Annotated in this window: 57 protein-coding genes and 1 tRNA gene (1 of these 58 running past the window's edge); 41 read left to right on the top strand and 17 right to left on the bottom strand. The window is 48.3% G+C overall.

Translation table 11 applies throughout. The features are described from left to right. A protein-coding gene (locus IJ369_RS05750) for an MFS transporter (protein ID WP_290717112.1) crosses the window boundary here: on the bottom strand, positions 1–404 show its 5' portion. It extends 754 nt beyond the left edge of the window; 404 of the gene's 1158 nt are visible here — the first part of the coding sequence; it begins with the start codon at positions 402–404; its stop codon lies beyond the left edge, outside the window. A 210-nt stretch (positions 405–614) separates the two neighbouring features. Between IJ369_RS05750 and IJ369_RS05745 the strand changes: the two genes are divergently transcribed. Next, a complete protein-coding gene (locus IJ369_RS05745; protein ID WP_290717110.1) occupies positions 615–1127 on the top strand; it encodes an ECF transporter S component in 513 nt (170 codons plus the stop codon). A gap of 3 nt (positions 1128–1130) precedes the next feature. Next, positions 1131–1871 carry an amidohydrolase family protein gene (locus IJ369_RS05740; protein ID WP_290717108.1) on the top strand — a complete coding sequence of 247 codons (741 nt, stop codon included), beginning with the start codon at positions 1131–1133 and terminating at the stop codon, positions 1869–1871. A gap of 36 nt (positions 1872–1907) precedes the next feature. Here IJ369_RS05740 and IJ369_RS05735 read toward each other — a convergent pair whose 3' ends face one another. Then, positions 1908–2087, bottom strand: a complete 180-nt coding sequence (locus IJ369_RS05735; protein ID WP_290717106.1) for a hypothetical protein — start codon at positions 2085–2087, stop codon at positions 1908–1910. 1 nt (position 2088) lies between these two features. Next, on the bottom strand, positions 2089–2262 hold the full coding sequence (locus IJ369_RS05730; protein ID WP_290717104.1) for a hypothetical protein: 174 nt from the start codon (positions 2260–2262) through the stop codon (positions 2089–2091). A 98-nt stretch (positions 2263–2360) separates the two neighbouring features. Between IJ369_RS05730 and IJ369_RS05725 the strand changes: the two genes are divergently transcribed. Beyond that, positions 2361–3026: a YigZ family protein gene (locus IJ369_RS05725; RefSeq protein WP_330612949.1), complete on the top strand. Its 666-nt coding sequence runs from the start codon at positions 2361–2363 to the stop codon at positions 3024–3026. Positions 3027–3081: 55 nt separating this feature from the next. Here the strand turns inward: IJ369_RS05725 and IJ369_RS05720 are convergent, their stop codons facing one another. The 3 genes from IJ369_RS05720 to IJ369_RS05710 form a co-directional block, all read right to left on the bottom strand. Further along, complete coding sequence (locus tag IJ369_RS05720; protein ID WP_290717102.1) at positions 3082–3810, bottom strand: YebC/PmpR family DNA-binding transcriptional regulator; 729 nt, start codon at positions 3808–3810, stop codon at positions 3082–3084. Between the two features lie 283 nt (positions 3811–4093). After that, the gene (locus tag IJ369_RS05715; RefSeq protein WP_290717100.1) at positions 4094–4624 is read right to left on the bottom strand and encodes a transcription repressor NadR; all 531 of its coding nucleotides are present in this window, start codon (positions 4622–4624) and stop codon (positions 4094–4096) included. 143 nt (positions 4625–4767) lie between these two features. Continuing rightward, positions 4768–6189 (bottom strand): alanine/glycine:cation symporter family protein, encoded by a 1422-nt coding sequence (locus IJ369_RS05710; protein WP_290717097.1) that lies wholly within the window; start codon positions 6187–6189, stop codon positions 4768–4770. Between the two features lie 335 nt (positions 6190–6524). Between IJ369_RS05710 and IJ369_RS05705 the strand changes: the two genes are divergently transcribed. Both IJ369_RS05705 and IJ369_RS05700 read left to right on the top strand, forming a co-directional pair. Next, the gene (locus tag IJ369_RS05705; RefSeq protein ID WP_290717094.1) at positions 6525–7823 is read left to right on the top strand and encodes a homoserine dehydrogenase; all 1299 of its coding nucleotides are present in this window, start codon (positions 6525–6527) and stop codon (positions 7821–7823) included. A gap of 133 nt (positions 7824–7956) precedes the next feature. Beyond that, a complete protein-coding gene (locus IJ369_RS05700) occupies positions 7957–8676 on the top strand; it encodes a DUF4085 family protein (protein WP_290717091.1) in 720 nt (239 codons plus the stop codon). A 44-nt stretch (positions 8677–8720) separates the two neighbouring features. Here the strand turns inward: IJ369_RS05700 and IJ369_RS05695 are convergent, their stop codons facing one another. Then, positions 8721–9071, bottom strand: coding sequence for a cupin domain-containing protein (locus IJ369_RS05695; protein WP_290717089.1), 351 nt, complete (start codon positions 9069–9071; stop codon positions 8721–8723). Then, the gene (locus IJ369_RS05690) at positions 9068–10018 is read right to left on the bottom strand and encodes a radical SAM protein (protein WP_290717086.1); all 951 of its coding nucleotides are present in this window, start codon (positions 10016–10018) and stop codon (positions 9068–9070) included. Before IJ369_RS05690 ends, IJ369_RS05695 begins: the two co-directional genes overlap by 4 nt. 164 nt (positions 10019–10182) lie before the next feature. On the opposite strand from IJ369_RS05690, the gene IJ369_RS05685 reads away from it, so the two are divergent. Next, a complete protein-coding gene (locus tag IJ369_RS05685) occupies positions 10183–10401 on the top strand; it encodes a hypothetical protein (protein WP_290717083.1) in 219 nt (72 codons plus the stop codon). A 109-nt stretch (positions 10402–10510) separates the two neighbouring features. Here the strand turns inward: IJ369_RS05685 and IJ369_RS05680 are convergent, their stop codons facing one another. Beyond that, a complete protein-coding gene (locus IJ369_RS05680) occupies positions 10511–11509 on the bottom strand; it encodes a hypothetical protein (RefSeq protein ID WP_290717080.1) in 999 nt (332 codons plus the stop codon). Between the two features lie 158 nt (positions 11510–11667). Between IJ369_RS05680 and IJ369_RS05675 the strand changes: the two genes are divergently transcribed. The 8 genes from IJ369_RS05675 to IJ369_RS05640 all read left to right on the top strand — a co-directional run bounded on the left by IJ369_RS05675 (position 11668) and on the right by IJ369_RS05640 (position 23384). Further along, on the top strand, positions 11668–12387 hold the full coding sequence (locus IJ369_RS05675; RefSeq protein ID WP_330612942.1) for a phosphatase: 720 nt from the start codon (positions 11668–11670) through the stop codon (positions 12385–12387). Between the two features lie 114 nt (positions 12388–12501). After that, positions 12502–12813 (top strand): YerC/YecD family TrpR-related protein, encoded by a 312-nt coding sequence (locus IJ369_RS05670; protein WP_290717076.1) that lies wholly within the window; start codon positions 12502–12504, stop codon positions 12811–12813. Positions 12814–12911: 98 nt separating this feature from the next. Further along, positions 12912–15155, top strand: coding sequence for a DNA helicase PcrA (pcrA, locus tag IJ369_RS05665; RefSeq protein ID WP_290717074.1), 2244 nt, complete (start codon positions 12912–12914; stop codon positions 15153–15155). A gap of 1 nt (position 15156) precedes the next feature. Beyond that, entirely contained in the window at positions 15157–17109 is a 1953-nt protein-coding gene (gene ligA / locus IJ369_RS05660) for an NAD-dependent DNA ligase LigA (RefSeq protein WP_290717071.1), read from the top strand. 201 nt (positions 17110–17310) lie between these two features. After that, the gene (locus IJ369_RS05655) at positions 17311–18201 is read left to right on the top strand and encodes a LysR family transcriptional regulator (RefSeq protein ID WP_290717068.1); all 891 of its coding nucleotides are present in this window, start codon (positions 17311–17313) and stop codon (positions 18199–18201) included. A gap of 16 nt (positions 18202–18217) precedes the next feature. Then, a complete protein-coding gene (nudC, locus tag IJ369_RS05650) occupies positions 18218–19084 on the top strand; it encodes an NAD(+) diphosphatase (RefSeq protein WP_290717065.1) in 867 nt (288 codons plus the stop codon). 21 nt (positions 19085–19105) lie between these two features. Beyond that, positions 19106–20632, top strand: a complete 1527-nt coding sequence (locus IJ369_RS05645; protein WP_290717062.1) for an LTA synthase family protein — start codon at positions 19106–19108, stop codon at positions 20630–20632. Between the two features lie 376 nt (positions 20633–21008). After that, positions 21009–23384, top strand: a complete 2376-nt coding sequence (locus IJ369_RS05640; protein WP_290717060.1) for a copper amine oxidase N-terminal domain-containing protein — start codon at positions 21009–21011, stop codon at positions 23382–23384. Positions 23385–23528: 144 nt separating this feature from the next. Here IJ369_RS05640 and guaA read toward each other — a convergent pair whose 3' ends face one another. Beyond that, a complete protein-coding gene (gene guaA / locus IJ369_RS05635; protein WP_290717058.1) occupies positions 23529–24818 on the bottom strand; it encodes a glutamine-hydrolyzing GMP synthase in 1290 nt (429 codons plus the stop codon). A 228-nt stretch (positions 24819–25046) separates the two neighbouring features. Beyond that, positions 25047–25976, bottom strand: a complete 930-nt coding sequence (locus IJ369_RS05630; protein ID WP_290717055.1) for a P1 family peptidase — start codon at positions 25974–25976, stop codon at positions 25047–25049. Positions 25977–26118: 142 nt separating this feature from the next. Here IJ369_RS05630 and murA point away from each other — a divergent pair, with 142 nt between their 5' ends. From murA to ftsZ, 5 genes are all read left to right on the top strand, one after another. After that, positions 26119–27516 (top strand): UDP-N-acetylglucosamine 1-carboxyvinyltransferase, encoded by a 1398-nt coding sequence (gene murA, locus IJ369_RS05625; RefSeq protein ID WP_290717052.1) that lies wholly within the window; start codon positions 26119–26121, stop codon positions 27514–27516. After that, entirely contained in the window at positions 27446–28225 is a 780-nt protein-coding gene (locus IJ369_RS05620) for a cell division protein FtsQ/DivIB (protein ID WP_290717050.1), read from the top strand. Before murA ends, IJ369_RS05620 begins: the two co-directional genes overlap by 71 nt. A 13-nt stretch (positions 28226–28238) precedes the next feature. Beyond that, complete coding sequence (locus tag IJ369_RS05615; RefSeq protein ID WP_290717047.1) at positions 28239–28922, top strand: DUF881 domain-containing protein; 684 nt, start codon at positions 28239–28241, stop codon at positions 28920–28922. Positions 28923–28924: 2 nt separating this feature from the next. Next, a complete protein-coding gene (locus tag IJ369_RS05610; RefSeq protein WP_290717044.1) occupies positions 28925–29284 on the top strand; it encodes a small basic family protein in 360 nt (119 codons plus the stop codon). A gap of 116 nt (positions 29285–29400) precedes the next feature. Further along, a complete protein-coding gene (gene ftsZ, locus IJ369_RS05605; protein ID WP_290717041.1) occupies positions 29401–30564 on the top strand; it encodes a cell division protein FtsZ in 1164 nt (387 codons plus the stop codon). Between the two features lie 131 nt (positions 30565–30695). Here ftsZ and IJ369_RS05600 read toward each other — a convergent pair whose 3' ends face one another. Further along, positions 30696–31622 carry a DMT family transporter gene (locus IJ369_RS05600; RefSeq protein WP_290717038.1) on the bottom strand — a complete coding sequence of 309 codons (927 nt, stop codon included), beginning with the start codon at positions 31620–31622 and terminating at the stop codon, positions 30696–30698. A 254-nt stretch (positions 31623–31876) separates the two neighbouring features. Between IJ369_RS05600 and IJ369_RS05595 the strand changes: the two genes are divergently transcribed. The 10 genes from IJ369_RS05595 (at position 31877) to IJ369_RS05550 (ending at position 42149) form a co-directional block, all read left to right on the top strand. Continuing rightward, positions 31877–32764 carry a substrate-binding domain-containing protein gene (locus tag IJ369_RS05595; RefSeq protein ID WP_442859670.1) on the top strand — a complete coding sequence of 296 codons (888 nt, stop codon included), beginning with the start codon at positions 31877–31879 and terminating at the stop codon, positions 32762–32764. Positions 32765–33015: 251 nt separating this feature from the next. Continuing rightward, entirely contained in the window at positions 33016–33867 is an 852-nt protein-coding gene (locus IJ369_RS05590; RefSeq protein WP_290717033.1) for a substrate-binding domain-containing protein, read from the top strand. A 114-nt stretch (positions 33868–33981) separates the two neighbouring features. After that, positions 33982–34824, top strand: a complete 843-nt coding sequence (pstC, locus tag IJ369_RS05585) for a phosphate ABC transporter permease subunit PstC (protein WP_290717031.1) — start codon at positions 33982–33984, stop codon at positions 34822–34824. After that, positions 34824–35702: a phosphate ABC transporter permease PstA gene (gene pstA / locus IJ369_RS05580; protein ID WP_290717028.1), complete on the top strand. Its 879-nt coding sequence runs from the start codon at positions 34824–34826 to the stop codon at positions 35700–35702. The genes pstC and pstA overlap by 1 nt, the downstream gene beginning before the upstream one ends. Continuing rightward, on the top strand, positions 35702–36457 hold the full coding sequence (gene pstB / locus IJ369_RS05575; RefSeq protein ID WP_290717026.1) for a phosphate ABC transporter ATP-binding protein PstB: 756 nt from the start codon (positions 35702–35704) through the stop codon (positions 36455–36457). The genes pstA and pstB overlap by 1 nt, the downstream gene beginning before the upstream one ends. A gap of 3 nt (positions 36458–36460) precedes the next feature. Then, the gene (gene phoU / locus IJ369_RS05570; RefSeq protein ID WP_290717024.1) at positions 36461–37123 is read left to right on the top strand and encodes a phosphate signaling complex protein PhoU; all 663 of its coding nucleotides are present in this window, start codon (positions 36461–36463) and stop codon (positions 37121–37123) included. Then, positions 37120–37779 carry an HD domain-containing protein gene (locus IJ369_RS05565; protein ID WP_290717022.1) on the top strand — a complete coding sequence of 220 codons (660 nt, stop codon included), beginning with the start codon at positions 37120–37122 and terminating at the stop codon, positions 37777–37779. Before phoU ends, IJ369_RS05565 begins: the two co-directional genes overlap by 4 nt. A 15-nt stretch (positions 37780–37794) precedes the next feature. Further along, positions 37795–38469, top strand: coding sequence for a response regulator transcription factor (locus IJ369_RS05560; protein ID WP_290717264.1), 675 nt, complete (start codon positions 37795–37797; stop codon positions 38467–38469). Continuing rightward, positions 38466–40139 carry a sensor histidine kinase gene (locus IJ369_RS05555; protein ID WP_290717019.1) on the top strand — a complete coding sequence of 558 codons (1674 nt, stop codon included), beginning with the start codon at positions 38466–38468 and terminating at the stop codon, positions 40137–40139. Before IJ369_RS05560 ends, IJ369_RS05555 begins: the two co-directional genes overlap by 4 nt. A 360-nt stretch (positions 40140–40499) precedes the next feature. After that, positions 40500–42149: a 4Fe-4S dicluster domain-containing protein gene (locus tag IJ369_RS05550; RefSeq protein WP_290717017.1), complete on the top strand. Its 1650-nt coding sequence runs from the start codon at positions 40500–40502 to the stop codon at positions 42147–42149. Between the two features lie 70 nt (positions 42150–42219). Here the strand turns inward: IJ369_RS05550 and IJ369_RS05545 are convergent, their stop codons facing one another. Next, the gene (locus IJ369_RS05545; protein WP_290716981.1) at positions 42220–43563 is read right to left on the bottom strand and encodes an MATE family efflux transporter; all 1344 of its coding nucleotides are present in this window, start codon (positions 43561–43563) and stop codon (positions 42220–42222) included. Between the two features lie 76 nt (positions 43564–43639). After that, positions 43640–43712, bottom strand: a tRNA-Lys gene (locus tag IJ369_RS05540). A 191-nt stretch (positions 43713–43903) separates the two neighbouring features. Between IJ369_RS05540 and IJ369_RS05535 the strand changes: the two genes are divergently transcribed. The 8 genes from IJ369_RS05535 to IJ369_RS05500 all read left to right on the top strand — a co-directional run bounded on the left by IJ369_RS05535 (position 43904) and on the right by IJ369_RS05500 (position 51663). Then, positions 43904–44599: a response regulator transcription factor gene (locus IJ369_RS05535; RefSeq protein ID WP_290716979.1), complete on the top strand. Its 696-nt coding sequence runs from the start codon at positions 43904–43906 to the stop codon at positions 44597–44599. Next, on the top strand, positions 44574–46808 hold the full coding sequence (locus IJ369_RS05530) for a sensor histidine kinase (protein ID WP_290716976.1): 2235 nt from the start codon (positions 44574–44576) through the stop codon (positions 46806–46808). The genes IJ369_RS05535 and IJ369_RS05530 overlap by 26 nt, the downstream gene beginning before the upstream one ends. Before the next feature lie 3 nt (positions 46809–46811). Then, positions 46812–47012, top strand: a complete 201-nt coding sequence (locus IJ369_RS05525; RefSeq protein ID WP_290716973.1) for a DUF6440 family protein — start codon at positions 46812–46814, stop codon at positions 47010–47012. A gap of 120 nt (positions 47013–47132) precedes the next feature. Then, positions 47133–48407 (top strand): chloride channel protein, encoded by a 1275-nt coding sequence (locus tag IJ369_RS05520; RefSeq protein WP_290716971.1) that lies wholly within the window; start codon positions 47133–47135, stop codon positions 48405–48407. A 312-nt stretch (positions 48408–48719) separates the two neighbouring features. Next, entirely contained in the window at positions 48720–49514 is a 795-nt protein-coding gene (locus IJ369_RS05515; RefSeq protein ID WP_290716968.1) for a transporter substrate-binding domain-containing protein, read from the top strand. A 98-nt stretch (positions 49515–49612) separates the two neighbouring features. Beyond that, complete coding sequence (locus tag IJ369_RS05510) at positions 49613–50323, top strand: amino acid ABC transporter permease (RefSeq protein WP_290716965.1); 711 nt, start codon at positions 49613–49615, stop codon at positions 50321–50323. Next, on the top strand, positions 50313–51059 hold the full coding sequence (locus IJ369_RS05505; protein WP_290716963.1) for an amino acid ABC transporter ATP-binding protein: 747 nt from the start codon (positions 50313–50315) through the stop codon (positions 51057–51059). Before IJ369_RS05510 ends, IJ369_RS05505 begins: the two co-directional genes overlap by 11 nt. A 19-nt stretch (positions 51060–51078) precedes the next feature. Continuing rightward, the gene (locus IJ369_RS05500; RefSeq protein WP_290716961.1) at positions 51079–51663 is read left to right on the top strand and encodes a hypothetical protein; all 585 of its coding nucleotides are present in this window, start codon (positions 51079–51081) and stop codon (positions 51661–51663) included. A gap of 33 nt (positions 51664–51696) precedes the next feature. Here the strand turns inward: IJ369_RS05500 and IJ369_RS05495 are convergent, their stop codons facing one another. From IJ369_RS05495 to IJ369_RS05485, 3 genes are all read right to left on the bottom strand, one after another. Next, entirely contained in the window at positions 51697–52122 is a 426-nt protein-coding gene (locus tag IJ369_RS05495; RefSeq protein WP_290716959.1) for a DUF523 domain-containing protein, read from the bottom strand. Positions 52123–52134: 12 nt separating this feature from the next. Then, a complete protein-coding gene (locus tag IJ369_RS05490) occupies positions 52135–52785 on the bottom strand; it encodes a CatA-like O-acetyltransferase (RefSeq protein WP_290716956.1) in 651 nt (216 codons plus the stop codon). Between the two features lie 74 nt (positions 52786–52859). Beyond that, on the bottom strand, positions 52860–53975 hold the full coding sequence (locus tag IJ369_RS05485) for a copper amine oxidase N-terminal domain-containing protein (protein ID WP_290716955.1): 1116 nt from the start codon (positions 53973–53975) through the stop codon (positions 52860–52862). Between the two features lie 265 nt (positions 53976–54240). Here IJ369_RS05485 and IJ369_RS05480 point away from each other — a divergent pair, with 265 nt between their 5' ends. From IJ369_RS05480 to rlmD, 4 genes are read left to right on the top strand one after another with little or no spacing between them, the layout of a single operon-like run. Then, positions 54241–55185 carry a 3'-5' exoribonuclease YhaM family protein gene (locus IJ369_RS05480; RefSeq protein WP_290716953.1) on the top strand — a complete coding sequence of 315 codons (945 nt, stop codon included), beginning with the start codon at positions 54241–54243 and terminating at the stop codon, positions 55183–55185. An 11-nt stretch (positions 55186–55196) separates the two neighbouring features. Beyond that, positions 55197–55493 carry a hypothetical protein gene (locus IJ369_RS05475; protein ID WP_290716951.1) on the top strand — a complete coding sequence of 99 codons (297 nt, stop codon included), beginning with the start codon at positions 55197–55199 and terminating at the stop codon, positions 55491–55493. A 22-nt stretch (positions 55494–55515) separates the two neighbouring features. Next, positions 55516–56100, top strand: coding sequence for a CRISPR-associated protein Cas4 (locus IJ369_RS05470; protein WP_290716947.1), 585 nt, complete (start codon positions 55516–55518; stop codon positions 56098–56100). Beyond that, a complete protein-coding gene (gene rlmD, locus IJ369_RS05465; protein WP_290716944.1) occupies positions 56097–57461 on the top strand; it encodes a 23S rRNA (uracil(1939)-C(5))-methyltransferase RlmD in 1365 nt (454 codons plus the stop codon). The genes IJ369_RS05470 and rlmD overlap by 4 nt, the downstream gene beginning before the upstream one ends. The last annotated feature ends 210 nt before the right edge of the window (positions 57462–57671 follow it).

Raw genomic sequence — 57671 nt, 5'->3', positions numbered from 1 at the left:
AGAGAGGTCATCAGACCGATTTTATTAGGGAAATATACTTTGATGATGGCAGGAGGCAGAACGTTGCCAACGGCGATGCCGACCCCGACAATGGCAGTACCGATGTACAGACAGCTGTTGCCGCCGAAATGACGAATGAGGGTACCAAGGACAAGAACAAGTAAGCTGCCTAGTAATACATACCCTGCGCCGAATTTCTTGCAGAGAGTGCCCACAAAGGGGGAAACGACCGCAAAAGCCAGCAGGGGGATGGTGGTCAGCATACCGGTGCTGCTGCTGGAAAGGCCTGTGCTTTCCTGTACGATGCTGGCCATAGAGCCTACGCTGGTGAAAGGCCCGCGCAAACAGCAGGAAAGAAGTACGATGCCGATGGCAAGCAGGGTCAGATTTCTTCGGTTTAACATTGTTTTTCCTCCATATTCAAATTTTTACATATAATCTTCTATTTTACATACTAGCAAAAAAGGTAAAGAAAATCAATTAATGAAATTGTATCGAAACAAATCTGAAATTTGAACCCATACAATCCTGATAAAACATAGTAAAAGGGTAGGAAGTTATTTTTTGCCATGGTAAAATAAAAATTGAAATTTACAAAAGAAGGTGAGATACAAATGAAAAATTCCTATTCCAACAGAGAACTGACAAAAATGGCAATGATGGCGGCGATCACATTCATCGGGGTCTATGCGGTCAAAATTCCTTCTCCCCATGGCTATTCCCATATGGGGGATTGCATGATCTTCCTGAGCGTTTTGCTTCTGGGTACAAGGAAGGGAGCCCTGGCGGGCGGCATCGGGGCGGCTTTATCCGATTTGTTGGGGGGCTATATGCAGTGGGTGTTCCCTACATTTTTTATCAAGTATATCATGGCATGCATCATGGGTCTCTTTATTGATAAGATCATGCCCAATGCGAAATGGAACTGGTTTATCGGTTCTGTAGTGGGCGGTATCGTGCAGATCTTCCTGTATACAATGGCGAAGGTCGCTTTGTTCGACTGGGCCTATGCCATCACCAGCGTGCCCGGGCTGACCTCCCAGACTATCACAGGCATTGTTTTAGGGGCAGTTCTGGTCACATTATTCAGCAAAGCAGGCGTTATGGAAAGATTGAAGGAGATGTAAAAAATGGACGTAAAGGAATTCAAAAAAATAGATGCCCATGCCCATATTGGTGAATTTGGCGGCTGGGCGAAGCTGGCCATCAATGCGGAAGAACTGATTGCCCAGATGGATGAATATAACATTGAAAAAACATTGCTCTGTTCTCAGCCGAATGAAATTTGTCTGGATGCGGTGCAAAAATATCCGGATCGTTTTGTGGGTATGGTATATCCAAATCCTCTGGATGGTCAGAAGGCTGTTGATATGATTTATGATTATGTACAGAATAAAGGCTTCAAAGGCATCAAGGCCAACCCCTTGAAGCATGCCTATGTTGCCGATGCAGAGCTGATGGATCCCATCATGGAAGCAGCGAAGGATCTGGATATCCCTGTTTTCATGCACTGCGGACATCCTCCCTATTCTCTGCCCTGGAGCATCGCTCTCCTGGCGGAAAGACACCCTGATGTAAAACTGGTGATGATCCATATGGGGCACGGACACGGGGTATACATAGATGCGTCTTTGAAAATGGCAAAGCGTTACCCCAATCTGTATCTGGAGATGAGCGGCATGCCCATGCCTTCCAAGATCAAAGAGGCTTATGAAGAAGTTGGCCCCGACCGCATCATGTTCGGCACGGATGCCCCTTATCATCCCGCGGTGGTGGAAGCCATGAAGGTGATGACCAGCGGCCTGACGGAAAAGCAGATGGAAGATGTATTCTACAATAACTGTGCAAAGCTGATGGGTTTTCAGAAATAATAAAAAGGCTATCTGATGATTCAGATAGCCTTTTCTTCAATCGTCGGTTTTTGTGGCTGTTTTTGCAAAATGGCGCAGGGCGCTCATGGTGCGGATCTCGTTGCCATTATCGGTGATGATCTGCTTTACATCCTGAGGCAGGTCTTTGTAGAAATTTTTTGCCCTTTGGTTATTCAGCAGCAGGTCTGCCAGATCCCGATATTGTCTCCCAAACATATCAATCGTCTCCTCTCAGCAGTTTTTCAGCATAGCCCCTCAGGTCTCTGTCGTAGCGGATATTGTCGCCCCGTTCCTGAATACTTTCCTGCACATAGTCGGGCAGGGTATCGAAGAAACGGCGGGCCGCAGGGTTTTGTTCCAACAGATCACAGAGGTTTTCATATTTTCTCATCAATTTTATCACCTCGCTGTTAGGATGGACGAAAAAACGGTATTCCATGCAAAAATGATTTATGATATACTGAAAAAACGGATAAAGAATTTTTGAAAATGGTGATTATGATGCTGAAAAAATATAGAACGATTTTGGAGCAGGCGGAAGCGGAGATCGTGGAAAAGAAATCCCGCTTCATCGCCACGGTGCGCCCTGTGAAAACAGAGGAAGAAGCCCGCGCTTTTATTGAAGAAATGAAAAAGAAATACTGGAATGCCACCCATAACGTATTTGCCTACCAGATCGGGGAGAGAAATGAGCTGCAGCGTTTCAGCGACGACGGCGAGCCCCAGGGTACGGCAGGCATGCCCGTTTTGAGCGTGCTAAAGGGCGAGGATGTGAAGGATACAGCCATCGTGGTGACCCGTTATTTCGGCGGCACGCTGCTGGGCACAGGCGGTCTGGTGCGGGCCTATGGCAAGTCCGCCAAGGAAGGTCTGCTGGCAGCAGGTATTGCAGAGTTGGTGCTCTATCGCAAATATTCTGTCATTGCGGATTATACGGATTCCGGTAAGGTGCAGTATGAGATTTTGCAGGATGGCCATGAACTGTTCGATACGGTTTATACCGATAAGGTGGAGTTTATTGTGCTGGTGGAAACAGATGCGGCAGAGGCTTTTGAAAAGAAAATGACGGAAATTTTCCGCGGACAGCAGCCCTTTACCATGCTGGAAGAAATTTATGGCGTGTGGCAGGATGGGGTGCTTTCCCTGCAGGAGTAAAAAATGCGAAAATAAAAAAGAGTCCGAAAGGACTCTTTTTGTTGTTTCTTTGAAGTTATTCATCCCAGTTGTGATAAGTATTCTGAACGTCGTCATCGTCATCCAGCAGATCCAGCAGCTTGTTCATCTTCTTGATATCTTCTTCAGATGTCAGTTCTGTGTATGTCTGAGGGATCATTGTTACTTCTGCACTTGCCATGGGAATGCCTGCTGCTTCCAGAGCTTCGCGCACTGCGGAGAAATCATCGGGAGCTGTTGTGATTTCATAGCTGTCTTCTTCTGCTGCGAAATCATCTGCACCAGCGTCCAGAGCAACCATCATCAGTTCTTCTTCGTCCATTTCGATTTCTTCTTTATCGATCACGATCAGGCCTTTTTCGTCGAACATGAAGGATACACAGCCGCTGTTGCCCATGTTGCCGCCGCCTTTGTTGAATGCGTTTCTTACGTTGGCTGCTGCACGGTTTCTGTTATCTGTCAGCACTTCAACGATAACAGCTACGCCGTTGGGGCCATAGCCTTCGTATGTTACCATTTCATATTCTACGCCTTCTTCATTACCAGCCGCTTTTTTGATACTTCTGTCGATGGTATCGTTGGGCATGTTGTTGGATTTACATTTTGCGATAACGTCACGCAGTTTGCCGTTTACAGCAGGATCAGGGCCGCCGGCTTTTACGGCTACCTGGATTTCTCTGCCCAGCATTGTGAAGATCTTACCCTTCTTAGCGTCGTTTTTTTCTTTTTTATGTTTGATATTTGCAAACTTAGAATGTCCTGACATTAGGAACCCTCCTCCATAAAATTTCACCAAAATATTTTATCATTATTTTGCGTCAAATTCAAGGAAAATCGCTATATTCCGGCTATTTTTCCCGAAAATCTTCCATTTTGGAGAGGATCCCTTGATAAAAGGACATGCTGCGAAATAATAAAATCAATAAAAATGTGTGTATACACGAAAATGAACCTTTATAACATTGAAAGAAATCAAAGAATACGGCTATAGTCTGGGATACAGCAAAGTGGGCATCTGCTCTGCGGAGGGCTTCCCTGATGATTATTTTTTATTCTTCTTTTTCGTAGGGGAAAACCTCCGTCAGGAAATTTTTCTGACGCAGAGCTTCTTCGATCTCATCCAGGATTTCTTCGCTTTCGGCGGAGACACGGTGGAAATGATAGCCGGAAGTCACATTCAAAAGGGGAGAGGATTTTCCGCTTTTCAGATGCTTCAGGAAGGCCTGGACATCTCTGCGATTTTTGATATTGAGGGGAGCGGACACCTTGCCGTATACTCTGTGATTCACCATGACATCCAGGATGCACCCGCCCAGATCGACGATAGTGGTCAGTTCTTCTTCCGTACGCTTTTCATCATGGCATACCTTGAAGAGACGCACGGTTTCCGTCGGTGCATCCAAAAGATAGCCCCGGGCGGTGGCCAGGATAGAATGGCCTTCCGTGCGCAGCAGGGCGATATCCTGCACGATCACCTGACGGCTGACCCCAAGGGCACTGCCCAGTGTGCCGCCGGAAAGTGGCGTGGAAGATCCTTTTATCAATGTTAAAATTTGCTTGCGTCTTTCTGCGCCGTTCATCCTGTTTTCACCTCTATCTCTGTCAAAGGCCGCGGCCTTTTTGCTTCTGGGGATATTCTTTGCTTATTTTAAACCACCTGTGATTGCTTTGTCAAACCTGAAACAAAAAAGAAACCCCAAAACTGAGGTTTCTTTTCAATATATTATTCGTTCCAGTAATCTGTGCCGCTTACGCCGATATCGGAAGCGCGGAAAACAGGGTTTTTACCCGCTTTTTTCTGGGAAATATAATCTGCCAGGGCCTTATAGGCTGTTTTGCCCAAAATCAGGCAGACAGGTACGTTGATCAGCGCCATCACGCCCATCAGAACGTCCGCCAGGTCCCATGCCAGACCTGCGCTGAACTGAGCACCGATGAAGATGATAGCTACCGCCAGGAGACGATAGAACATCATGAAGCCCTTGTTCTTTGTGGCGTTTTTATACAGATAACTGATGTTCATTTCTGCGTAGAAATAGTTGCCCACCAGTGTGGTGAAGGCAAACAGCACCAGAGCCAGCGTGATGAATACGCTGCCGGCGGGGCCGAAGTTTGCGATCAGGGAATCCTGAATATAGGCTGCGTTCATGGTGTTGCCTGCGGCATCGATGTAAGCGGAAGCGTCCAGATCGGTACACAGGATCATGAAGGCTGTTGCGGAGCAGATCAGAAGGGTATCGATGAATACGGAAAGCATCTGCACCAGTCCCTGCTTTACGGGGTGGGAAACATCAGCAGAAGCGGCTGCGTTGGGGGCAGAACCGATACCTGCTTCGTTGGAATACAGACCTCTCTTGATACCATTCATCATAGCCGCACCCAAAAGGCCACCGAAAACGGAAGTGGTGCTGAAGGCTTCGGAGAAGATGCTTGTGAATACTATGGGCAGGTTTTCGATATTCAGGATGACTACCACCAGGGCAGCCAGGATATATGTGCCTGCCATGATAGGAACCAGAACCTTTGTTACATTGGAGATACGTTTGCCGCCGCCCAGGATGACGATGCCTGCCAGAACAGCGATGGCTGCGCCGATATAAAGAGAAGCATTTTCACCGGGCACGTATACCTTTACGAAGTCTGTCATATTGAAGGATGCCAAAGCGTTGAAGCCGCCCATGTAAGTCAAAATCAGAGCGATGGCAAAGGCACCGCCCAGAGCGGGGGAGCCGATGGCCTGCTTGATGTAGTAAGCGGGGCCGCCGTAGGAGCCATTGTTGCCTTTTTTCTTATAAATCTGCGCCAGCGTGGATTCCACGAAGGCGGAAGCACTGCCGATGATGGCGATGAGCCACATCCAGAAAACGGCGCCGGGGCCGCCTGCGATGATGGCACCTGTGACACCGACCACGTTGCCTGTGCCGACACGGGAAGCTGTAGATACCATCAAAGCCTGGAAGGAGGAAATGGCTTCCTTATCCTTGCTGGGTTCTTTAATGACGCGAATGGATTCACCGAAGAGGCGGAATTGCACGAAGCCTGTCCGAACGGTGAAGTAAAGTCCTGCTGCGATCAGCAGGGCGATCAGGATATAGCTGTATAAAAAGCCGCTGATTGAGCTGACGATGCTTGCAAAAGTTTCCATGTTTTTTTCTCCTTTTTTATATTTTTTTCATATCATTTGAATGCATACCATTCAATATATTATAGGAAAGGACAGGTTTCGTCAAATGATTTTAGGAAAAATAACGAAATCTTGCCATACAAGTGAATGAGGCAGGAGGATTTCTGCATAGAGTATGGCAAAAAGAAAGCAGATTATTCCTTTGCACGCAAAATGTTTGTCTGACGCGGAAAAATGTTTTTGGAAAAAAGACAAAAACTATTGACAAGTGAAATTTTCATGATAAAATCTTAATATCACTTGTGAAAGACATTTGTGTTTATTGAAATAAAAAACAGATATATGGAGGATAAAACATGGATCAGATTGTAAGAAAAATCGCCCTGCTGGGCATGGGCACAGTTGGCGGCGGTGTATATAAAATCATTGAAAACCAGAAGGAAGAAATGCCTTTCAAGATCGGCGCTGGGCTGGAAGTGGCGAAGGTGCTGGTGCGCAATAAGGCGAAATATGCCGACGCGGTGCCTGCGGAAAAACTGACAGACCAGTGGGCAGATATCATCAATGATGACAGCATTGATATGGTGGTGGAAGTGATGGGCGGCATTGAGCCTGCCCGTACATATATCAAGGAGGCATTGCAGAAGGGCAAGCATGTGGTGACAGCCAATAAAGACCTGATGGCGATGCATGGGCATGAGCTGCTGGAAGTTGCGGGGCAGAATCATTGCGACCTGCTCTTTGAAGCGGCCGTTGCAGGCGGTATCCCCATCATCCGCCCCCTGAAACAGTGCCTGGCGGGCAACAATATCACAGAGATCATGGGCATCATCAATGGTACCACAAACTTCATCCTGACAAAAATGAAGGAAGAAGGCATGGATTTTGGTGAAGCGCTGCAGCTGGCGACAGATCTGGGCTATGCGGAGGCGGATCCTACGGCAGATATCGAAGGCTATGACGCAGGCAGAAAGCTTGCAATTATGGCTTCCATTGCCTTCCATACACCTGTTACCTTCGATGATGTTTTCACAGAAGGTATCACAAAGATCACAGCAAAGGATATGCGCTATGCCAAGGAACTGGGCTGCACCATCAAGCTGCTGGGCATCGCAAAGAATACAGAAGGCGGCATCGAAGTGAAGGTACATCCTACGCTGATCCCTGAAGATCATCCCCTGGCAACGGTAAACGATGCCTTCAATGCGGTCTTTGTTCATGGGGACGCTGTGGATGACGCTATGTTCTATGGACGAGGTGCGGGCGCCCTGCCTACCGGCAGTGCCGTTGTGGGTGACATCATGGATGTGGCCAGAAATATGCTCTTTGGTGCCAACGGGCGCATCGGCTGCAGCTGCTATAAGGATACGCCCATCAAGGATATCGGCGATACTACAAGCAGCTACTATATCCGCATGAAACTGGAGGACAGGGCTGGAACGCTTGCATCTATGGCCAGTGTGTTCGGCAGCAATAATGTAAGCATTGCCATCCTGTTGCAGAAGGCGAAGATCGGTGATGCGGCGGAAATCGTTGTGGTAACTCATGAAGTAGAGGAAAAGAGATTCCAGGATGCCATCACGGTGCTTTCTTCCATGGCGATGGTGAAAGAGATCTGCTCCATCATTCGTGTGTATGAACTGGGAAACCAGTAAAAAAAGGAAAAAGATTGGGAAAGGCGGCTAAATAAGTCGCCTTTTTTGTTTGGAATTTGTTAAGAATGGTGAATGGCATTTCTCTGACGGGGGTGGTATGATATACGATGAAGAAAAAGGGGGAAATATTGAAATGAAGTATTTTACAAAAGAATGGTATGATACATGCCAGAATTCCAGCTGGCATTTGAATATGCAGGTTTCCAAAAATGCGGAGGAATTTTCCGAAGATTATTATAAAGACCTGTATACACGCCGCCGCCGTGCCTTTGTAAAGCTGCAGAAGGAAGCAGCGGAAGCAAAAGGCGAAGCCTTTGATAAGGTGGCAGCGGAGGTATGGTTCATGCAGCTGCATGAGGATACGGTAAAGCGTATGGAAGAAAGCCTGCCCATCGAAATCAAGGCGGAAGTGGCGGATATGCGTGTGCTGGCACTGGATATCGCGACGAAGGAAGTACGCCAGCAGCTGAAAGCATGGTGCGAAGGCAATAAAAAGGAAATGGACGCTGTGCTGAAGCAGTATTATGAAGAATATTGCCCTTCCGTAAAGGATGCCGTTGGCGAGGAAATTCAGAAGGAATTTTCCTTCCACGACAGCAAGATCCTCTCCATGGAAAAGAACGACAAAACACTGGCGTTCAAGATGGATCCCTGTTTCTCCGATGTGAAAAAGGTCATCTTCAAGAATTATCAGATTCTGGAACAGGAGGGTTTCCTGCTGGGGGCAGAATGGCTGTATCAGGAAGTGCACCCTGTGGAAGGCGGCAATGAATACCACGGCCTGCTGTGGAAACAGGGCGGCAAGTTGGGCTATCTGACTGTGTTTGCGGAAGAAATTGAATTTATAAAATGATATAAAAAAGGCGGATACGTTTGTATCCGCTTTTCTTATGTAAATTATTTTGCTTCCTCGTTGATGATGATCGCGATCATTTCCATATCTTCATCAGTGTTGTTTTCCATGGAGTGCCACTGGCCAACTTCGATGGTGCAAACATCGCCGGGATATACGTCTGTTTTTGTGCCATCGTTATCCACGAATGTGCCAACGCCCTTCAGGATGTAGTAGGGTTCTGTGTTGCCCACATGCTGATGCCAGCCGATGGAGCTGTGGGGGTGTACGATGACACGGGCATACATGGTGCCGTGGCCCATCAGTTCATTTGCTTCCAGGATGTGGTGGATCTCTACGCTGCCTTTGCCGTCTCTCAGGCTTTCTACAGTAACAACTCTTTCTTTTTTAATCATGATTGATTCTCCTCTCTTTTTATAAAACTCTCTGCATCCAAAACGCCTGTCAAATCAAAAGAAGGCGTATATTCACTGGTTGCCGAGGAACGTTTCTGCATGAATCCGTTTTTCAGACCGATTTCGAAGAAATGGTCTACGACTTTATCATATTCAAAGGTGGTCAGCCTGCGGGAAAGGGTCTTTATTTCCTTTGCTTTGTGCATGGGAGTATACTGGCTCATAAGAGAAACATAAGCGTTTTCCCCCAGGTTTTCCCGTACCCAATCCAACACTTTGAAACTGTCTTTATATTGCCCGGGCAATACCAGATGGCGGAGGATGATGCCCTTTTGCAGGATACCTTCGGAATCGAAAACATCCTTCCTTGTCTGTCGGCGCATTTCTAAAATGGCTTGGGAAGCTGTTTCTCTGTAATGGGGGACTTTGGAATATTCCAAGCCCAAATCATCATTCCAGTATTTGAAATCGGGAAGATAGACATCCACCAGCCCCTCCAGCATGCGAAGTCCTTCCAAAGATTCATAGCCGTTGGAATTGTAGACCACGGGAATATGAAGGCCGTTTACCTTTGCCATTTCTAAAGCCTTTGCTGCCTGGGGGATGAACTGCGCTGCCGATACCAGATTGACATTATGGAAGCCCCGCGCCTGCTGTTCCAGAAAGATTTCCGCCAGACGTTCCACAGAAATTTCCTGCCCGAAGCCTTCCTGGCTGATATCGTGATTCTGGCAGAAGACACAACCCAGATTACAATGACTGAAAAACACCGTTCCGCTGCCCTTTGTGCCGCTGATAGGGGGTTCTTCCCAGTCGTGGCGGCTGACGAGAGCCACCTTCGGCAGATAGGGGGCACGGCACCACCCAAGCCTGCCTGCGGTGCGGTCGATGCCGCAGCTTCTGGGGCAGACCCGACACTGAGACAAGGCTGTTTTCATTTTTTCCATATTTGAAACACCTCTGTCTTTCTAAGAGGATATTACCACATTTCTCTAACAGAAGACAACCGTTTCTTCTGTTTCCAGAAGAACCATTGATTCCCCTTTGCTTTTTCGACAAAAGGATGGTATGATTCTGGCTGTAAAGAAGAGAGGAAAAAGGGGGAAGAAACATGAGAGAATACAGCGTAACCATGCAGGAAGAAAAGGTTCTGTGTAAAGTTATTTGCAACGGCTGCGGCAGGGAGATCCCCTTGGATAGTGCCGATTATTTCCATGGAGAAAAAACATGGGGGTATTTTTCCGAACAGGACGTCAGACAGGATTGCTTTGACCTTTGTGAGGACTGTTATCATAAACTGACGGAAAGTTTTGCCGTAAAACTGAAATGACGACAGAAAATATGCGCCCAACCGGGCGCTTTTCTTTATATAAAGAAAACCCCGGCAGAATGCCGGGGAAAATGACATGTCGATTTGGTCTGGGTTGGTTTGTGTTGGTTTATCTGCAATTGCAGCGGTCGTTATCTTTGTCCCGATCGCGGTCTCTGTCTCTGTCACGGTTTCTGTCTCTATCTCTATCCCGTTCTCTGCAATCACAGTCGGGGTCACCGAAAATGGGACCAAAGCCGCAGCAGGAGCGAGGTTCCGCTGTGGGGGAGAAGAGATCCATGGGGAAGCGGATATCATCAAAGCCTGCGCAGGGGTCACAGTTGGTAGCGGAAGAGGTGCAGCGTTCGGGAACGCAGCTGCCCAGAGAATTTACCACGATATTCACTGTGCGGAAGAGCTTCACGATGGTAAACAGACCGATGGTCACATTGACAGCGATGGGCGCGCCCAAAGCAGCGTCGCCATTATTTCTGACAGAATTGCAGGAATCACAGCCACAGCTGCAAGGGCTGCAGGAATTGCAGGAAGGGAAGCGCAGGTCTGCCGCCAGGGCAACAGCCTTGCCTTCTGCAATGACGAAGGGCCCGCCGCTGGAAGTGCCTTTTTCAAACTGGTCTGTCACGGTGGTCACATCGGCTTCCGTGGAGCCGAAGAGGGTCACCCGCAGGTGGTAGGTGTTGGTGGCATCAATGGTTCCAATAAAACAGCCATCGGCACGGCGGAATTCCAGAGTATATTCAAAGACATATTTCAGCTCCAGATCCCAGCAGCCTCTCTGCAGAGGATTAGGTTTTTTTCGTAAAATTTCGATGCGCTTCAGCTCCAGATCGCGGATGGTGACATCGGCGGCATTGCAGGGGGGAATGATGATATCCCCTTCGCAGAGCATGTCGTTGCAGCTGTTGCCGCTGCCCCTTGCAGCCCGTGCAGGGCCCAGGATGTCGCTGTTCAGGCATTTCTGGATGCGGCACTGATCGAAGATCTTCTGGGCGATGATGCAGGTTTCCTCCCGCTCGTTGTTGTCTTCGTTGTTTTCGTTGCTGCTGCCGCAGAAACAGCAGTTTCTTGCGCTCAGGTCGGGCTTGTGTTCAAATTCAAAAGCTCCCATAAGACAGCCTCCTTAAAAGTTTGTTTGTTCTTTCCTATACTATGGAAAGAAAGCGAAAGCGTGACCGCTTCCCATACCCTTCTGCTTGTATTTCAGCGTAAACAATGATATACTTAGATTTAGTGAATGACGTCATTTCTATCAGAAAGGAAAACATCATGATCAAAAGATTGATGGATACCCACACCCACTCTGTTGCCAGCGGACATGCTTATAGCACGGTGGATGAAAACTTAAGATGGGCGGCAGAAAAGGGGCTCCAGCTGTTGGCTTTGACCGACCATGCCCCCGCCATGAAGGATACGACCTGCCATGCCTATTTTGCCAATCTGCACGTATTGCCGAAGGAGCTTCACGGCGTGCGCCTGTTAAGGGGCATTGAACTGAATATCCTGGATTTTGATGGGAAGATCGATATGGACGAAGCTATCCTGGCCCGTCTGGATATCGCTATCGCCAGCCTGCACATGCCCTGCATCAAGCCCGGCACAAGGGCGGAAAATACCCGCGCCTTCCTGAAGGTGATGGAAAATCCTTTTGTGGATATCATCGGGCACCCTGGCGACCCCCGCTATGATGTGGATTATAAGGAGGTCTTCCGTCAGGCGAAGGAAACGGGTACGATTTTGGAGATCAACAACGCCTCCCTGATCCCCGGCGGCTTTCGGGATGGCAGCAGGGAAAATATCAAAGAATTGCTTTTGATGAGTGCAGAAGCGGGACAGTCTGTGGTGCTGGGCAGTGACGCCCATTTTTATACGGGCATCGGCGATTTTTCCTATGCGGAAAGCCTTTTGGCGGAGGTGGATTTTCCTGAAGAATTGATTTTCAACAATGACCCCGCGAAATTCCTTGGGGCCCTGAAGCACAAAAGATAAACACGGATTGTTTACAGAAAAGAACGTGAAAATACCATGAAAAATCCTTTACTTTAACACTTTAGTATGTTAATATTTAATGAGAATTTTTAAGGAGAAGGTGGCGTTCCCAATATGAATAAAAAGATCAAAACTGAATTGACCGATAAATTGTTTGAGAGCATCCTCTGCATGGAGACCATTGACGAGTGCTATCAGCTCTTTGAAGACCTTTGCACCGTGAACGAGATCCAGGCTATTGCCCAGAGAATGGAAGTGGCGGCTATGTTGGATGCAAAGAGAACATACGTGGAGATCGCGGAAAAAACAGGGGCTTCCACAGCGACCATCAGCCGTGTCAACCGTTGCCTGCATTATGGCACAGATGGCTACAAGCTGGCGATCGACCGTGTGAAAGCGAAGAGAGAAAAAGAAGAACAGGAATAATCTTTTTGACAGATTTTGGAAGAGATTATAAGGGCTGGTTTGGTGAACACCGAATCAGCCCTTCTTAGGCTATAAAGTGAAGAACAGGAGTAAAAACCATGATTGGATTTGAACAACTCAACGATATGCAGAAAAAAGCCGTTTTGCAGACGGAAGGCCCTGTGCTCATCCTGGCGGGGGCGGGCAGCGGTAAGACGGGGGCCCTGACGGTGCGCATCGCCCATCTTCTGGAAACGGGGGTGAAGCCCTGGAACATCCTTGCCATCACCTTTACCAACAAGGCGGCCAGAGAAATGCGAGAACGTGTGGAAAAGCTGGTGGGGGACGGCGCAAGGGATATGTGGATCAGCACCTTCCACTCCACCTGCGTGCGTATTTTGCGCAGAGAAATTCACCATCTGGACTATGAAAATCAGTTTTCCATCTACGACAGCGACGACCAGGAAAAAATCATGCGTGAGGCCTTCAAGCGCCTGAACATGAGCACCACCGATAAGAGCTTTTCTGTGAAGGGGGCCATGGCTATCATCAGCCATCTGAAGGAGGAAATGACCAGCTGGGAGGACTACGCAAAATCTGTGGATAAAAACGACCTGAAGGCAGTGAAAGTGGCGAAGGTCTATGAAACCTATCAGAAGATGCTGAAGGAAAACAACGCATTGGACTTCGATGATCTGATTTATAAAACTGTCCTGCTGTTCCGTCAGTTCCCTGAGGTTCTGGAAAAATATCAGGACAGATTCCGTTACATCATGGTGGACGAATATCAGGATACCAACACAAGCCAGTATGAATTGGTTGCTATGCTGGCAAATAAATATAAAAACCTCTGCGTCGTTGGCGACGATGACCAGAGCATCTATGGCTGGCGCGGGGCGAATATCCGTAATATCCTGGATTTTGAAAAGGATTTCCCTGAAACGACAGTCATCAAGCTGGAACAGAATTACCGGTCCACGAAAAAGATTCTGGAAGCGGCAAATGCTGTGATTCATCATAACCAGACCAGAAAGGACAAGACCCTCTGGACGGAAAACGACGCAGGCTCCATCCTGCATATCTATAAAGCGGACAATGAATATGATGAATGTCGTTTTGTGGCGGAAAAGATTCAGGAGTTGGAAAAGGCGGGAAAGACCAGAAATCAAATGGCTGTCCTCTACCGCACCAATGCCCAGAGCCGCGCTGTGGAAGATATGATGGTGCGCAAGGGTATCCCTTATCGCCTCTTCGGCGGCGTGCGTTTCTACGAAAGAAAGGAAATCAGAGATATCCTTTCCTATCTGAAGGTGCTGGCGAACCCTGCGGATACCATCGCTCTGCGCCGCATCATCAATGTGCCCAAAAGAGGCATCGGCGAGACCTCTCTGGATAAGCTGGCGGCTTTTGCGGAGGAACAGAATATCCCTCTGTATGCTGCGCTGAGCCGCCTGGATGAAATCACGACTTTGAAAACAAGAGTAGCAAAATTCAAGGATTTCTATGAGTTATTTAAGCATCTGAGAGAGGATTCCGATGGTCTGAACGTGGCGGAACTCATCGATGCCATCGTGAAGAGGACAGGCTATTTACAGCTTCTGATGGAAGAGGGCACCGATGAAACCCTGAACCGCATCCAGAATATCGATGAATTCGTGAATAAAGCGGCGGAATATGACAAAGCTAACCCCGAAGGCAATCTGGAGGGTTTTTTGGAAGAAGTTGCTCTGGTAGCGGATATCGACAGCTATGAGGAGGGAGAAGAAACCGTGGCTCTGATGACGCTCCACAGCGCCAAGGGGCTGGAATTCCCCTATGTCTTCATCATCGGCATGGAAGAGGGCATGTTCCCTGGTTTCCGCGCAGTGATGTATGGCGGGGAAAAAGAAATTGAAGAGGAACGCCGCCTTTGTTACGTGGGCATTACCCGCGCCAAGGAGGAGCTTTTCCTGACCCATGCGAAAAGCCGCATGCAGCACGGCATCACCCAGTATAACCCTCCTTCCCGTTTCCTGAAGGAAATCCCCGCCGACTTGGTGGATATGCCCACCAGACAGGTTTCCGAAATGGCGAAGAAATATGACGCCATGACCCAGAACAAGACCATCACCATGGGCAGAAAGAACGTCATTTCCCCTGCGGCAAAATTCGGCATGGGGGCAAAGAAGGAAATGCCAGCCCCCAAGGATTTCCAGTTGAATTACGGCGTGGGCGATAAGGTGCGCGCGCCCAAATACGGCATCGGCACTGTAGTCTCCATCAATAACGGCGGCGCGGATTTCGAGGTAGAGGTCTCTTTCGGAGCCAAGGGAACAAAGAAATTCATGGCACGTTTGTCTAAACTTATCAAAGTGAGTGAATGATATGAATAGAATGAAAGATTTAGTTGAAAAACTGAATGAAGCGGCGAAAGCCTATTATCAGGAGGACAGGGAGATTCTTTCCAATCAGGAATACGACGCTCTCTACGATGAACTGGTCGCTCTGGAAGAAAAAACAGGCATGATTTTGGCCAACAGCCCCACCCAGAAGGTGGGCTACACCGTCCTGAGCAATCTGACGAAGGTGCGCCATGAAAGCCCCATCCTTTCCTTAGACAAAACGAAGGAAACGGCGAAGCTGGCGAGCTTTTTGGCGGATAAAAAAGGTATTTTGAGCTGGAAACTGGATGGCCTGACCATCGTTCTGAAATATAAGAACGGCACACTGGAACAGGCTATTACCCGCGGCAACGGCGAGGTTGGCGAGGATATTACCCACAATGCCAAGGTGTTCAGCAACCTCCCTGTTTCCATCCCTTTCAAGGGGGAACTGGTGCTTCGCGGCGAAGGTGTCATCCCCTACAGCGCATTTTATCGCATCAATGAGGAACTGGGGGAGGACGAGCAATATAAAAACCCCAGAAACCTTTGCAGTGGCACGGTGCGACAGCTGAACAGCGAAATTGCAGCCAAGCGAAATGTGAAATTCATCGCCTTTACTCTGGTGAGCGCAGAAGGAGAAGAAATTTCCGACAGCAAATCTGTAAATATGGATTGGCTGGCTTCTCTGGGCTTTGACGTGGTGGAACATGTCATGGTGACGGCAGAAACAGTAGCAAATGAAGTGGAAAACTTCCGTAATAAGATAGAAGAAAACGACATTGCCAGCGATGGCCTGGTGCTGACATTCGACAGCATCAGCTATAGCCAGAGCCTGGGCAGAACGGCGAAATTCCCCAAGGATTCCATTGCTTTCAAATGGGCGGACGAAATGGCGGAAACGACTTTGCGGGAAATCGAATGGAACACATCCAGAACGGGTCTGATGAACCCCGTGGCTATCTTCGACCCTGTGGAGCTGGAAGGCTCTACCGTGAGCCGCGCCAGCGTCCATAACGTCAGCATTTTGAAGGAACTGAAGCTGTCTATCGGCGATAAAATCAAGGTTTATAAAGCCAACATGATCATTCCCCAGATCGCAGAAAACCTGACGGGGGAAGTCAGCACGGCGGAAATTCCCAAGAACTGCTTCGTTTGCGGCGGGGAAACGGAGGTGCGAAAATTGAGGGATGGCGAAGCCCTTTACTGCACCAATCCCAACTGTTCTGCCCAGCGGATACAGGCATTGAGCCATTTTGTTTCCCGTGATGCCATGAATATGGAGGGGCTTTCTGAGGAAACCCTGAAAAAATTCCTGGAAAAGGGCTTCGTGGCAAACTATCCCGATATTTTCCGACTGGAGCAGCATAAGGAAGAAATCACGCAGATGGATGGCTTCGGGGAAAAATCTTACAACAACCTCATCGCATCCATCGAAAAGGCTAAAAATGTGGAATTACCCAATTTTATCTACGCTTTGGGCATCAACCATGTGGGCCTGAGAAACGCGAAGCTCCTTTGTGCCAATTTTGAGTTCGACCTGGAGAAAATCAAGCAGGCTACGGAGGAAGAACTGGTGCAGGTGGAAGGTTTCGGCGGCATCATTGCCCACAGCATTTGTGCATATTTTAAGGAAGAAGAGCATCTGAAATTACTGGAAGATGCATTGCAATACCTGAGTATCCTTCTTCCAGAGCAGGCGGCAGAAGGGGAAGAAAGCCCGCTCAATGGGCTGACCTTCGTTGTGACAGGAGACCTGGAGCATTTTGCCAACCGAAAGGAACTGCAGGCTCTCATCGAGAAGGGCGGCGGCAAGGTGACGGGAAGTGTGACGAAGAAGACCAATTTCCTCATCAACAACGACATCCATTCTGTATCCAGCAAGAATAAGAAGGCGGCGGAACTGGGCATCCCTATTTTGAGTGAAAATGATTTTATAGAAAGATTCCTGAAATAATGATTTGGCGGCTGAACAGGCCGCCTTTCTTTTGGCAGAAGAAACAAGAAACTGGGGTCTTTTTCGTCAAAAGAACCATAGATTTTTTCTATATGTTTTGCTATACTCGAAGCAAGTGTATCAATTATTTTAATGACAGCCATCAGTTTTCTGATAAGCTGTTTTCTTGTGCGCTTTTGCACGGGAGTAGGAGGGACAAATATGAATTTGAACCAGCTGTATTATTTTAAAACACTGGCAGAACTGGAGCATTACACCAAAGCGGCGGAAAAACTGAATATTTCCCAGCCCACCCTGAGCCATTCCATCTCTTCCATGGAAAAGGAACTGGGGGCGAATCTCTTCGAAAAACAGGGCAGAAACGTTGTGCTGACCAAATATGGCCGCATCTATATGTTCTACGTGGAAAATGCCCTGACCCAGCTGGAACTGGGCAAAAACCAGATCGAGCGTCTCGTTTCTGAAGGGGGCGGCCATGTGGGCTTGGCTTATATGACCTCCGTCGGCACCAATTTTGTGCCCGGGCTGATCGCAGGTTTTCTGGATGATCCCCAGAATAAAAACATCTCCTTCTCCTGCTATGAGGGCAATACGAAAACATTGCTCTATAATCTGAAACGGGAAAAATATGACCTGATCTTCTGCTCCAAGGTGGAGGAGGAGACGGATGTGGAATTTATTCCTGTCTATGAGCAGAGCCTTGTGGTGATCGTACCCCAGGGGCACCCCTTGGAAAATAAGAAAAAGGTCACCATTCAGGATATCTGCCCCTATCCCCTGATCTCCTATACGAAGGAAAGCGGCATGCGCCGTATCATCGATGATATGTTCACCAAGGCTCAGATCATGCCCAATATCCTCTGCCAGTTTGAGGACGTCAATTCCATGGCAGGGCTGGTGGCGGCAAATCAGGGCATTGCCATCGTAACGGACGGCGCCACGCTGGATAATTACAACGTGACGAAGCTGGAATTGGATACGCCCTATTCCCGCCGTATGGTTTATCTGGCCTATGTGCTGAATAGATATCTGCCCCCTGCGGTGGAAAAATTCAAAGATTACACCATCCAGCGGACAAAAGAAAAGAAGTAAGAAAGGTAGTAAAGATATGTTACAGGATTTGGAATATGGCAGACTGGAAAATGAATTCCGCAACGTATACCCTTCTGAGGAGGATATCGTGGTCTGCTTCAAAGGAAATATGGCGCTCATCCATAGAAACGAAGCGAACGAGCTGCGCCTGCCTGCCTACAAAGAAGTTCTGGCCTGGGCGGCGGTCAATAACTGGGAAAGCTGGAATGAAAACAAGACCCAGTATGTCTTCCGCATGCAGGATGTGAATTATTTCATCTGGTGGGGGGAAGCAGGGGAGCCCGCTGACCCTTCCTATGCCTACGAAAGCACCATGACCCTGCGCCAGGTCATTTCCAAAAATATTGCTTATGGCATCATGACGGCGTGGCATCTCTTTGACTGGTACAGAAGCAATCGCTTTTGCGGACGCTGCGGCAGCAAAACCCACCACGATGCGAAAGAACGCATGATGCGCTGCCCTGAATGTAATAATATGATTTTCCCTAAGATCGCGCCTTCTGTTATTGTTGGGGTGACCAATGGGGACAAACTCCTCCTGAGCAAATACGCCAACCGAAACTACACCCGCTACGGCATGATCGCTGGCTTCACGGAGATCGGCGAAACAGTGGAAGAGACCGTAGCCCGCGAGGTCATGGAGGAAGTGGGCCTGAAGGTAAAAAATATCCGATATTATAAGACCCAGCCCTGGGGCGTGACAGGCGGTCTTCTGCTAGGCTATTACTGCGACGTGGACGGAGACGATACCATCACTCTGGACAAGGACGAACTGGCTATGGCAGAATTTTACCCCAGAAATGACCTGCCCGCCCATGATGATGGCATCAGCCTGACGAGAGAAATGATCAGGGTGTTTGAGGAAGGAAGAGAGCCTCGGTAACAGGCTTTTAAGGAGCAAACAATGGAAGAAAATAACAAGAAAAAAATACATAAGAGCATCCTGGCGGCCGTCCTCTGCACCATCCTTGTTTTTCTGGGATTTCTGGGCTTCTTTTCGGCAAAATGGTATATCCGCGAATTCGGGGATACGGGCTTCGATTCTGTTCTCTATACGCTTTTTTCCGAGATGGGCGGTACAGACCCCCAGGTCATCGCCAACTATATGAAAACGGCGGCATTGCCCACGGCGGTGTGCCTGCTGGTGGCGGTTCTGGTGATCTGGAATCGTTTCAGCTTTCTGGAGGAACTCTTTGCAAAGATTAAAGGGGGACTGTATCCATTTTCTAACAGGGCTTCCGTGGTTGTTTCCGTGGTTTTGAGCGTATGTCTGCTGGTAAATGCAGCAGTGACCGTAGATCTGCCCGCCTATATCAGCTATGTGAGCCAGCAGTCCACCATCTATCAGGATGAATATATCGATCCTGCCAAAGCTGATATCACCTTCCCCGAAGAAAAGCGCAACCTGATTTATATTTATCTGGAATCTATGGAAAACAGCTTTATGTCCCAGGAAAATGGCGGTGCTTTGGACCATAATCCCATCCCTGAGCTGACGGCTCTGGCGGAGGAGGGGGAGAATATCAACTTTTCCCACACCGATGGTATTGGCGGCTTTTACAACATGACAGGGGCCAGCTGGACCATTGGTGCCATGGTTTCCCAAACTTCTGGTATCCCTTTGAAAGTGCCTATTGGTGTGGATAGAAATGAATATGGACAGGATTCCTTCCTGCCGGGGGCGACGGTTCTGTCTGATATATTGGATGAAAACGGCTATTATCAGGCTTTGATGGTGGGCTCCGACGCCAATTTTGGTGGACGTGCCCCCTATTATACCCAGCATGGATTGGATGAGGTGCTGGACATTTTCGATGCCAGAGAAGTGGGCATTGTGCCCCCGGGGTACTATGTTTTCTGGGGGATGGAGGATTTCCACCTCTTCGATTTTGCCAAGCAGGAACTGCCTCGCATTGCGGCGCAGGAAGAACCCTTCGCCTTTACCCTGCTGACGGTGGATACCCACAGACCCAATGGCTATGTCTGCGAAAAATGCGTGGGCCTTTGGGGCGAACAGTATGAAAACGTCATGAGCTGCTCCAGCAAGCAGGTGTACGATTTCATCGAATGGCTGAAACAGCAGGATTTCTATGAAAATACCACCGTTATCATCGCCGGAGACCACGTGACTATGGATGAAAACTATATTTCCAGAGCTGTGCCGGAGGATTACACCAGAACGGTGTATAACTGCTTTATGAACAGCGCCGTCGATACGGCAAACAATAAGAACCGACAGTTCGTGGCAGCGGATATGTTCCCGACTACCCTGGCGGCCATGGGCTGCACCATCGAGGGCGACAGATTGGGTCTGGGAACGAACCTTTTCTCTGAAAAACCCACGCTGGTGGAGGAGATGGGGTATGAGGCATTTGATGCCCAGCTGGCGATGACGTCGGATTATTATACGAGAAATTTCTTCTTCGATTAAGCGGAGGAAGCTGCGCAAAAATAAAAAACCGAGTGCCTGCTTGCAGGAATGCTCGGTTTTTTATTTTGCGGAAAGGTTGCGGAGCAACGAGATGAGTATGGCGGAGCCATACGAATCGGAGCTTTCGGAACTGGAAAGGAGCCCATGAGGGCTCTTTTTTCATGCTCTTTTACGGAAAAATTCCTCTTTTGTTCCCTTTATTTCAAGATTCTTATGAAACTGTAAAATTTACGTAATTATTTCTAAAAAATTACGAAAATATTACAAAATATGAAAAAGTATTGCTAAAAGTATTAAGTAGATGTTAATATAGCCTTGCAAACAGCTGGATGCAACGACAAGAAGAAAAGAGATGAACAAACAAGGAGGAATGACCATGAAAAGAGTACTTTCTTTGGTACTGGCTGGGGTAATGGCCGTTTCCGCGATGCCCGTGACGGCATTCGCAAAGAACAACGTTACTGCAACAGCAAAGATCATCGGCGCGATGGAGGTAACCAAAGCCGCTGTCGAAGCCAACAACAAAATCATCAATGAGGTTCTGGGCAGCATGCCTGAACTGCAGATCAAGGTGCAGGAGACGACCTATAAACACATAGGCACGGGGGTACAGCCTGAGGAGCTGGAAATGACCGTCTCTCTGGATAATGCAAAATTTATGGAAGGTCAGGATATGACAGACCTGATCCACGTTATGGATGACGACAATACATGGGTCATCTCCGGCGGTGAAAGCAAGAAGGAGAGACTGACCGTTTCCGTGGATGAAAGTGATGTGGAGGAAGATGAAGTGACATTTACCTTCAACGGCAACTTCGAAAAGGATGACGTCATTGTGATCGACCTGTATTCCGTTATGGATAAGACTGCGGAGGGCAGAACAGCTACAGTTTCCGTGGATTCCGAAATGGTAAGCGTGGATGACCTGACATATGTATCTGTTATGAGCAAAGGCCTGAAGGCAAGCATCAAAAAGATGGAAACAGTAGCCTTAGAGGAAATTGCAGAAATTTCTTCTAAGGGTCTGACTATCGAAGCAGCGGTAGGCTATCTGCCTAACGAACTGACACTGAAGCTGTCCAAAGGCTTTGAATTCACAGGCAGCGCTGATGACCTGAGCGGCACCGGCTACAGCATCGAAAGAAAAGGCGACAACGAGCTGACAGTAACTGTAGACGAAAAGATGGAAGAAATCACACTGAAGGGCATCGAAATCGAAGCTACAACAGCCAAGGTAGGCGACATTGCTTCCATCAAGGTATCTGCGAAAAATTACGATTCCACATCTGTAGAGGTTATGGAAGTAGTAGATTATTTTGTAGAAATGTCCGTAGACGAGGATGAGGACCTGCCCCTGATCTACAGCGGCACAGGCGTAGACAACTATGGCCTGACAGATGATTCCGACCACCTGTCTCTGGAAGTAACAGTGGAAGAATCCTTCCCCGGCGCATGGAACATGAAGAAAGCGTTCTCCTTCAAACTGCCCGAAGGCGTTTATGTTGCGGAAGCAAATGAAAGCGGTGTAAGCGGCGTAGAAGTAACAGAAGTAGAAGGTCTGTACATTGGCGGCAAGGAAGCATCTGCTGATGATGTGGAAGCAAAATTCCTGAAAGCATATCAGGACGGCGATTATCTGGAATTTGAATTCAAGAGAAGAACTTTCGATGACGTAAGCGACCAGAACGACCCCGCGAAGCTGACATTCACACTGGCTCTGGTGGCTGACCCCACTTTTGAAGGTGAAGTTGACCTGACATTGACAGGCGATGATATGGACGAACAGACAGTGACTATCGCGGAATTTGCGAAGCCCTACGAAGTAAAAGCAGAACAGAACGACCTGAAAATCGACTATCGTTATACAAAGGTTCCCACATCCATCACAGTAACAGAAGCGGAAGCTGGCCTGTGGGAAGAAAAAGAAGCTGTATTCGCGCTGAATATTGAAAAAGGCGATGTGATGCAGTTCGAAAAGGACGCAACATTTGCAGTAAATGAGGAATCTGAAATGAAACTGAACGATTCCACAACAAAAAATAATGGTACACTGGCATTCCAGGTAAAAGAAGCATCCGAGGACGAAGCGGCAGTGGTAACGATTTCTGATATGGAACTGTACCTGTCCAGAGATATTCCTAACGGCTTCTATGATTTGCTGCTGACAACATCCATGGAACAGGGTTCCGATATGGCAACATTCAGCGGTATGGGTTCCGGCACAGGCTATCTGGATACAGTACTGTTTGGCGGTAAGGAAAGCGGCGACTACTATGTAGGCGATGTAGCGGATTACGAAGAGGTTGCGAAAGAAGGCTTCATCAATATCATTACACCCGGTAAAGATACAGAAGGCTTTACAACAAAAGTAGTGGTTCCTGTAGGCGAAAGCTACATCCTTTCCGGCGATACACGCATTGAACTGGATGTGCCCGCATACATCAACAATGACGGCTACACCATGCTACCTGTAAGAGCAGTGGCGAAGGCCCTGGGTATCGATAACAATGCAGTGCTGTGGGATCAGCCTAGCAGAACTGTAACGATCATGCACGGTCAGAGAATCATCACAATGACACTGGGCCAGAAGGTGATCTACGTGAACGGTTCCGCTATCCCTGCTTCTTCCGCAGTGGAAATCACAGACGGCAGAACATTCCTGCCCATGAGAGACCTGGCAACAGCCCTGGGCGTGACAGATATCACATGGGATTCTGTGAACAGAACAGCAACACTGAACGGCAATCAGTAACACCAAAATCATAGATTTGAATGAAATTACCTACCTTTCTTAAATATAAAGGGCTCCCGAATGGGAGCCTTTTTTATATAAGTATGGAGATTTTCGTGACAAAAAAGAAAAAGGACGGCAAAGCCGTCCTTTGGTTGTCTTAAATTATTCCCATTCAATTGTACCTGTGGGCTTGGGAGTCAGGTCGAACAGCACGCGGTTTACGCCAGCCACTTCGCTTGTGATACGAGCTGTGATGTGCTGCAGCAGTTCAAAGGGAACGTTTTCTACCGTTGCTGTCATAGCATCGATCGTATTTACGGCACGGATGATGACGCACCATTCATCGGCACGTTTGTTATCCTTCACGCCAACGGATTTCAGATCGGGGATAGCTGTGAAGTACTGCCATACCTTGCCTTCCAGACCGTTTTTCGCAAATTCTTCACGCAGGATAGCGTCGGATTCGCGAACCGCTTCCAGTCTGTCTCTTGTGATGGCACCCAGACAACGCACGCCCAGACCGGGGCCGGGGAAGGGCTGTCTATATACCATGGAATCGGGCAGGCCCAGAGCTTTACCACATGCACGAACTTCGTCTTTGAACAGCATTTTCAGGGGTTCTACCAATGCGAAGTTCAGGTCTTCAGGCAGACCGCCAACGTTGTGGTGAGATTTGATAACCTTTACTGTCTTTGTGCCGGATTCGATGATATCGGGGTAAATTGTACCCTGACCCAGGAATTCGATGCCTTCCAGTTTTCTTGCTTCTTCTTCAAATACACGAATAAATTCAGCGCCGATGATCTTACGTTTCTGTTCGGGGTCAGCAACGCCAGCCAGTTTGTCCAGGAAACGATCAACTGCATCAACATAAACCAGGTTTGCATCCATTTCATCACGGAATACTTTTACAACCTGTTCAGGTTCGCCTTTGCGCAGCAGGCCGTGGTTTACATGAACGCATGTCAGCTGTTTGCCAATGGCACGAATCAGCAGAGCTGCAACAACGGAGGAGTCAACGCCGCCGGAAAGAGCCAGCAGAACTTTTTTGTCGCCTACCTGACGCTTGATCAGTTCGATCTGGTCGGCGATGAAGTTTTCCATGTTCCAGTTTGCTTCTGCTTTACATGTATCAAATACGAAATTTTTCAGAACAGCTTCTCTTTCTGCATCATCTGCGGGGAAAGCGTTGCCGCCTTTGTGGTCTGCTTTCAGAATGGGGAAACCTGCGCCGTAAACAGCTTCACTTGCGTCGATTTCAACGCCATCCACAACGCGATTGGGGCCGCCGTTCAAGATGATGCCTTTTACGCCGGGCAGAGCTGCCAGTTCTTCAGCAGTAATATCGTGGGGGTGGATCTCTGTGTAAACACCCAGTGCACGAATCTCGCGGGCAATCTTAGGGTTTTCTTCGCTGCCCAGATCCAGAATCAAAATCATGTCCTGTTTCATATGTACCTCCCGTTTTTATTGATAAAAATGTTGGTTACGTGTTTCTAGCTGGATTTATTTTATCATAATCATTTCCCTAGGAAAATAGAAAATTGCATTTTTTGCCTGTTTTTGGATAAAAATTCTAACGTGGCAATATAAGTGTTATTTATAAAGAGCTATATCTTGATAAATTTTTCTGAATTAGGGTTTTCGGGTTTTGGGGGGTTCGCCAGCTCTTCGTTTGCCTTAGTTTGCTGCCTTTACAGCTCTCAGCACTGCCATTTCTGTCGCTTTTGCCGCAAGGATGCCGACTACATCTACGGGGGCCGTTGGAAGTTCCATTTCCTCTGTGGAAAGGCAGAAGAGGGTATCGCCGTCCATGGTGGTATGGATGGGGCGGATGCATCTTGCCAGACCATCGTGAGCCATACCTGCCACCTTTTTCGCCTGGGCCTTTGTCAGCTTTACGTTTGTAGCAATGATGCCAATGGTTGTATTTTTGCCGCTGAAGGAAAGGGAAGAGGCCATTTGGATGACGCCTTCTTCTGTGGAAATAAAGTTGCTGTCGTCGTCCTTGGTGCCTGCGATGATTTTCCCATCCTCGTAAACGTCGCCGAAAGCGTTTACTGCAATCAAAGCAGCCACCTTGATTCCGTTTTCCGTTGCCTCGCACCAGCTGCCGATGCCGCTGTTGGTGCAGAAATCCATCCCCCTCAATTTGCCGACTGTTGCGCCGCAGCCAGCGCCGTGGTTGCCTTCCAGCAGGACGGAATCGGAGGCGTTTTCGCATGCCTGTCTTCCCATGGCCTTATCGGGGCGGGTGAAGGCATCGCCATAGCCCAGGTCGAAAAGAACGGCGGAGGGGACGATAGGCACTTTCGTCACACCAACATCAAAGCCAAGGCCTTTTTCTTCCAGCCAGTCCATCACACCGCTGGCAGCTTCCAGACCAAAAGCAGAACCGCCGGAAAGAACGACCGCCTGCACCTTTTCCATGGCATTGACAGGGTCGAGCAAATCGGTTTCTCTTGTGCCGGGAGCAGCGCCGCGGACATCCACGCCGCAGACTGCACTGTTTTCTGCCAGGACAACAGTCACGCCTGTTTTCGCTTCTGCATTTTCCGCCTGGCCGACCTTTAATCCTTTAATATCAAGAATATTTCTTTTTAATTCCATATCAAATTTAACCTCCTTTTGATGAGAGTTTCTTTATAAAAATATACCTGTATCTATCCTTTTTGTAAATAAGAAAGACAGACACAAAAGAATTTGTCTCCTGATAAGATGAGTGTAAGATTTTAATTTTGGAGGGGAAAGCATGGGGACATTTCTGGTGCGGGGCGGGAGGAAGATAGAGGGCGAATTTGCCGTGCGGGGCAGCAAGAACGCAGCCCTACCCATTCTGGCGGCGTGCCTGTTGGCAGAGGATGAGGTGGTGCTGGAAAATATCCCTCTCATCCGCGATGTGCTGCAGACTCTGGATATCCTGCGGGAACTGGGCTGCAAGATTTCTCTTTCAGAAGAAACACGGACCGTCGCCATCGACAGCCGCCGGCTGACTGGGACAGAAATTGGCAACGAGACCGTGCGGAAGATGCGCTCCTCCATCCTTTTTCTGGGGGCGCTGCTGGGACGGGAGAAACGGGCAAAGCTGGCCTATCCTGGGGGCTGTGCCATTGGCAAGCGTCCCATTGACCTGCATCTTTCCGCCTTCAAAAAAATGGGCATAAAAATCGAAGAGGAGGACTGCGTGCTGAATTGCAAAGCAGACCATATTCTGGGCTATCATATCTATCTGGATTTCCCCAGCGTGGGTGCCACAGAAAATATCCTGCTGCTGGCAGCAAAGGCGGAAGGCGTCACTGTCATTTACAACGCGGCAAGGGAGCCGGAGATCGTGGCGCTTGTGCGTTTCCTGCGGGCCTGCGGAGCAGAAATTTACGGGGAAGGCACGGGCAGCATCATGGTGGAAGGGGTGAAAAAGCTTCACGGCGCCTATTATTCCATTCCTGCCGACCGCATCGAGGGGGGCACCTTCCTCTGCGCCGCCGCTATGACGGGGGGAGAACTGCTCTTGAAGGGGCTGGAGCGGGAACAGATGGGGGCTACCTTGGAAGCCCTGCGTCACACGGGCTGTCGTTTTCTCTGGGAGGACAGTGACATCCTATGGATGCGCCCGCCAAAGCGATTATTGTCGGATTTCACCATTGTCACAGGCCCTTTTCCTGCCTTTCCTACGGATATGCAGCCTTTGATGATGAGTTTATTGACATTGGCAAAAGGAAATTGTATGATTAGTGAAACAGTGTTCGAAGCCCGCTATTCTCGGGGAAAAGAACTTTGTCGCATGGGGGCGGATATCCGCGTTTCTGGGCGAAATGCTTCGGTTTTTGGCGTGGAGAAGCTCCATGGGGCAGAGGTCTTCGCTAAAGATCTGCGCTGTGGCGCGGCCCTCATCGTGGCGGCCCTGGCGGCGGAAGGGGAAAGCCGTGTCCATGGCTCGGCATACGTGGAGCGGGGCTATGAAAAGCTTGAGGATGCCTTTTCTTTTTTAGGCGGCGATATCAGGCTGACACAGAGCATCGAGCTGGAAAGGAAAAACTATGTTTGGGAAAAAGAAGAAACAAACGAAAAAGAAACAGGAAATGATCGACATCGACCTGATGGAGGAACTGGAATATTACCAGAAAGCGCCTGTAAAAAAGAAAGGCATTGATCAGAAGCTTGTCATCGGCGGGGTGCTGCTGGTGGTTGTCATCGCGTGCCTCTTGTTTTCTCCCATTTTTTCCGTGAAGGAGATCAAGGCGGAGGGGGCAAGTCATTTTACCACATCGGAGCTGAGCGAAATGATCGGTCTTTCTGCGGGGGATCATCTTTTCCTCTTCGGCAAGAGCAAGGCGGAAAAGATACTGGAGGAAAGCCCCTATATCGCTGACGCAAAGCTTTCCGCCAAGCTGCCTGATACCATGGTCATTTCTGTGCAGGAAAGAAAGGTAAGAGGGTATGTGCCCTATATGGGCTCCTACCTTTACATAGATGAGGAAGGCCGCGTGCTGGAGGTGCAGGAAGCCTATCAGGAAGCCTTGCCCCTGGTAAAGGGACTGCAGTTCAGCAGTTTCACGGAAGGGGAGGTCATCCCTGTGGACAACTCCGAAGCCCTGAATGTGGTGCTCCAGATCTCCCAGATGATGGAAAAATATGAAGTGCTGGATCTGGTGGTGGAGATCGATGTTTCCAACCCTGAGGATATCTATGCCTATGTGAATCAGGTGCAGATCCACCTGGGCAATATGGAAAACGGCGATATGAAGATCAAATATATGGCGGAGATCATGAAGACCATCCCCAAGGAAGACCGCGGCATTTTAGATCTGAGCGCATTGGACGACCCCAAGGCCAACGTGGTTTTCCAATATTTAATGTAAAGAAGGCGAAAAGATGACAAAGCATCAGTATTCCATCGCCCTGACGGCCACCTGCGTCCTGCTGGGGGTCATCATCGGCGTGCAGTATAATACGGTAAAGCAGCAGCGTCTTTCTACGGACAATCAGCGACTTTCCGAAGTGACTCTGGCCCTGAATCAGGCTCAGCAGGAACGGGACGCCCTGCAGAAGCAGAATGAGAAACTGGAAAAAACATTGAAGGAGTATGAAGAGGGCACCTATGGCGGCGCGGATATGGAAGAGTTGTGGGCTTTTGCAGGGCTGACCAGCATCAGCGGAGAGGGCGTTATCGTCACCATGAATGACAGCAGCACCAACCTGGGCGGCGACCGAAATGCCTATCTCGTCCATGCGGAAGACCTGCTTGCCGTGGTCAATGAACTGAACGGCGCAGGGGCGGAGGCCGTTTCTATCAATGGGCAGCGCATGGTGGGCAAAAGCGCCATCACCTGCGCAGGCTCCATCGTCATGGTCAATGGTGTCCGTGTGGCGGCTCCCTTCGAAATAAAAGCCGTGGGCGACCCCGCTGTGCTGGATTCTGCATTGCATTTCCCCGGCGGCGTGGTGGACAACCTCTCCCCCTGGGGCATCGAGATCAGCGTCAGCCAACAGTCTGTTGTGACAGTCCCCGCCTATACCCAGACGGCCCTGTATAAAGATATGGAAGAGGAGGAATGACTATGTTGATACCCATTATCGGCCTTGCCATTGGCGTTGTGGTGGGCATCGTCAGCGGCATGGTGTTCCCTGCGGGCTATTCAGCCTATGTTGCCATGGGCATCCTGGCTTGCCTGGATTCTGTTATCGGCGGTGTCTATGCCAATCTGCAGGGAAAATTCCAAGGGAAGATCTTTTCCACGGGCTTGTTTTTTAACGGCATTTTCGCCATGGCCCTCATCTGGCTGGGTAATCAGCTTTCCATCGATCTTTCCCTGGCGGCAGTGGTGGTCTATGGCTCCCGCATGTTCAATAATTTCAGCCGCATCCGCATTTTCCTCTTGAATAAAGAGAAAAAAGAGATTATGATAGATTCTGAATGAAATTTTAAGAAAATTTGTTATGAAAACTTGCAATTTCCTATGGAAATCGTGCTTTTTTTCATGTATAATATAGGTTGATTAATTTTGTAGATAACTTTTTAGGAGGAGAATATATAATGCTTGAATTCGATATCCCTATGAGCAATATGGCACAGATTAAGGTAATCGGCGTTGGCGGCGGCGGCAATAACGCTGTAGATAGAATGATCGAAGACGGTCTGGACGGCGTGGATTTCATTTCCATCAATACAGACGGTCAGGCACTGGCAAAATCTAAATCTGCAACAAAGATCCAGATCGGCGAAAAGCTGACAAAGGGCCTTGGCGCAGGCGGCAACCCTGAGATCGGTCAGCGCTCCGTTGATGAAACACAGGACGACATCGCCCAGGCGCTGCGTGGCTCCGATATGGTATTCATCACAGCTGGTATGGGCGGCGGCACAGGCACAGGCGCAGCTCCCCGCATTGCTGCAATTTCCAAGGAACTGGGCATCCTGACAGTGGGCGTTGTGACAAAACCCTTCAATTTCGAAGGCAAAAAGAGAATGGGCAATGCAGAAAAAGGTATTGCTGAACTGAAAAAGAACGTGGATACACTGGTTATCATCCCTAACCAGAGACTGCTGTCCATCATCGATAAGAAAACAACTCTGACAGAAGCCTTCCGTAAAGCAGATGAAATCCTGCTGCAGGGCGTACAGGGCATTGCAGACCTGATCTCCAAACCCGGCGTGATCAATCTGGACTTTGCTGACGTGCGCACAATTATGGCAAACAGAGGCATTGCTCACATGGGCATTGGCCGTGCCAGCGGTGAAAATAAAGCAGAGATCGCTGCAAAAATGGCGATCCAGAGCCCTCTGCTGGAAACAACCATCGAAGGTGCAAAACATATCCTGATCAACTTCAGTGGTGATATGAACCTGGGCCTGATGGAAACAGAAGAAGCAGCAGAACTGATCAGAGAAGCAATCGATCCCGAAGCAGAAATCATCTTCGGTACAACCCTGAACGAAGAACTGGAAGACGAAGTTGTTGTTACAGTTATCGCAACAGGTCTGGAAGACGATGCGCCTGCATCCCATACAGAAGTGCCCAGAAGAGCTGTAGCTGAACCCGCTGCAAGAGCAGAAGAAAGAGTGGCACCCAAAGAAGAAGCACCCGTGGAAGAAAAGGTGCTGGATGAAGCACGCCCCGCTGCAAGAAGATTTGCAGATTTGGACTATGATTATGAATCCGAAATCAAAATTCCTGATTTCCTGACAAGAAAGAAATTTTAATTAACGAAATTCGAAGTGTTTCGAGGGCAGAGGGACTTGTTCCCAACGCCGACTGGAAAAAATAATCAATGATACATAAAAACTCCAAGTGTATACTTGGAGTTTTTTATTGTATGTAAAAAAATAAGCCCTCAGTTTTGAGGGCTTTCTTTTTTCTGTTCTTTTTTCGCGGGAACCAGGGAAAGCATCAGCACGGTGCCGACGATAAAGATAAAGCCGATATAATCCACCAGCTCAAGCTTTGTTTTCAGCCAGATGACAGAAACGATGGTGGAGGCCAAGGGCTCTGTGGCGGCGTAGAGACTGCTTTTGGTTGGGCCGATATAGCGGATGCCGTCCAGATAAATCAGATAGGCCAGCATGGTGCCGAAAATGATGGTAAATGCCAGACAAAGATAGGAGGGAACGTCCCAGTTGCCCTGACATTCCCACACGGGGTGGACAAAATTCATGGCGATGCTGCCAAGGAGCATGGCCCAGCCGATCAGGAGCATGGTGTTATATCTGGTCAGCAAGCGCACGGGGTATACCGTGTAAAAGGCCAGGGCAACACCGCTCAGCAGCCCCCAGAACAGCGCCAGGGGAGAAATGCTCAGACTGTGGATGTTGCCATGGGTTGCCAGAAGGAAGGTGCCAATCAGTGCGCCTGCCACGGCGATGGCTTCTATTTTTGTAGGCATCCTGCGATAACGGATGCTCAGATAAACAACGATCATGACAGGGGCAAGATACTGCAAAATGGTAGCAGTTGCCGGGTTGCAGTAGTTGATGGAGGCGAAATAGCCATACTGGGTGAACAGAAGGCCCACCAGGCTGAACAGCAGGATATCGATGCGATCCTGTTTATGGAGCCAGATCTCGAAGATGCCGCCATGCTTCACCTGATATACCGTCAGCAGGAAAATGCCGCTGATGAGCATGCGGGTGGCCACCAGCCATTCCGGCGTCATGCCCGTATTGCGAAAAAGATATTGGCCCGTTGCGCCGGAAAGCCCCCAGAAGCAGGCCGCAGCAATGCAGAAAACAGACCCCATCAGTACTTTATTTTTGATACGCATATGTAAAAACCTCATTATAATATGTACGATAACTATATAAAACCAAACTAATGCTATCACCTCTATATAAAAAAGTCAATCATGGGCAAATTGCAAATCAATGAACGTACCCATTAAAAAAAGTAATGGGAAACTTTTCGCAAATTTAACAGAAGTATGATTTTTCATTTAACTTTCGGCGCATATACTTTCCTTGTAAGCAAAAAACAAAGGAAATGTAAAAAAGGAAACAAGAGTAGTAAAAAAGGAGAGTAATGAACATGAAGAAATTTTTGACATTCGGCTTGACAATGGCAATGCTGGCAGGCGCACTGACAGGCTGCGGCGGCAGCGAACCTGCAGCAGAAGAAGACACAGCAGCAGGCGGCGCCATCACAGTAGTATCCCGTGAAGATGGCTCCGGCACAAGAGGCGCTTTCATCGAACTGTTCGGCATTGAAGAAAAGAACGACGCAGGCGAAAAGATCGACATGACAACAGATATGGCTGAAATCACAAACAGCACAGCTGTTATGATGACAACGGTTGCAGGCAACACAAATGCCATCGGTTATGTTTCCCTGGGCTCCCTGGATGATTCCGTAAAGGTTCTGTCCATTGATGGCGTAGAAGCAACAGTAGATAACATCAAAAACGGTACATACTCCGTAGCAAGACCCTTCAACATCGCAACAGGCGCAGAAGTAAGCGAAGTAACACAGGATTTCATCAACTTTATCCTGAGTGAAGAAGGCCAGGCAGTGGTAGAAGAAAATGGCTACATCAGCCAGGGCAACAACGGTGCATTCGAAAGCACAATGGCAGAAGGTAAGATCATCGTAGCAGGCTCCTCTTCCGTAACACCCGTTATGGAAAAGCTGAAAGAAGCTTACCTGGCCATCAACACAAACGCTTCCATCGAAGTACAGCAGTCTGACTCTACAACAGGTATGACTTCCACAATGGAAGGTATGTGCGACATCGGTATGGCATCCAGAGAACTGAAAGACAGCGAACTGGAAGCTGGCCTGACACCTACAGTCATCGCAATGGATGGTATTGCAGTGGTAGTAAACCATGAAAACGCAGTAAGCGGTCTGACAAGCGCACAGGTAAAAGATATCTTCACAGGCGCAGTAACAGACTGGGCAGAAGTGCAGTAAGCAGATATCCTAAATAAAAGAAACTTTTTCATAGTAACAATCTCCCACCCCATATACAAGTTATAAAAAAGAAGACAGGGTCCGGAGGGCAAACGGAAGCAAAGCAGGCTCTGTATTCGCCCCCGGGCCCTGTTTTGCGGTTTTACATAGATTTAACAAAATCATGGTAATCCATTTAACGTTCATTTCTTATACTTCTTTTGTAAAGAATAAGTTAAAAGAAAAAGAAAACTCAAAGGAGTGTATGTTAAATGAAAAGAAAATGCACAGCGGCTCTGGCGGCGTTCCTGTGTGCAGCCATGATGACAGGCTGCGGTGATATTTCCCACGTTAGCATCACCCCCGTTTCCCGTGAGGATGGCTCCGGCACAAGGGGCGCTTTCGTAGAGCTTTTCGGCATCCAGGAAAAAAATGAAGCCGGCGATAAGCTGGATATGACTACAGACATGGCAGAGATCACCAACAGCACAGCAGTCATGCTGATGACGGTAACAGGCAATAAAAATGCCATTGGCTATATCTCCATGGGTTCCATGAATGATGCTGTGAAAACACTGGAGATCGACGGCGTGGAAGCTACTTTTGAAAATATCAAAAATGGCAGCTACAAAATCGCCAGACCCTTCAACATTGCCACAAAGGCAGACGCCAGCCCGGCTACGCAGGATTTCATTAATTTTATTCTCAGCCAGGAAGGGCAGGCAGTCGTTGAGGAAAGCGGCTATATCAGCCGCGGCAATACAGGCGTATATACGCCTTCCGAAGCTAAGGGCAATGTGGTGGTATCCGGTTCTTCTTCCGTAGCTCCTGTCATGGAAAAGATCAAGGAAGCCTATGAAGCGGTAAATCCTAATGTCTCCATTGAAATGCAGCAGTCTGATTCCACCATCGGCATGAATTCCCTGAAGGAGGATATGTGCGATATCGGCATGGCCTCCCGTGAACTGAAGGAAAGCGAACTGGAAGCAGGCCTTATCCCTACGGTCATTGCCATGGATGGCATTGCCATCATCGTGAATCATGAAAATCCTTTGGATGACATGTCCAGCGAAGAAGTAAAGAATATCTTCAAGGGTGAAATCAAGGAATGGGCAGAATTATAAGAAAATAACTTCTGAAAAAGAGATAACCATATAAATGTGCAAAAGAAACTCGGAAAAGTACAAAAGATTACAAAACAACAAGAAAAGCGGTCCTTTTAAAAAGGAGGAAAGAAAATGATGAAAGAAAAAGTAATGAAAGGGGTCTTCATGGCGGCAGCAGCCCTGTCCATTCTGGCGGTTGCGCTTATCTGCGTGTTCCTGTTAGCCAATGGTGTGCCTGCCATCGAGGAGATCGGCGTAGCGGATTTCCTGTTGGGCGACACCTGGAAGCCTTCCAATAACATTTACGGCATCTTCCCCATGATCGTCGGCAGTGTATATGTCACAGCAGGTGCTATCATCGTGGGCGTGCCCCTGGGCATCCTTTGCGCTGTTTTTCTGGCGTGGTTCTGCCCCAAAAAACTTTACAAAGTAATCAAACCCGCAGTAGAACTTCTGGCGGGTATCCCTTCCATCGTATACGGCTTCTTCGGTCTGGTGGTTCTGGTGCCTATCATGCAGAATCTCTTCGGCGGCAGCGGTAAGGGCGTCTTAACAGCCTCCATCCTGTTGGGGATCATGATTCTGCCTACCATTATCGGCGTTGCGGAAAGTAATATCCGTGCAGTTCCTATGAGCTACTATGAAGGCTCCCTCGGCCTGGGCGCTACCCATGAAAGAAGCGTATTTTTCGCTGTGCTGCCTGCGGCAAAGCAGGGCATCTTGGCAGGCGTTATTCTGGGCATCGGCAGAGCTATCGGTGAAACTATGGCAGTTGTTATGATCGCGGGCAATCAGCCTGTAGTGCCCAACAGCATCTTCGGCGGCGTCAGAACGATGACAGCCAATATCGTTATGGAAATGGGCTACGCTGCCGATCTGCACAGAGAAGCATTGCTGGGCACTGCGGTAGTACTGTTCATCTTTATCCTGATTATTAACCTGTGCTTCTCTGTACTGAAAAGGAGGGCTGACTGATGGAACACATCGAAGCCATTAATACGCAATCATTCAAAGAAAGACTGGCATCCTATAAAAGAAGTCCCTTGTCCCTGTTCCTGGCGGTGCTGGTCATCCTTTCGGCAGTCATCACCCTGACGGTTCTGGTGGCGCTGATCGTATATATTCTGGCAAAGGGCATCCCCAATCTGAAGCCCGAACTGTTCGAATGGGAATACAATACCACCAACGTTTCCATGATGCCTGCCATCATCAATACGCTGACCATCACAGCCATGACGCTGATCTTCGCAGTGCCCGCGGGCATCTGCTCCGCCATCTATCTGGTGGAATATGCGAAGAGAGGGAATAAATTCGTTTCCGTCGTAAGAATGACAACAGAGACCCTGTCCGGTATCCCTTCCATTGTATTCGGTCTGTTTGGGTATCTGTTCTTCAATATCTATTTGGGCTGGGGCTATTCCATTCTGGGCGGTTCTTTGACCTTGGCCATCATGGTTCTTCCCCTTATCATGAGAACCACAGAAGAAGCTCTGCAGTCCGTTCCTGATGCCTACAGAGAAGGCAGCTTTGGCCTGGGCGCAGGTAAATTGCGTACCGTATTTCGCGTGGTTCTGCCTTCTGCGGTGCCCGGTATCCTGGCGGGTGTCATCCTGGCGGTGGGCCGTATCGTCGGCGAAACGGCGGCGCTGCTCTACCCTGCAGGCACAGCGGCACAGGTGGCAGATGGCTTCTTCTCCTCCGGCCGTACCCTGGCGGTACACATGTACGCATTGTTGAATGAAGGTTTATATATGGATCAGGCCTATGCGACAGCAGTCGTTCTGCTGGTAATGGTTGTCTGCATTAACGCATTGTCCTCTTTCATTGCAAAGAAAGCTGGTGTAAAAGCATAATGGATAAAAGTAAAATTTCCGTATCAAATTTAGATTTATATTATGGCGATTTCAAGGCCCTGAAAAACATCAATCTGGAACTGCCCGAAAAGGAGATCACTGCCTTCATCGGCCCTTCCGGCTGTGGTAAATCCACACTTCTGAAAAGCCTGAACCGTATGAACGACCTGGTGGAAGGCTGCAAGATCACAGGGCAGGTATTATTAGACGGGGAGGATATCTATAAAGGCATGGATATCAACCTGCTGAGAAAAAGAGTGGGCATGGTGTTCCAGAAGCCCAATCCCTTCCCCATGAGCATTTACGATAACATCGCCTATGGCCCCAGAACTCACGGCATCCGCTCCAAGGTACAGCTGGATGAGATCGTGGAAAAAGCATTGCGTGATGCGGCTATCTGGGATGAAGTAAAGGACAGACTGAAGAAAAATGCATTGGGTATGTCCGGCGGTCAGCAGCAGAGACTTTGTATTGCCAGAGCCCTGGCGGTACAGCCTGAAGTCCTGCTGATGGATGAGCCTACATCTGCGCTGGACCCTATTTCCACTTCCCGCATCGAAGAACTTGCGCTGGAGCTGAAAAAAGATTACACTATTATTATGGTAACACATAATATGCAGCAGGCGACTCGTATCTCCGATAATACGGCCTTTTTCCTTCTGGGCGAAGTGGTTGAATACGATAAAACAGAAACATTGTTCTCTATGCCTAAAGATCAGAGAACAGAGGATTATATTACAGGGAGGTTTGGTTGATTTATGGTACGTAGTCGTTTTGATTCCCAGCTGGAACAGCTGAATGTGGAACTGATCAAGATGGGGGCATTGTGTGAAGAAGCCATTACAGCTTCTATGTCTGCTCTCATCAAATATGATAAGTCTGTGGTACAGACTGTTTTTGAAAAGGATAATGAAATTGACAGAATGGAACGGGATATCGAGACCTTCTGCATGCGCCTTCTGCTGCAGCAGCAGCCTGTGGCAAAAGACCTCAGAGCCATCTCTTCTGCCCTGAAAATGATCTCTGATATGGAACGTATCGGCGACCAGGCGGGGGATATTGCAGAGATCATGGCCGTAATGAAAGACCATGACACAGAAAGTAAGCTGCATATCCAGGATATGGCAAGGGCAGCGGTAAAAATGGTAACAGATTCCGTAGATTCCTTCGTAAAGAAAGACCTGAATCTGGCTCGTTCCGTTATGAAGTATGATGATGTGGTGGATGAACTGTTCGACAAGGTAAAAGCAGAGATCATCAGCCTGATCAGTGAAGACCAGAAAAACGGTGAATTCTGTATCGATCTTCTGATGATCGCCAAATATCTGGAACGTATCGGCGACCATGCGACAAATATTGCGGAATGGGTCGAATTCTCCATCACAGGACAGCATGTAATTGCAGAAGAGGAGAGAAAATGATCACATACGAACAAATCAAGAAAAATGATGCCATTCGTACCTATATCCAGAAGGCCGACGAATCTCTGGCGGCTCTGGGCTTTACTGAACATTCCTTTGCCCATGTGACAAAGGTTGCGGAAAATGTGAAATATATTCTGGAAACCCTGGGTTTTTCCCATCATGAAGTGGAGTTGGGCATGATCGCTGCCTATCTGCACGATATCGGCAATCTGGTGAATCGTTCCGAACATTCCCAGAGCGGGGCAGTCATGGCCTTCCGTATCCTGGATAGGATGGATATGTCCCCCGAGGATATCGCCACAGTGGTGACAGCCATCGGCAACCATGACGAAGGCACAGGCGTGCCTGTCAATGCCATTGCGGCAGCCCTGATCCTGGCGGATAAGAGCGATGTACGCCGCAGCCGTGTCCGCAATCAGGATAAAAAGACCTTCGATATCCACGATAGGGTCAATTATTCCGTAGAAAAATCCGTTTTGAAGATCAACCAGGAGCATAGCCTCATCAAACTGAAACTGTCCGTTGACACCCATTATGGCTCTGTCATGGATTATTTCGAGATCTTCCTGGAACGTATGATCATGTGCCGCAAGGCGGCAGAAAAACTGGGACTGCAATTCAAGCTGATGATCAATGAACAGTCCCTCATTTAAGGTGGTGTTTTCATGCTGATTTATTTAGTAGAAGACGATAACAGCATCCGTGAACTGGTGGCGTATACGCTGCATAGTGCCGGCTTCCGTGCGGAGGGCTTCGAAAAGCCCTCTGCTTTCTGGCATGCCTGCGAAACCCAGCTGCCGGATCTGGTGCTATTAGACCTGATGCTTCCCGAAGAGGACGGCATCAGCATTTTGAAAAAACTGAGACAGGCCCCTCAGACAAAAAAAATGCCCATCATCCTGCTGACTGCAAAAAGCAGCGAGTATGATAAGGTCATGGGTCTGGACAGCGGCGCCGATGATTATGTGGCGAAGCCTTTCAGCATGATGGAACTGCTGGCAAGGGTGAAAGCGCTGCTGCGCCGGGCAGAAAAGGATGAAACAGAAGTGGTCTATCAGCTAGGCGATCTGACTGTGAATAAGACCCGTCATGAGGTAAAAGCAAGTGGCACAGAAGTGACCCTGACCTTGAAGGAATTCGATCTGCTTTGCCTCCTGATGGAAAACAGAGGACGCGTGCTGACCCGAGATCAGCTCCTCAACAGCATTTGGGGCTATGGCTTCGACGGGGAAAACCGTACCGTAGACGTACATATCCGTACGCTGCGTCAGAAGCTGGGCAGCTGCGGGGAATATATCGAGACCGTCCGCGGTGTTGGCTATAAAGTAGGTGGAAACGTATGACCAATCGTATTTTTCGTGCCATCTTCCTGGTGGCTCTTGCAGTCATGCTTGCCGTTTCTACCCTCATTATGGGGGTCATGTACAGCTATTCCTCTTTTGAAATGATGGAAGAGCTGCAGCGGGAAGCGGGCTATGTTGCCCGCGGTATTGAAATAGAGGGCATCGAATATCTGGAAGGGGTCGATCATTCCGATACCCGTATCACCTGGATCCATAAAAACGGCACGGTTTTGTATGACTCTGTGGCGGATGTTTCCGAAATGGACAATCACGGCAATCGCGAGGAAGTGCAGGAAGCCCTGGAAGAGGGGGCGGGGGAAAGTGAGAGAAGATCCACCACTCTTTCCAAAAGAACCTTATATTATGCCACACAGCTCAGGGATGGCAGTATCCTTCGTATGTCCGTGGAAATCATGAGTGTTTTGGCGTTGTTTATGACGGTGACCTTCCCCTTGATGCTGATTTTGGCGGTCATGGTAGGGGTGTCCCTGTTCCTGGCCTTCCAGACAGCAAAAAATATTACCAATCCCATCAATGAGATCGATTTGGAGAATCCTGATCGGGCTGTGGTCTATGAAGAACTGACGCCCCTTTTACGGCGTATCGCCGTGCAGAATCGGGAGATCCATCGCCAGATGGCGGAGTTAAAGCGCAGAAAAGAGGAATTCGATACCATCACATCCAATATGCAGGAGGGGCTCCTGGTGCTGGATGCGGAGGGGGATGTCCTTTCCTATAATGAAGGTGTGCAGAACCTGCTGGGCATCAGTCAGGTGGAAGAGGGGAAAAATGTTTTCGCTCTGAACCGCAGCGAAGCCTTCCGCCGTGGCGTAGAAGGTGCCCTGAAGGGGGAACATCGGGAAGAACGATTAGAGGTAAATGGGAAGATCTGCGAGATCATTGCCAATCCTGTCTTTAGAGACGGAGAAAATGCCGGCGTCATCATCATTCTCTTCGATGCAACGGAAAAAGAGGAAAGAGAGAAGCTCAGACGGGAATTCACCGCAAATGTTTCCCATGAACTGAAAACGCCCCTGACATCCATCTCCGGCTTTGCGGAGATCATGAAAAGCGGCATGGTCCGCCCTGAGGATATGGGCAACTTTGCAGGGAAGATCTACGATGAAGCCCAGCGTCTCATCGAAATGGTACAGGATATCATCAAGCTTTCCAAGCTGGATGAAAAGGACGGCATTCTGGAAAAGGAATGGGTGTCTATGGATGCCCTTGTCCTGGAGGTGAGGGAAAGACTTCTTCCCACTGCGGAGAAGAAAAATGTGACCCTGATTGCCCAGACCGAGCCCTTACAGTTCTTTGGTGTGAAGCAGGTGCTGACGGAAATGGTTTATAATCTTTGTGATAATGCCATCCGTTATAATAAGCCCGACGGAGAAGTGCGCCTGACTCTGCGCAGAGAGAAGGAAAAGCTCCTTCTGGAGGTGGCGGATACGGGCATTGGTATCGCTAAAGAAGATCAGAGTCGTATTTTCGAGAGGTTTTATCGGGTAGATTCCAGCCGCTCTGCGGAAAACGGCGGAACGGGGCTGGGGCTTTCCATCGTGAAGCATGGTGCGGCTTTGCATGGCGGGAAGGTTTCCATCGAAAGCCAGCCGGGGAAAGGGACGACTATGCGGGTGGTTTGCCCTTTGCAGCAGAAAAATGAAAAATAATGGAAAAATGATATAAAAGGCCCTCTTTGTTGTCCTGCGAAGAGGGTCTTTTTTTCTTTGGGGAAAAGTTGGCAGAGAAAAAAGCTGTCCATATGTAAAAAACAGGGAATTTATATTATTTTTTTTCGGAAAGACAGCTGAAGAAATGCACAAAATTATTGATAAAATATGTTTAATTTTGCACAGCGAATCGGGGGAATTAACTTGCATGCGAAACAAATTCATGTTAGAATGGGGCAAAGAGAAGCAGTATGAGTTTATAAATTTGTGAAAAAGAGCGTATGTTTCCAATAGAGTGATATTTTGGGCGTGCGCTTTTGTTGTGAGAAGCTTTTTTATAGGAAAAGAGGGTAGGAAACTATGAGCAATTTTGAAAGTAATGTACAGTATATCAAATATCTGGTAAATAAAGAGGTCGCAAGCCGTTTTTTCCAGGGCACCCTGGTGAAGGATCCTTTCCTGGAAAGGAATATTGCAGAAGCCATCATCCCCGGCCCCAAGGCATCTTTCCGCTGCTGTATCTATAAAGAACGTCATATCATCGAAGACCGTGTGCATCTGGTGCTGGAGCCTACAAAGGACGACCGTATCATCAACGTGCTGGACTCTGCCTGCGATGAATGTCCCATCGACCGTTTTGTAGTCAGCGACTCCTGCCGCGGCTGTCTGGGTCATAAATGTCAGGAAAACTGCCCCAAAGGTGCTATTTCCATCGTAAACCACAGAGCCTATATCAATCAGGATCTGTGTATCGAATGTGGTAAATGCAAGCAGAACTGTCCCTTCGGTGCTATCAGTGAAGTTATGCGTCCCTGCATGCGTGCCTGTGCCGTTGGCGCGGTAAAGATGGATGAAAACAGAAAAGCAGTCATCGACCACGAAAAATGCATCTCCTGTGGTTCCTGCGTCCATCAGTGTCCTTTCGGTGCCATCGTGGATAAATCCTTCGTTATGAATGTGCTGAATCTCCTGAGAGATTCCTTCAATAATACAACATATCATGTATATGCTGTGGTTGCCCCTGCCGTTGCCAGCCAGTTTGGCGATGTAAAGGTGGGTCAGGTATTTGCGGGTATCAAGGAACTGGGCTTCCATTCTGTTGTGGAAGCGGCCGTCGGCGGCGATATGGTATCTTTGACGGAAACAGAGGAATTCGTACATACCATCGAAGAAAAGAAATGGAAGACTACATCTTGCTGCCCTGCCTTTGTGGATTATGTGAGAAAGAATCATCCCAATTTGCTGGATCATGTATCCACCACTGTTTCTCCTATGATCGCCATGGGCAGAGCCATCCATGCAAAAGACCCCAAGGCAAGAGTGGTCTTCATCGGCCCCTGCACAGCGAAAAAAGTAGAGATCAAGCAGCCTGAGGTAAGAGGCGCTGTGGATTATGTGCTGACCTTCGAAGAACTGAGAGCCATGTTTGACGGCAAGGGCCTGGATCTGACCAACCTGCCCGAACTGAACGCAGGGGAACCTTCCTCCTATGGCCGCATCTTCGCAAGAACCGGCGGCGTGGCAGAAAGCGTGCGCCGTGTGGCAAAGCTGGAGGGCGTGGAAACAGAGATCACCCCTGTTCGCTGCAATGGTATCGAGGAATGTATCAAGACCCTGAGGCTGGCAGCCTTTGGCAGACTGGAAGGCAATCTGATCGAAGGTATGGCATGTAAGAGCGGCTGTACTAACGGCGCGGCATCTATCTTCCATGACCAGAGAGGTATCGAACGTGTCAACAGCTTCAGCAGAGAAGCCCTGACGGATGACCCTACAGAAGGCGTCCGCGGCTACGATCTGAAGACGATCGATATGGAAAGGGAATATCCTGAGCTGGAAGCCATCCTGGCAGCAAGGGCGGAAGAAGAGGCAGCCAAAGCAGCAGCAGCTAAGGCGGCAGAAGAAGCAGCCAAGGCAGCGGAAGAAGCAGCCAAGGCGGCAGAAGCGGCAAAAGAAGAAAAACCAAAGAGAAAAAGAACGACTGCGAAAAAGAAAGAAGAAATAGCTGAATAAAAAAAGGCCTGAACTGTCGGAGGAGATCCTTATCGGACTCCTCCAGTGGTTCAGGCTTTTCTTATGCTTTTCATGTTTCCGAAGGGCTTTTTTTCGGCATTTTCCGTAAAATGGGGATCAGCGCCAGGGAAAGGGGCGTCAGGGAACCGATCCAGGCCAGAGGGTTAGCGATGCAGGTACCCGTATAGCCGATAACGGAGGTAAGGGCAATGGCGCAGATGCTGCGCATCACCAGCTCCGCAATGCCTGCCACCGTGGGCACGAAGCTGTGTCCCAGCCCCTGCAGGGAATAGCGGAAGACGAACAAGAGCGCCAGTATGGGGTAGCAGACCCCATTAATGATCAGGAATTCATGGGAAAGGGCAATGGCCATGTCATTCCCCGCCAGGAAAAGGGCGGAAAGGCTGTCACCGAAGCAGACATCGATGATGCCGATGAGAATGGCAAAGGCAATGGAGATCATACTGCATTGAAAGATGCCCTGTCGGATGCGGTGGGGTTTGTTTGCTCCATGGTTCTGGCCTACGTAAGTCGCCATGGCGATGCCGAAGCTCATCAGGGGCAGAACGCCCAGGTTATCCAGTTTCAGGGCAGCCGTATAGGCGGCGATTTCCGTGGTGCCCAGGGTATTCAGGGCAAACTGAATGACGATAGTGCCCAGGGCAATGATGGAGGATTGGAACCCCATGGGCAGCCCCAGTCGGAAATGCAGCTTCCAGTCCTCTGCGGTGCATTTGAAATGGCGGACACCGATGCGCAGGACGGGCACCTTCCATTTGATATAAAGGACACAGAGGATGCCGGAAAGGAGCTGTGCCACGACGGTGGCGATGCCTGCCCCTTCTGTGCCCATGCCGATGCCAAGGATGAAGGCATAGTCCAGCATGATATTCAGGACGCAGGCGATGATCAGGAAGATCAGGGGGCTGAGGCTGTCCCCAACGGCACGCATGACGTTGCTCATCAGATTGAACAGCATGGCGGCGACTGTGCCGCCGACAATGAAAATAAAATACCGATAGGCATCTTCGTAAATTTCCGCAGGGGTACGCAGCAGTGTCAGCAGGGGGCGGGTCGCCAGAACGCCCACCACAGTCAGCAGAACGGTGAGGATGATGCTGATGAGGCAGGAAACGGCAAAGCTGCGCTTCACTCCTTCTTCATCCTGGGCCCCAAAGCGTTGGGCTGTCACGATGGACATGCCGGAGGTGGCCCCTGTGGCAAAGCCCAGGATCAGGAAGGAGAGGCCGCCGGTGCAGCCAACGGCTGCCAGAGCGTTGCTGCCCAGGGTGCGCCCCACGATGAAGGCGTCTGCCATATTATAAAATTGCTGGAACAGGTTCCCGATGAGCAGGGGAACGGAGAAATATAAAATTTGCTTGGCAGGAGAGCCAATGGTCATATCTTTTGCCATAAAAACACCAACTTTCGATGAACATTTCTTTTGTAGAAAAAAAGAAACCCAAGGCAAAATACCTTGGGCTTGAAAGTGAGTCATCCGGGACTCGAACCCGGGACACCTGGATTAAAAGTCCAGTGCTCTACCGACTGAGCTAATGACCCGCAACGAAGACTAGTATATAGCAGAATGCTTTTTTTGTCAACATATTTCTTTGTATTTTTTTAAATACATTCAAAAAAGGTGTTTTACGGAAATCCTTAAGAAAATCGTAAGGAAAAAAGTGTTTTTTTGTAATCAAACAATGATATGATATAATCAGGAAGTAATGTGATGAAAAAAGGGGGCAAACAACATGGAACAGTTCAATATACTGGTTTGTGATGATGATAAGAGCATCGTGGATGCCATTGAAATTTATCTGAAGCAGGAGGACTACAACGTTATTAAGGCCTACAACGGTCTGGAAGCCCTGCAGGCATTGGAGGAAAACGAGGTGCATCTGATCCTGCTGGATATCATGATGCCGGAACTGGATGGGCTGCAGGCAACGGTGAAGATCAGGGAAAATCTGAATATCCCCATCATCATCCTTTCTGCCAAATCGGAGGATACGGACAAGATCCTGGGGCTGAATTTCGGCGCCGATGATTATATCACCAAGCCCTTCAATCCGCTGGAGCTGATGGCTCGTGTGAAAAGCCACATGCGCCGTTATACGGCTCTGGGCAGCATCGCAGAAAAAAATAATATCATCCGTATCGGCGGCATTGAGCTGGATAAAGACGCCAAGCAGGTGAGGGTAGAGGGCGAGCCTGTCAAAATGACCGCCACGGAATACGGCATTCTGCAGCTTTTGATGGAAAATGCGGGCAAGGTCTTTTCTATCGATGAAATTTATGAAAAGGTATGGAACGAGACCTCCTTTGCTCCGGAAAATACTGTTTCCGTACATATTCGACGTATCCGTGAAAAGATCGAGATCAATCCAAAGGAACCAAGATATCTGAAGGTGGTGTGGGGGATTGGCTATAAAATCGAAAAAATCTAAAGCATTTCAAATGAAATGGAAGGTCATCGGGACACTTCTTTTCTTCGTCTGTGCCATTTCCATTTTTTTCTGCGGCGTGGTGGCTACGAATATCTTCAAGGACTGGAGCAGAGATGTCATCAATGCTGATACGGTCTATGATACCCAGGAGTTCCATGAATTTTTCGGTGAGACTTTGGATCAGGCTGTCCAGGCGGATATCTATTATCGCAGCGAAGAACGTATTGCAGCCGGGGAAGTCGTGGACAGGGACAAACTCATCAGCGGCTTCAAGCGGTATTACGGCATTGTGGATGGAGTCATCACTGGCAATACGGAGATCAATGATACCTATGATGGACTGAATATTTATGGCAGCATCCCCGACAGCCTGCAGGAAAATCTGGCGGAATATGAGGGGCTGGTGGAAAGTCGGTTGCCTTCCTATTATCAGATGTACCTTCAGCGACAGCTGGATGAATATAAAAATTGTGTTCGTTATCTGGAGGGAATGAAAAACTTCCTTTATTATGTAGAGGACGAAAATGGGAATATCATGGGCGGTAATGCTTCCAAAAGTGAGATCGGCGAAGCAGAACGTACCCTGGTGCTTTCTGCGGGCTTCAGCAGCGACTATTTGGGAAAAAATCCTTACTATTTTGATGCTTATGACAATCCTATTTTGGAGCAGAGCAATTATAAGTTTTTTGGTGCTATCCGTGACCCTCTGCTGCCGGGGGATGCCTTTTATGATATGTGGCAGGATTTCAGCTATGCGAAGCAGAGCCTTCCCATTTTATTCGGCGTCTTTGCTGTTTCTTTGCTGGGGCTTCTGGTCTGCCTTGTCCACTTGATGCGGGTAACGGGGCAGAAGGAACGCTATGGCAAAGTGCAGCTGACTATGGCAGACCGCATTTATAATGAAGTCCATTTTCTGCTGGTGTTTCTGTTTTTCGTGGCAGCCTTTCTTGCGGCGTCGGCTCTGATGGAGACCGTCATGCAGGGGACAGTTGCTTTCTGGAGCTATGTTTTCGCAACGATGTTAGGTGCGCTCTATTTGGCGGCTGTTGGCGTCGGGCTTAGTTATCTCCTTTCCGTATCCAGACAGATCAAGGATAAGAGTTTTTTCCGCAATACATGGATCTCCGCATCCATCCGCAGGATGAGTGAGCTTTTCACAGGCAAGACTTTCCGCGGCTGGATGGTCATCGTCATGCTCTGCTATGGCCTGGGAAACTGCGCCATCATGGGCGTGGCGGTTATGGCACCCTATTATGGCTATGTGGAATTTGCCATGCTGGCGGGCATCTTCCTGGTCTTGTTCAATGTTTTGTGTATGTATTGGTTTATCCGTGCCCTGCGTTCCCTGAAAGAGATCATGGTCTCTGCCAAGGAAAGCTCCAAGGGGAATTTCTCCTATCCCCTGGACTTGAATAAAATCTCCCCGTCCTTCCTGAATTTCGCGGAGGATGTGGCGAATATTCAGGAGGGCTTCAAAAATGCCGTGGATGATGCGGTCAAAGGAGAGAGGATGAAGGCAGAACTGATCACCAACGTTTCCCATGACCTGAAAACACCTCTGACCTCCATCATTTCTTATGTGGATCTGCTGGAAAAAGAGGATCTGGAAAACGAAAGAGCCGAGGGTTATGTGGATATCCTCCATGAAAAATCCTACCGCCTGAAGCAGCTCATTGAAGACTTGATCGAGGCTAGCAAGGCTTCCAGCGGCAACCTGACCGTGACAAAGATGCGGGTGGATTATAAGCAGCTGCTGCTGCAGGCCATGGGCGAAATGGAAGATAAGATGGAAGCGGCAGGGCTGACGGTCAAGCTCAGCAGCAGCGAGCCTGTTTTCATCGATGCCGATGGCGGGCATATGTGGCGCATCCTGGAGAATATTCTTTCTAATGCTATCAAATATTCCATGCCCCATTCCCGCGTTTATGTGGATATTTTCAAGTTGGACGGCTATGGCGTGCTGGTGATGAAAAATATCTCAGCAGCACCTATCGATTTTGATGAAACAAGACTGACGGAGCGTTTTGTCCGGGGGGATGAAGCCAGAACGACGGAGGGCTCGGGCCTGGGCCTTTCCATCACCCAGAGCCTGGCGGAAATTCAGGATGGTACCTTTGGTATCCAGGTGGACGGCGATCTGTTCAAGGCTATCGTCAGCATCCCGCTTTGGCCGGAGGAAGAAGAAATGGAAGAAAAAGAGGGGGAATAAGCTATGGCAAAATATATGGGCGATAAAGTAGAGGACAGATTCGAAAAAATTTATGTCCAAGGCGTATCTAATGTAACAGAAATTTGGGTGGATAAGGAAACAGGCGTTCAGTATCTGTTCCATGCCAGCGGGTATGCCGGAGGCATGACCCCGCTGATTGATAAGGATGGCAAGCCTCTGCTCCATGATCCATATAAACTGTAAAAAATAAGTGTCTGATATCCGAAATATCAGGCACTTTTTATGTTGAAAAATGGTTGCGAATGCGTTTTTCGGGGTGTATACTACTGTAGAAAATGTAAGCACAGGGAGGGAGCGCCCTTTATGATAAAAAGATTTTACAGAAAATATGAAGATAAATTTAATAGAAGTGAGGACAATCTTCTTCATTTTGCTTCCTGGATGTGTGCCGGGCTTTGCATTGGCTTCGTGGTTGGTCTGGTGGGTGTTGCTTTCCATCTGATGCTGGAATGGGCAACGGAATTCCGCACGGAACATCCTATGCTGATCTGGCTGCTGCCTTTGGGTGGCCTTGCCATCGTGCTGGCCTATCGCCTGGCGGGCATGGAAAAGGATAGAGGAACGAATTTTATCCTTGTTGCTGTCCGTTCCAATGAAGCAGTTACCATCAAGACGGCACCGCTGATTTTTTTCAGCACCGTTGTGACCCATCTCTTGGGCGGTTCTGCCGGCAGGGAAGGGGCGGCGCTGCAGCTGGGCGGCAGCATTGCTTCCAGCTTCGGGCGCACCATGGAGCTGGATGAAAAAGAGGAGCGCATCATGACCATGTGTGGTATGGCGGCGGGCTTTTCTGCTTTGTTTGGTACACCTCTGACCTCTGTGGTCTTTGCTATGGAAGTCATCACCGTTGGTGTCATGCATTATTCTGCCATCGTGCCCTGTACAGTTGCGGCGCTGGTGGCATCCAGTATGTCTCAGGCAATGGGCATTGCGCCAACTGCCTTCACTGTGGCGGATATTCCTACGAAGATCGCCATGGAAACCGGCTGGAGCGTAGGGCTGCTGGGCATCCTCTGCGCCCTGTTGAGTATCCTCTTCTGTGTTGTTATGGAGCATACAGGGCATGCCTATCGGGAACGTATCAAAAATCCCATGGTTCGTGTTTTTGTCGGCGGCTGCATCATTATCGCACTGACCTATCTGGTAGGCTGCAGGGATTACAACGGCGCAGGGATGGATATTATCATCAAAGCCCTGAATGGGGACGCCAAGGCGGAGGCCTTCCTGCTGAAAATTTTGTTTACGTCATTGACCCTGGGTGCAGGCTTCAAGGGCGGTGAAATCGTGCCTTCCTTCTTTATCGGGGCCACCTTTGGCTGTATCGCAGGGCCTTTGCTGGGGCTGCCTGCCACCTTTGCGGCATCCCTGGGCATGGCGGCGGTTTTCTGTGGCGTGACCAACTGCCCTCTGGCATCCATCATCCTCTGCATCGAGCTTTTCGGCTTCAAGGGCACAGGCTATTATGCCCTCTGCTGCGGTATCAGCTACATGCTGTCCGGTTATTATGGTCTCTATTCGGAACAGAAGATCATGTATTCCAAGGTACAGCCGGAATTCATCAATAAAAACGTGCATTAAAAGCAGGGATCGATGTCTGAGGTGGCAGGAAGGATGTGCATATATAAAGCACATTGAATCGATTTTGTGCATAAAATTATTTTATGCATGATTTTATGCAATGCAATTTTCCGGATACAAAAGCGGCTCATAGAAAATGGGCCGTTTTTTTATGGTAAACTTGGGTTTTATAGATATTTTTCCTGAAAAAAGTCTGACAAAAACGGGATTTATAGTTCATTTTGGTTATTGTATTTTATGCATTTTGCGAGTATAATGCATATGATAATAACGCACGTATATAGTGTATTAAAATTTGGGAGGAAGATTATAATGAAAAAATTTATGAAAGGCCTTTTGGCTACAACAATGGTATTCGCAATGATGACATCTCTGGTTGGCTGCGGCGGCTCTGAAGAAGCACCTGCAGAAGAAGCAGCTGGCACAGAAAACACACTGGTAATGGCGACTAACGCAGCATTCCCTCCTTACGAATACTACGAAGGCGAAGAAATCGTTGGTATCGACGCTGAAATCGCAAAAGCAATCGCAGACAAACTGGGTATGGATTTCGCAATCGAAGATATGGAATTCGACGCAATCATCCCTGCTGTAACAAGCGGCAAAGTAAGCATGGGTATGGCTGGTATGACAGTAACAGAAGAACGTATGCAGTCCGTAGACTTCTCTGATTCCTACGCAAAAGGCGTTCAGGTTGTTATCGTAAAAGAAGATTCCGCTATTACATCCGTTGATGATCTGTTCGCGGAAGGCGCTTCTCACATGATCGGTGTTCAGACAGGTACAACAGGTGACCTGTACACAACATGGGATCTGGAAGATGCTGGCCTGGCTAAAGTAGAACGCTTCAACAAAGGCGCTGACGCAGTTCTGGCTCTGACACAGGATAAAGTTGACTGCGTAGTAATCGATAACGAACCCGCAAAAGAATTCGTAGCAGCTAACGAAGGCCTGAAAATTCTGGAAACAGCATACGCTGAAGAAGATTACGCTATCTGCTTCGCAAAAGACAGCGAACTGACAGCACAGGTAAACGGCGCTCTGCAGGAACTGATCGCTGACGGCACAGTTCAGGCTATCATCGACAAATACATCAGCGCTGAATAATTTAAAGGCCATAATTTTGACAAAGTAATCATTCGGGGGTGACGAAAGTCACCCCTGATTTGCGGTTATGAGAAAAAATAGAAGGGGGAGTTTCCTGAATGAGTTTGAAAGAGAAATTCATATTCAACTTCATTGAACAGGATCGATGGAAATACCTTTGGGAAGGCCTTGGTGCTACACTGAAGGTAACATTCTTTGCATTGGTCGTTGGTGTTATCATCGGTGTTGTCATCGCCATCATCCGTTCCACATACGATAAAAACGGTAAAGACATGAAGGGGTTCAGCAAGATCATCCTGAGCATCCTGAATGCCATTTGCAGAGTATACCTGACCGTTATCCGCGGTACGCCCGTTGTTGTACAGCTGATGATTATGTACTACGTTGTCATGGTATCTTCCACAAATAAGATCTTGGTTGCAACACTGGCTTTCGGTATGAACTCCGGTGCGTACGTTGCCGAAATTTTCCGAAGCGGCATCATGTCCATTGATAATGGCCAGTTCGAAGCAGGCCGCAGCCTGGGCTTCAATTATGTGCAGACCATGCAATATATCATCATTCCTCAGGCATTCAAAAATGTATTGCCTACCCTGGCAAATGAATTCATCGTACTGCTGAAGGAAACATCCGTATCCGGTTACGTTGCCCTCCACGACCTGACAAAGGGCGGCGACATCATCCGAAGCCGTACCTACGATGCATTCATGCCTCTGATCGGCGTTGCCATCATCTATTTGGCGATGGTAATGTTCTTCACATATCTGGTAAGTATCCTTGAAAGGAGGTTGAGAAACAGTGAACGCTAATGAAACATTGATCAAAGTAGAAGGTTTGCAGAAATATTATAATGGCGGCGAGATCAAAGCTCTGGACGGTATCAATACAGAGATCAAAAAAGGCGAAGTAGTCGTTGTTATCGGCCCCTCCGGTTCCGGTAAGTCTACGTTCCTGCGCTGCCTGAATCTGCTGGAAGTGCCCACTGGCGGCAGTATCTTCTTCGAAGACACAGATATCACTGATGATAAAACGGACATCAATATCCATCGTCAGAAAATGGGTATGGTGTTCCAGCATTTCAATCTCTTCCCCCATATGACAATACTGAAAAATATGACCATTGCCCCCATGAAGCTGCTGAAAAAGAGCGAAGCGGAAGCGACGGAAAAGGCAATGCAGCTGCTGAGACGTGTTGGTCTGGAAGACAGAGCGAATGCGTACCCTTCTCAGCTTTCCGGCGGCCAGAAACAGCGTATCGCCATTGTGCGTGCCCTGTGTATGGAACCAGAAGTGATGCTGTTCGACGAACCTACTTCTGCCCTCGACCCTGAAATGGTAGGGGAAGTTCTGGAAGTAATGAAACAGTTGGCTCATGACAACATGACAATGGTAGTCGTTACCCATGAAATGGGCTTTGCCAAGGAAGTTGGCACTCGTGTGATGTTTATGGCGGACGGGAAACAGGTGGAAGAAGGCTCTCCCAACGAGATCTTCGATCACCCTAAGAGCGACCGTCTGCAGCAGTTCCTTGCGAAGGTAATTTAATTAGAATAAAAGCGTCCGTATGGACGCTTTTTTGTTTGGAATCCTTCGGGTGGCGCATATCTTAAGATTTTCTTTCGCTTTTTATATTTTGTTGAAAGCAGTGGATAAGTTGGATACAATGGAAAAAAGAGGAGGAGGTGATCCTATGCGTTGGAATGGATTCTGGTTTTTTATTCTGGTGATTGCTTTGCTGGGCGGAGCGGCAGGCTTTTTGGCAGGCTGGGCAAAGAAGCATGAGAAAAAGGGAATTATGAAAGGCATCGTCTGGGGATTTGTTGTCTTTTTTGCCTGTTTTAGTTTCCCTCTCTGGAACGAACACTTTCCTCTAAAATGGACAAATATTATTTCGACTGTTAGTGCTTATGGTATTATTGCGGCAGGGCTGTATGGTGTTTATGGGGAGGACAGAGGGCCGAGTTTGTATCCGAGAATGGTTTTATTCACAGTCATCGGCATGGTTTGCCGATATTTCCTTGAATTTGGTGAAGTCTCCAATACCTATAATTTCACCCCATTCAATATTGTCGTATATCTCTTGGTTGTTCCTGTCTTTACGATCCTTGCATATGAATTCGTTGGCAGAACGAAAAATAAAGAAGAATAAAAAGAAAGCCCTGGATTTTTCCAAGGCTTTTTCTTATTTTTCAGGAACGTCGGTTTCATCTATTAAGGGAATACCTGCCTCTGCCAGAGCCTGAGCAAACATACCCTTGCCATCGATGAGGGTTTTGGTGAATGTGCCGTCGTAAATCTTCTTGCACCCACAGGAAGGACTTCTGGGCTGCAGGATGGCAAGGTCGATATCCTGTCCCGCCAATCGTTTCATGGTTTTTTCCACGCCGCGGCGGAAAAATTCCGTTACGTCTTCTCCATCGGCGTTGATGGCTTTGCCATCCCGCAATTCCACAGGCACGCGGGGTACAGGCAGGCCGCCTGTCACTTCCGGACAAACGGGGATGACCTCATGTCCTTCGATATAGTCCAGAACCTTCTGGCTGTGGTTGTTGCCGCCGTTGTATTTGCAGTCGTGCCCTAACAGGCACGCGCTGACTGCGATTTTCATAAAAACGCCTCCTTAAAATTTGTCCAGAGTAGCCTGCAGGTCATTGAAAAACCTGGACAGATGATAGCCGTCCATGCAGGCATGGCTGATGGTCAGGGTGAAAGGCATTGTAAATTTCCCGTTTTCCTCTGTATATTTCCCGAAGGTGATGATGGGGAAGAGATTGGGGGAACCGCCGTAATTGACGGGACAATAGGCCGCATAATCCAGCCATGGCACGCAGGAGATGCAGAAGAAATTCATGGGTTGTCCTTCTTTTACTTTAATGCCTTTTTTGTCTTTGTATGTTTCTGCGTCTGTCAGCAGATTATTGTAGAAGGTATCGAAATCTTCGTCATAGGGGCTCCAAACATCGGAAAAGGTCTTGTCGTCTTCATGGAAGATGGTAAAGTTGGGGTTCAGATAGGAAAAGTAGCCTGGATTCCCGTCTTTGTCCATGTTGGTACATAGTTCGGGCATGCTGGCAATGACCTGTCCCGTCAGGGCGGCGAAGGCGGGGAAGAATTTCAATGCGAGTTTCTTTGTTTCCGTCAGGAAATGGGTCATATCCAGACGCACCGTCATGCTGTTGACGGATTTGACGAACCCCTTGGTGTAATAATCGAAATGGCTGCTGCGAGGCCATGTGTTTCTATCATATAAAGTGAAAGCTGCTTCTTTCATGGAGATCATCCTTTCAAAGATTTTTTTCCATTATAACATAAAAAAGCCCTTCGGGAAGAAGGGCTTAAAATTTATCAATACTTTAATGTTACTGTTTTTGTTTCAGGATTCCAGCTTAGCTGAGAACCATCGATTTCCATGATGCTCATCCAGTCTCTCAGGGAAACGAAGAGTCTGCCGTTTACAGTTTCCGCAGGTGTGCAAAGTGCAATGTTTTCCAGTGCTTTTGTATATGTTGCTTCACCAGGCTTGATGCTTACCAGCTTGTTGTTTACGAAGGTGTGGGCGCTCTTTGTGCCGTTATTCCAGTTTACCTGCTGTTCGGGATTGGAAACTTCCAGAAGGGCACGCAAGGGCAGCATAGTGTAGCCGTTCTTCAGATAAGGGGAAACGTCTGCAGTATAAGAAACTTCGCCGTTTTTCACGATATCAGTTTTGCCGATGGTGATCTGATATTCATTTACGGGTGTGGTTTCGATGGGTTCCTGCGTTGCTTCTTCTTCCTTTTCTACAACGGCGGGTCTTGCTACCAGGTTGATGTATTCATCATCCCATTCATCCTTTTCTTCGGCATAATCCAGCCAGCTGGAATATGTTTTCGCACCGGATTTTTTCACAAGGGTAATATTGTGGTTATCGTGGTCTTCTTTATTGAAGCTGATTTTGGCTTCATCCTGGATACTGATGAGGGCCTTGTCGCCTTTTGCATATTTCAGGTAGATGATGTAACCTCGTTCGGATTCTACATTGATGACAACTTCATCATCGAAAAGGATAGGGCCTTCATATACATAAAATGCGCTGGCGCCACTGCTTTTTGTATTGATCTCCAGTTCGCCGTCACCGTAGAAATTCACTTCACCATCGCAGTAGAAGGCGTTGCAGTGATAGGAACGGGTCTCCAGTACGTTGTTGTTGCCTTCGATCTCAACATAGCTTTCATCGGGCAGATAGATGGCAGCTTTTTCCTCCAGTCTGTCCTGGGGCACATAATAGCGGAAATCTTCCAGCGTCAGTGTCAGGTCGTTGGCATCCCAATACCAGCCGTCGCCCTGCAGATCATCTTCTGCATTACGGAAATCCAGGCTGTCTCTTAATTCATTGAGGGGGTCCTCTGCCAAAGCTGTTGCGGGGCATGCGCCGAAGAGAACAGCGGTGGAAAGAACGCCGCAGAGAAGTTTCTTGTTCATAGAGATTCCTCCTTTTATATACATTTCATCCATTTTATGATACCATACCCGGACAAAAAAACCAAGGCGGGGAAACATAAGATTTTCTTAATGTTTCTTTAGACGGAAAAAAATCGGATTTGTTCCCGTGGATTTTTTGCAGAAAGGAAAGCGTTCCACTGGTATATCGGATAGAAATCGTGTATAATGAACTATACTGTAAAATTAGCCGTAGTATGGCTTAAAGAAAAAATCAATGCCGCAAGGATAGAAACGGAGGACTGGCATGAAATATATCAATGAATTGAGAGAGGGCGAAAATGTCATCGAGCATTACCTCTGCAAATCCAGAACCAGTATGAAATCCCGAAATGGGAAAACATATCTTTCTTTAAAATTACAGGATAAAACAGGTATTGTGGATGCGAAGGTATGGGATATGAATAAGGATATCCAGAGCTTCCAGGAAAACGATTTTATCAAGATCGATGCTTTCGTGACCACATTCAATAACGAATTGCAGCTGAACGTGAAACGCATCCGCCGCAGCCGCGAAGGGGAATATGATCCCGCAGATTTTATCCCCAGTACAGATAAAAATATCGATGAAATGTATAATCAGCTGATCGCGTACATCAAGACCATCCAGAGCCCCTATATCAAAAAGCTGTTGGAAGAAATTTTCCTGAAGCATCCCGTGATCAGCAAGGATTTCAAGTATCATTCCGCAGCAAAGACCATGCATCATAGCTTCCGTGGCGGCTTGGTGGAACATACATTATCCGTCACACAGATTTGTGACTTTATGGCACCCAGATATGAATATGTGGATAGAGATATTCTGGTTGCCTGCGCCATGCTGCACGATGTGGGCAAAATCATGGAACTGTCCGATTTTCCTGAAAATGACTATACAGACGAAGGTCAGCTTTTGGGCCATATCTTCATGGGCGCGGAATTGATTCGCGATACAGCGGCAAAAATCGAAGGCTTCCCTAAACAGCTGACAACACTGATGATGCACTGTATCCTTTCTCACCATGGGGAACTGGAATATGGTTCCCCCAAGGTGCCTGAAACCATTGAAGCATTCATCCTGCATTGCGCAGATAACATGGATGCAAAAACAAAAATGTTTGAAGAAACGATTGCAGCGGATAATACGCAGGGCAGCTGGGCGGGTTATCACCGCATGCTGGCAAGAAATATCCGCCGCTCCGATTATAAATAAGAGGAATTGAAATGGAGAGAAAAACACTTTCTGCCCATGAAATAAGTAAATATGATTATTGTCCCTATCAGTGGTATTATGAACGTTTATACGGACGAAAGGAACTGAGAAGGCTGTACGTAGAACGAAATGAACGGCTCAATCTGGAGGATAGTCTGGCCAGTGACTTTCGGAAAGGAGAAAAATATCACCGCAGAAGTTATCTTTTGTTAAAGATCAGAAGAATGCTTTGGAAAGTGGCGGTGCTGCTGTTTGCAGCGGCAGCCGTGGCGGGGTATTTGTGGATGAATCATGGCGGAATGGTTTAAAAGTTTTTTGAGCAGCCTTGGAATGACGGACTGGCTGATTCTTGGAATGGTTTTGCTGTTAGCAGTCCTTCTGCTGGTGAAGTATGCAAAACCTGCCATTCGTAAAATGACAGCGAGGGATGATGTGGCGGGCTACGCCCTTATCTATGCAGACCAGAAGCAGGGAAGAAGAGGAGAAGAGGACTTTGGCAAGCTGCTTTATTCTGCAAAGTATGAATTGCAGGGCAAGCCGGACTATGTGTTCCAAAGCAGACTCAGTAAGAAGATCGTTCCTGTGGAGCTGAAAAGTGGCAGCATTGATGAAGAGGAGCTGCCCCATCATGGTGACTTGCTGCAACTGGGGGCCTATTTCCTGATTTTAGAGGATGTTTACGGCAAAAAGCCTGCTTTTGGGCGCATCGTTTATCAGGACTATATGTTCGAAGTGAAAAACACAGCCAAGGTGCGGAATGAAGTGCTGGGGACCATGAAGGAGATGCGAGATATGCTGCACTATGGTGTCGGAAAAGCAAAGCCCAGTTTTGCCCATTGTCGTCCCTGTGTTTGCAATGGTACAGTTTGTCAGTTTTCTGAGACAGAGATAGTAAAAGGAGACGAGGAACAATGATTCCTGTAGAAAAGAATAAAATTTATGAAATGCAGATAGAAGCGCTGGGCAGCAACGGCGAAGGCATTGGTCGTATCGATGGATATACGGTTTTTGTGGAAGGCGCGTTGCCCGGTGAAAAAATCAGGGTTCTGATCGTAAAAGTAAAAAAGAACTACGGCTATGGCAAGCTGATGGAGATTCTTGAGATTTCCTCTGAACGCAGAGAACCCATGTGCCCCGTGGCGAAGCAGTGCGGCGGCTGCCAGCTGCAGCATCTGTCCTATGAAGCAGAGCTTGCTTATAAGACCAGAGAAGTCAAAGATGTGATGGAACGCATTGGCGGTATCAAGGATGTGGAAGTGAAACCTGCGCTTGGTATGGAAGACCCTTGGCGTTACCGCAATAAAGCCCAGTTCCCCGTGGGGCAGGGTAAAGAAGGCTGTGCCATCGGCTTCTATGCGAAACGCAGCCACCGTATCGTGGATACGGAGAAGTGCTTCCTGCAGAATGAATGTAATGATGAGATCATCGGCATTGTTCGTACATTCCTGAATGAATATAACATCCCTCTGTATGATGAGGAAAAACATAAGGGGTTGGTGCGCCATATCCTGACCCGTATTGGCAGAAACAGCGGCGAGATCATGGTCTGCATTGTCATCAACGGGAAAAAACTGCCCAACAGCGATATTCTGGTGGAACGCTTGAAAGCGGTGGAGGGCGTTGTTTCCATCGTGCTGAATGTGAATAAGGAAAAAACAAACGTGATTTTGGGTCAGAAGATCATCACCCTCTGGGGCAAGGATACCATCACCGATTTTATCGATGGCATCGAATTTGAAATTTCCCCTCTGTCTTTCTATCAGGTGAACCCCATCCAGACGGAGGTGCTCTATGGTAAGGCGGTGGAATTGGCAGACCTGAAAGGCGATGAGACTGTCCTTGACCTGTATTGCGGTATCGGCACCATTTCGCTGTTCTTTGCCAGAAAGGCGAAGCAGGTATTCGGCGTAGAGATCGTTCCTGAAGCCATTGCCGATGCGAAGAAAAACGCTGCAAGAAATGGCATCACCAATGCGACCTTTGCCGTGGGCGCGGCGGAGGAGGTCATCCCCAGACTGTATGAAGAAGAAGGCATTACGGCGGATATCGTGGTGGTGGACCCTCCCAGAAAGGGCTGCGACGCGAAGCTCTTGGAAACCATCCTGCAGATCAGTCCTGAAAAAATCGTATATGTTTCCTGTAACCCCGCCACATGGGCGAGAGACCTGGTGGTATTGAGAGAGGGTGGCTATGAGTTGAAGGAGGTTCAGCCTGTGGATCAGTTCAGCCATAGCGTCCACGTTGAGGTAGTGAGCATGCTCGCTAAAACGAAGTAAACACCATATTTAGTGGTTGAAGTTTATATAAAATAACAATATCATGTAGTTTGGAAAGTCATTTTTGTACGCAAAAATGACTTTTTTTAATGCTCGTTTTTCGGTGTTTTCAATGCTCGCTAGAAAAAGTACAAAATCTTTTCTACAATTTTCGATAATGGAAATAAAGAAATAATATGATTGACAAGAAAAATAAATTGGATTATGTTA

The sequence above is a fragment of the Anaerotignum sp. genome (genome assembly GCF_017483025.1).
Lineage (GTDB): Bacteria > Bacillota > Clostridia > Lachnospirales > Anaerotignaceae > Anaerotignum_A.
Note: the sequence above shows the minus strand (reverse complement) of the source record. Positions and strands in the feature narration are given on the sequence as shown.

Coding starts and splice junctions, on each gene's coding strand:
- IJ369_RS05745 (WP_290717110.1), top strand. CDS start 615: ATGAAAAATTCCTATTCCAACAGAGAACTGACAAAAATGGCAATGATG.
- IJ369_RS05740 (WP_290717108.1), top strand. CDS start 1,131: ATGGACGTAAAGGAATTCAAAAAAATAGATGCCCATGCCCATATTGGT.
- IJ369_RS05735 (WP_290717106.1), bottom strand. CDS start 2,087: ATGTTTGGGAGACAATATCGGGATCTGGCAGACCTGCTGCTGAATAAC.
- IJ369_RS05730 (WP_290717104.1), bottom strand. CDS start 2,262: ATGAGAAAATATGAAAACCTCTGTGATCTGTTGGAACAAAACCCTGCG.
- IJ369_RS05725 (WP_330612949.1), top strand. CDS start 2,361: ATGGTGATTATGATGCTGAAAAAATATAGAACGATTTTGGAGCAGGCG.
- IJ369_RS05720 (WP_290717102.1), bottom strand. CDS start 3,810: ATGTCAGGACATTCTAAGTTTGCAAATATCAAACATAAAAAAGAAAAA.
- IJ369_RS05715 (WP_290717100.1), bottom strand. CDS start 4,624: ATGAACGGCGCAGAAAGACGCAAGCAAATTTTAACATTGATAAAAGGA.
- IJ369_RS05710 (WP_290717097.1), bottom strand. CDS start 6,189: ATGGAAACTTTTGCAAGCATCGTCAGCTCAATCAGCGGCTTTTTATAC.
- IJ369_RS05705 (WP_290717094.1), top strand. CDS start 6,525: ATGGATCAGATTGTAAGAAAAATCGCCCTGCTGGGCATGGGCACAGTT.
- IJ369_RS05700 (WP_290717091.1), top strand. CDS start 7,957: ATGAAGTATTTTACAAAAGAATGGTATGATACATGCCAGAATTCCAGC.
- IJ369_RS05695 (WP_290717089.1), bottom strand. CDS start 9,071: ATGATTAAAAAAGAAAGAGTTGTTACTGTAGAAAGCCTGAGAGACGGC.
- IJ369_RS05690 (WP_290717086.1), bottom strand. CDS start 10,018: ATGGAAAAAATGAAAACAGCCTTGTCTCAGTGTCGGGTCTGCCCCAGA.
- IJ369_RS05685 (WP_290717083.1), top strand. CDS start 10,183: ATGAGAGAATACAGCGTAACCATGCAGGAAGAAAAGGTTCTGTGTAAA.
- IJ369_RS05680 (WP_290717080.1), bottom strand. CDS start 11,509: ATGGGAGCTTTTGAATTTGAACACAAGCCCGACCTGAGCGCAAGAAAC.
- IJ369_RS05675 (WP_330612942.1), top strand. CDS start 11,668: ATGATCAAAAGATTGATGGATACCCACACCCACTCTGTTGCCAGCGGA.
- IJ369_RS05670 (WP_290717076.1), top strand. CDS start 12,502: ATGAATAAAAAGATCAAAACTGAATTGACCGATAAATTGTTTGAGAGC.
- pcrA (WP_290717074.1), top strand. CDS start 12,912: ATGATTGGATTTGAACAACTCAACGATATGCAGAAAAAAGCCGTTTTG.
- ligA (WP_290717071.1), top strand. CDS start 15,157: ATGAATAGAATGAAAGATTTAGTTGAAAAACTGAATGAAGCGGCGAAA.
- IJ369_RS05655 (WP_290717068.1), top strand. CDS start 17,311: ATGAATTTGAACCAGCTGTATTATTTTAAAACACTGGCAGAACTGGAG.
- nudC (WP_290717065.1), top strand. CDS start 18,218: ATGTTACAGGATTTGGAATATGGCAGACTGGAAAATGAATTCCGCAAC.
- IJ369_RS05645 (WP_290717062.1), top strand. CDS start 19,106: ATGGAAGAAAATAACAAGAAAAAAATACATAAGAGCATCCTGGCGGCC.
- IJ369_RS05640 (WP_290717060.1), top strand. CDS start 21,009: ATGAAAAGAGTACTTTCTTTGGTACTGGCTGGGGTAATGGCCGTTTCC.
- guaA (WP_290717058.1), bottom strand. CDS start 24,818: ATGAAACAGGACATGATTTTGATTCTGGATCTGGGCAGCGAAGAAAAC.
- IJ369_RS05630 (WP_290717055.1), bottom strand. CDS start 25,976: ATGGAATTAAAAAGAAATATTCTTGATATTAAAGGATTAAAGGTCGGC.
- murA (WP_290717052.1), top strand. CDS start 26,119: ATGGGGACATTTCTGGTGCGGGGCGGGAGGAAGATAGAGGGCGAATTT.
- IJ369_RS05620 (WP_290717050.1), top strand. CDS start 27,446: ATGATCGACATCGACCTGATGGAGGAACTGGAATATTACCAGAAAGCG.
- IJ369_RS05615 (WP_290717047.1), top strand. CDS start 28,239: ATGACAAAGCATCAGTATTCCATCGCCCTGACGGCCACCTGCGTCCTG.
- IJ369_RS05610 (WP_290717044.1), top strand. CDS start 28,925: ATGTTGATACCCATTATCGGCCTTGCCATTGGCGTTGTGGTGGGCATC.
- ftsZ (WP_290717041.1), top strand. CDS start 29,401: ATGCTTGAATTCGATATCCCTATGAGCAATATGGCACAGATTAAGGTA.
- IJ369_RS05600 (WP_290717038.1), bottom strand. CDS start 31,622: ATGCGTATCAAAAATAAAGTACTGATGGGGTCTGTTTTCTGCATTGCT.
- IJ369_RS05595 (WP_442859670.1), top strand. CDS start 31,877: ATGAACATGAAGAAATTTTTGACATTCGGCTTGACAATGGCAATGCTG.
- IJ369_RS05590 (WP_290717033.1), top strand. CDS start 33,016: ATGAAAAGAAAATGCACAGCGGCTCTGGCGGCGTTCCTGTGTGCAGCC.
- pstC (WP_290717031.1), top strand. CDS start 33,982: ATGATGAAAGAAAAAGTAATGAAAGGGGTCTTCATGGCGGCAGCAGCC.
- pstA (WP_290717028.1), top strand. CDS start 34,824: ATGGAACACATCGAAGCCATTAATACGCAATCATTCAAAGAAAGACTG.
- pstB (WP_290717026.1), top strand. CDS start 35,702: ATGGATAAAAGTAAAATTTCCGTATCAAATTTAGATTTATATTATGGC.
- phoU (WP_290717024.1), top strand. CDS start 36,461: ATGGTACGTAGTCGTTTTGATTCCCAGCTGGAACAGCTGAATGTGGAA.
- IJ369_RS05565 (WP_290717022.1), top strand. CDS start 37,120: ATGATCACATACGAACAAATCAAGAAAAATGATGCCATTCGTACCTAT.
- IJ369_RS05555 (WP_290717019.1), top strand. CDS start 38,466: ATGACCAATCGTATTTTTCGTGCCATCTTCCTGGTGGCTCTTGCAGTC.
- IJ369_RS05550 (WP_290717017.1), top strand. CDS start 40,500: ATGAGCAATTTTGAAAGTAATGTACAGTATATCAAATATCTGGTAAAT.
- IJ369_RS05545 (WP_290716981.1), bottom strand. CDS start 43,563: ATGGCAAAAGATATGACCATTGGCTCTCCTGCCAAGCAAATTTTATAT.
- IJ369_RS05535 (WP_290716979.1), top strand. CDS start 43,904: ATGGAACAGTTCAATATACTGGTTTGTGATGATGATAAGAGCATCGTG.
- IJ369_RS05525 (WP_290716973.1), top strand. CDS start 46,812: ATGGCAAAATATATGGGCGATAAAGTAGAGGACAGATTCGAAAAAATT.
- IJ369_RS05520 (WP_290716971.1), top strand. CDS start 47,133: ATGATAAAAAGATTTTACAGAAAATATGAAGATAAATTTAATAGAAGT.
- IJ369_RS05515 (WP_290716968.1), top strand. CDS start 48,720: ATGAAAAAATTTATGAAAGGCCTTTTGGCTACAACAATGGTATTCGCA.
- IJ369_RS05510 (WP_290716965.1), top strand. CDS start 49,613: ATGAGTTTGAAAGAGAAATTCATATTCAACTTCATTGAACAGGATCGA.
- IJ369_RS05500 (WP_290716961.1), top strand. CDS start 51,079: ATGGACGCTTTTTTGTTTGGAATCCTTCGGGTGGCGCATATCTTAAGA.
- IJ369_RS05495 (WP_290716959.1), bottom strand. CDS start 52,122: ATGAAAATCGCAGTCAGCGCGTGCCTGTTAGGGCACGACTGCAAATAC.
- IJ369_RS05490 (WP_290716956.1), bottom strand. CDS start 52,785: ATGAAAGAAGCAGCTTTCACTTTATATGATAGAAACACATGGCCTCGC.
- IJ369_RS05485 (WP_290716955.1), bottom strand. CDS start 53,975: ATGAACAAGAAACTTCTCTGCGGCGTTCTTTCCACCGCTGTTCTCTTC.
- IJ369_RS05480 (WP_290716953.1), top strand. CDS start 54,241: ATGAAATATATCAATGAATTGAGAGAGGGCGAAAATGTCATCGAGCAT.
- IJ369_RS05475 (WP_290716951.1), top strand. CDS start 55,197: ATGGAGAGAAAAACACTTTCTGCCCATGAAATAAGTAAATATGATTAT.
- IJ369_RS05470 (WP_290716947.1), top strand. CDS start 55,516: ATGACGGACTGGCTGATTCTTGGAATGGTTTTGCTGTTAGCAGTCCTT.
- rlmD (WP_290716944.1), top strand. CDS start 56,097: ATGATTCCTGTAGAAAAGAATAAAATTTATGAAATGCAGATAGAAGCG.